The following is a 55013-nucleotide window of genomic DNA, read 5'->3' on the forward strand; positions in this document are numbered from 1 at the left end:
CCCGTGGTGGCGCGGCGCGACGCGGTGCGCGCGGTGGTGGCCGCCGCGGACGCGATCGGCGTCGACGCCACCACGCGCAGCTTCCTCGGCGTGCTCGCGGAGAATCGTCGGCTGTCGCAGCTGCCGCAGATCATTCGCGCGTTCCGCACCTTCGCCGCGCGTCACCGCGGCGAGACCACCGCCGAAGTGACCAGCGCGCACCCGCTCACGCCTGAGCAGGTCGACGAGCTCAAGCAGCAGCTGCGCCGTCGCGTCGGCCGCGAGGTGTCGGTCGACCTCGAGGTCGATCCGGCGATCCTCGGCGGGCTCGTCGTCCGCATCGGCTCCCAGATGATCGATTCCTCGATCCGTACCCGTTTGAATGCGCTCGCCAGCGCGATGAAGGGCTAACCACATGGATATCCGCGCCGCAGAAATCTCGAAGGTCATCAAGGACCAGATCGCCAATTTCGGCACCGAGGCCCAGGTGTCCGAGACCGGCCAGGTGCTCAGCGTCGGTGACGGCATCGCGCGCATCTACGGGCTGGACAACGTCCAGGCCGGCGAGATGGTCGAATTCTCGAACGGCGTGCAGGGCATGGCGCTCAACCTCGAGGCCGACAACGTCGGCGTCGTGATCTTCGGCTCGGACTCGGAGATCAAGGAGGGCGACGTCGTCCGCCGCACCGGCACCATCGTCGACGTGCCGGTGGGCAAGGGGCTGCTCGGCCGCGTGGTCGACGGCCTCGGCAACCCGATCGACGGCAAGGGCCCGATCGTGGCCGAGCAGCGCAGCCGGGTCGAGGTCAAGGCGCCCGGCATCATCCCGCGCAAGTCGGTGCACGAGCCGGTGCAGACCGGGCTCAAGGCGATCGACGCGCTGGTGCCGGTCGGTCGCGGCCAGCGCGAGCTGATCATCGGCGACCGCCAGACCGGCAAGTCGGCAATCGCGATCGACACGTTCATCAACCAGAAGACCGCCAACGCGGGCACCGACGAGTCGAAGAAGCTCTATTGCGTCTATGTCGCGGTCGGCCAGAAGCGCTCGACCGTGGCGCAGCTCGTCCGCACGCTCGAGGAGAACGGCGCGATGGACTATTCCATCGTCGTCGCCGCGACCGCGTCGGACCCCGCGCCGCTGCAGTTCCTCGCGCCCTACACCGGCACCGCGATGGGCGAGTATTTCCGTGACAACGGGATGCACGCGGTGATCGTGTTCGACGATCTGTCGAAGCAGGCGGTCGCCTATCGTCAGATGTCGCTGCTGCTGCGCCGTCCGCCGGGCCGCGAGGCCTATCCGGGCGACGTCTTCTATCTCCACTCGCGCCTGCTCGAGCGCGCGGCGAAGATGAACGACGCCAACGGCAACGGCTCGCTCACCGCTTTGCCGATCATCGAGACCCAGGCGGGCGACGTCTCGGCCTACATCCCGACCAACGTGATCTCGATCACCGACGGCCAGATCTTCCTCGAGACCGACCTGTTCTTCGCGGGCATCCGCCCCGCGATCAACGTCGGCCTGTCGGTCAGCCGCGTCGGCGGCGCCGCGCAGACCAAGGCGATGAAGAAGGTGTCGGGCTCGATCAAGCTGGAGCTGGCGCAGTATCGCGAGATGGCGGCGTTCGCGCAGTTCGGCTCGGACCTGGACGCCTCGACGCAGAAGCTGCTCAACCGCGGCGCGCGCCTGACCGAGCTGCTCAAGCAGCCGCAGTTCTCGCCGATGCCGTTCGAGGAGCAGACCGCGTCGATCTACGCCGGCACCAACGGTTATCTCGACCAGGTGCCGGTGGCCGACGTGACCCGCTACGAGGCGGCGATGCTGGCGTTCCTGCGCAACGATCACGCCGACGTGCTGAGCGCGATCCGCGACTCGCGCGAGCTGGGCAAGGACACCGAGGGCAAGCTCAAGGGCGCGCTCGACCAGTTCGCGAAGACCTTCGCCTGAGGTGCGGGCTCCTGCGAAGGCAGGAGCCCAGTGCCACCGGCGATCCGCTGAATAACCCTGGGCTCCCGCGGTCGCGGGAGCACGAGAAGGCAGGAAATGGCGTCACTCAAGGCCCTCAAGATCCGCATCGGCTCGGTCAAGTCGACGCAGAAGATCACCAAGGCGATGAAGATGGTCGCCGCCGCCAAGCTGCGCCGCGCGCAGGAGGCGGCGATCGCCGGCCGCCCCTATGCCGAGCGGCTCGAGGGCGTCGTCGCGAGCCTGGCGCGCAACGTCGGCGTCGGTGCCTCGCCGCTGCTGGCGGGGACGGGCAAGGACCAGGTCCATCTGCTGGTGGTCGCCACCTCCGAGCGCGGCCTGGCGGGCGCGTTCAACACCAACATCGTCCGCGCCGCGCGCCGCAAGGCCGAGGAGCTGGAGGCCGCGGGCAAGACCGTGATCTTCTATCTCGCCGGCAAGAAGGGGCGCGTGCTGCGCCGCTTCTACCCGCAGGCGATCAAGGTCGACCATGATCTCTCGACGGTGAAGACCGTGGCGTTCGACGACGCCAAGGCGATCGCCGACGACCTGATCGCGCGCTACACCGCGGGCGAGTTCGACGTCGCGCACCTGTTCTACGCCAAGTTCCAGTCGGCGCTGGTGCAGCTGCCGACCGGCCAGCAGATCATCCCGGTCGCCATCCCCGACCGCGGCGAGCCGAAGCTGGCCAACGCCGGCGACGCGACGGTGGAATATGAGCCGAGCGAGGAAGCGATCCTCGCCGACCTGCTACCGCGCAACGTCGCGATCCAGATCTTCCGCGCCTTGCTGGAGAATGCCGCGTCCGAGCAGGGCAGCCGCATGACCGCGATGGACAACGCCACGCGCAACGCGGGCGACATGATCAAGCGACTGAGCATCCAGTACAATCGTGCGCGCCAGGCGGCGATCACCACCGAGCTGGTGGAGATCATCTCGGGCGCCGAGGCGCTGTGATCCGGGCGGGCATCCTGCTGCTGGCGGCGACGCTGGCGGTGGCAGGCTGCTCCAAGCCCGCCGCCGACCAGACGCCGGCGAACGACGCCGCCGCGGCGGCGGCTGCGCCGAGCGGGCCCAATCTCGCCGGCGGCAGCTGGGACGGCGTGTTCACCGATCCGGGCGTGGCGCTGGATCGCTTCGGCCGCAGCGGCCTGCGGCCGGGCGCCTACGAGAAGCGCGGCAGCGTCTGGCGCTCCGAGGCGGCGCCGACGCCGATGTCGGATCCGCGGGGCAAGCACCCGGTGATGGCCTATTTTACCGCCAGCGGCGCGGCCGACCGGCTGGAGGCGATCGAGTATCGCCTCGCCGAGCCGACCTCGGCGAATGACCAGCTCGCGCGTGACTCGTTCGACAAATGGCTCGCTCAGTCGCTCCAGCAGCTCGGCGTGAGCGGCGGCGACAGCGCGGTCGCGGCGATCCACGGCACGAAGCGCGCCGCGGGCCAGCTCAAAGGCGGCGCCGATTACTCGGTGACGCGCACCACCACCCCCAAGGAGCGGCTGTTGGCCGTGACCTTCACCCGCTCCGCGCCTACATCGGGGCAGACGAACCAAGGAAAGATGTGATGGCAACCCTCGCCGAAGACATTCGCCCGACCAGCGGGAGCACCGGATCGGGCAGCAACAACGTCGGCCGCGTCAGCCAGGTGATCGGCGCGGTGGTCGACGTCCATTTCGACAACAACCTGCCCGCGATCCTCTCGGCGCTGGAGACGAGCAACAACGGCCAGCGGCTGGTGCTCGAGGTCGCGCAGCATCTCGGCGAGAACACCGTCCGCACGATCGCGATGGACTCGACCGAGGGGCTCACCCGCGGCCAGACCGTGACCGACACGGGCAGCCAGATCCAGGTGCCGGTCGGCCCGGCGACGCTCGGCCGCATCATGAACGTGGTCGGCGAGCCGATCGACGAGCGCGGGCCGGTACAGACCGAGCTGCGCGCGCCGATCCACGCCAAGGCGCCCGAGTTCGTCGACCAGTCGACCGAGAGCGCGATCCTCGTCACCGGCATCAAGGTGATCGACCTGCTCGCGCCCTACGCCAAGGGCGGCAAAATCGGCCTGTTCGGCGGCGCCGGCGTCGGCAAGACCGTGCTGATCCAGGAGCTGATCAACAACATCGCCAAGGGCCATGGCGGCACCTCGGTGTTCGCCGGTGTCGGCGAGCGCACCCGCGAGGGCAACGACCTCTACCACGAGTTCCTCGACGCGGGCGTGATCGCCAAGGACGCCGAGGGCAATGCGATCAGTGAGGGCTCCAAGGTCGCCTTGGTCTACGGCCAGATGAACGAGCCGCCGGGCGCGCGCGCCCGCGTCGCGCTGTCGGGCCTGGCCATCGCGGAATATTTCCGCGACCAGGAGGGGCAGGACGTGCTGTTCTTCGTCGACAACATCTTCCGCTTCACCCAGGCGGGCGCGGAAGTGTCGGCGCTGCTCGGCCGCATCCCCTCGGCGGTGGGCTATCAGCCGACGCTGTCGACCGACATGGGCGCGCTGCAGGAGCGCATCACCTCGACCAACAAGGGCTCGATCACCTCGGTGCAGGCGGTGTACGTCCCCGCGGACGACCTCACCGACCCGGCGCCGGCGACCTCATTCGCGCACCTCGACGCCACCACCGTGCTGAGCCGCGCGATCTCGGAGCTGGGCATCTACCCGGCGGTGGACCCGCTCGACTCGACCAGCCGCGTGCTGGAGCCGCGTACCGTCGGCCAGGATCACTACGAGACCGCGCGCGCGGTCCAGTCGATCCTTCAGAAGTACAAGTCGCTGCAGGACATCATCGCCATCCTCGGGATGGACGAGCTGTCCGAGGAGGACAAGCTGACGGTCAGCCGCGCGCGCAAGATCCAGCGTTTCCTGTCGCAGCCGTTCCACGTCGCCGAGGTGTTCACCAACATCCCGGGCAAGTTCGTCCAGCTCGACGACACGATCCGCTCGTTCAAGGCGGTGGTGAACGGCGAGTATGACCATCTGCCCGAGGCCGCCTTCTACATGGTCGGCGGCATCGACGAGGCGGTCGCCAAAGCGGAGAAGCTGGCGCAGGACGCCTGATCGACTCGGGGTCGGTGTCGGGCTACCTTAGGGTGGTATGGGCATCGACACGCTCTCGATCGCGAAGGACCTGCGCGCGGCGGCGCTGCCGCAGGACCAGGCCGAGGCCATCGCCGCCGCGATCGGCCGCGCGATGAGCGAGGGCGCGGCGACGAGGGCGGACCTGGATCGTCTGGGCGAGCGGATCGACGCTCGGTTCGAGCAGGAGGCGGCGCGGATCGAGGCCCGGTTCGAGCAGGAGGCCGTCCGGATCGAGGCCCGGTTCGATCGAGAGGCGGCCAGGGTCGACGGGCGCTTCGCCCAGGTCGACGCTCGCTTCGATCAGATCGAGGCGCGGCTCGAGGAGGCAGACGTCAAGGTCGACGCCCGCTTCGCTCAGGTCGCCACCGATCTCCGCCTGGTCGAGGAGCGCATGACCGCCCGGATCGAAGCGGCCAAGACGCAGCTGCTGACCTGGCTCGTCGGCGCGATCTTCACCGCCACCGGCGTGCTGATCGCGGTACTGAAGCTCTGATCGACTAGCCCCGCGTCGGCGCCCGTGCGATGTCGCCCGCGCGCCTCGGCCTCATCCCTTCCACGCTGTTCAGGATATCAGACCCATGCTGCACTTCGAACTCGTCACCCCCGAACGCCTGGTCCGCTCCGACGAGGTGCATATGGTCACGGTGCCCGGCACCGACGGCGACTTCGCCGTGCTCGAGGGGCACGCGCCCTTCATGTCGACGATCCGCGACGGCGAGGTGCTGGTGCAGAAGACGCCGGGCGCCGCACCCGAGTCGATCGCGATCCGGGGCGGCTTCGCCGAGGTCAACGCCAAGGGCCTGACCGTCCTGGCCGAACACGCCGGCTGAGGTCGCTCGCCGACGCGGATCAGAGGAAGCTGTACGGGTCGACGTCCACCGCGACCCGCACCTTCGCCGGCCACTCGAGCGCACCCAGCCAGGCGCGGATCACGTCCTGGACGTCCATGCCGCGGCGCGCGTGGACGAGCAGGCGGAAGCGGTGGCGCCCGCGCAGCATCGCCAGCGGCGCCGGGGCGGGGCCGTACACGGCCATGCCGTCGACCTCGGGCGCGTGCCGCCCGATCAGCCGCGCCACCTCATGCGCCGCGGCCTGCTCCTCGCTCGAGACGATGATCGCGGCGTAGCGGCCGTAGGGCGGCGCCCCGGCGTCCTGCCGCGCCTCGGTCTCGGCGGCGTAGAAGGCGTCGGCGTCGCCCGTCACCAGCGCCTGCATCACCTGCGCCTTCGGACTGTGCGTCTGGATGAACACCTGCCCCTTCTTCGCGCCGCGCCCGGCGCGGCCCGAGACCTGGCGAATCTGCTGGAAGGTCCGCTCGGCCGCGCGCAGGTCGCCGCCGTCCAGTCCGAGGTCGGCGTCCACTACCCCGACCAGGGTGAGGTTGGGGAAATGATAGCCCTTGGTGACCAGCTGGGTGCCGACGACGATATCGATCGCGCCTTCCTCCATCCGCGCGACGAACTCCGCCGCCTTGGCCGGCGACCAGATCGTGTCCGACGTCACCACCGCGGCGCGCGCCTCGGGGAACAGCGCCGCGACCTCGTCGGCGATCCGCTCGACCCCGGGGCCGCACGCCACCAACGTGTCCTCGTCGCCGCACTCGGGGCAGAGCCGCGGCACCGGCTCGACATGGCCGCAATGGTGGCAGGCGAGCCGGCGCGTCAGCCGGTGCTCGACCATCCAGGCTGTGCAGTTCGGGCATTGGAAGCGGTGCCCGCAGGTCCGGCACAGCGTCAGCGGCGCATAGCCGCGGCGATTGAGGAACAGCAGCGACTGCTCGCCGCGCGCGAGCGTCTCGCGCAGCGCCTCGACCAGCCGCGGGCTGAGCCAGCGGCCGCGCTCGGGCGGCTCCTCGATCAGGTCGATCGCGGCGATCGTCGGCATCTCGGCGAGGCCGTAGCGGCCGGGCAGCTTGACCTCGGCATAGGTGCCGAGCGCGACCTGATGGCGGGTCTCGATCGCGGGCGTGGCGGAGGCCAGGATCACCGGGCAGCGCTCGAACAGACCGCGCATCACCGCCACGTCGCGCGCGTGGTAATGGACGCCGTCTTCCTGCTTGAAGCTGGTCTCGTGCGCCTCGTCGACCACGATCAGCCCGAGCTCGGCATAGGGTAGGAACAGTGCCGAGCGCGCGCCCACCGTCACCTTGGCCTCGCCGCTCGCCACCGCGCGCCAGGCGCGACGCCGCTGCGTCGCGCGCAGCCCCGAGTGCCACGCCACCGGTTCGCAGCCGAAGCGATCGTGGAAGCGCTTGAGAAAGGGTTCGGTCAGCGCGATCTCGGGCAGCAGGACCAGCACCTGCTTGCCCGCGCGCAACGCCGCGGCGACCGCCTCGAAATAGACCTCCGTCTTGCCCGACCCGGTGACGCCATCGAGCAGGATCGGCTGGAACGCGGCGGCCTCTACGGCGCCGACCAGCGTCGCGGCCGCCTCGCCCTGTTCCGCCGAGAGCGCGGGCGGTGCGTGATCCGGGTCGGGGACAGGGTAGGGGCTGTCGATCCCGACCTCGACCGGCTCGATCGCGCCGCTCTTGACCAGCCCGCGGATCACCGCGTCGCTCACCTCGGCGATCGTCGCCAGCTCGCGGATCAGCCCCTGACGCTCGCCGATGCGCTCGAGCGCCTGCGCGCGCTGCGGGGTGAGCCGTTCCGGCGCCGCGCCGGTGGCGCGATATTCGACCGCGCTGCGCGCGCCCTCCAGCGCCGCGCTCGACGACAGCGTCATCCGTGCCACCGCGGCCGGAGGCGCGAGGTAATAGTCCGCCGTCCATTCGATCAGCCGGCGCAGCGGTGCGCGGAGCGGCGGCACGTCGGCGACCGCGAGCAGGTTGCGCAACCGGTTGTCGCCGACCTCGGCGTCGGACGGCATCCGCTCGGGCTCCCACACAACGCCGAGCAGCTGGCGCGGCCCGAGCGGCGCGACCACGATCGAGCCCGGCTCGACCGCCAGCTCGCGCGGCACGCGATAGTCGAGCGGGCCGAGCGCGGAGTTGAGGACGAGGACGCGCGCGCGGGAAGACATGCGCGCCATATGGGGCAGGGTGGAGTCGGCGGGAAGCCCGCGAGCGCCGCGCGGCACCCGTCGGGGTGGAACCGCCGTACCCTGCCGGGCCTTTTGGGCAGCATGGCGCGCGACGGTCACGACGGTGAAGCCGAGGCCGGAGTCGCGCTGATCGTCACCCGCGTGCTCGCCAAGGGCGCCGAGGACGAGTTCCGCGCCTGGTCCGAGCGGGTCGACCGCAGCGCCGCGGCGGCACGCGGCCATCGCGGCGGGCTGCGGCTCGAACAGACCGGCGGGCTGTTCCACACGCTGCAGCGCTTCGCATCGCACGACTCGCTGGAAGCATGGCGTCGCTCGGCGGACTATGCGCGGCTGATGCGCGAGGGCGATCGTTTCTCCACGCCGCGTACCCAGGAGGTGGCAGGCGCTCTCGCCGTGGCGCGGCTGCCGAGCGACGGCGACGGGCCGAAGTGGAAGCTGTTCCTGATGAGCTGGCTCGGCGTGCTGCCGTTGGTCCTGCTGTTCAACGGCTTGATCCAGCTGCTGCCGCTACAGCCGCCCTGGTATCTGCGCGCGCTGCTGCAATCCTGCTTCCTCGTCGCGCTGATGACGTGGCTGATCCGCCCCGCGTTGGCGCGGCGGCTCAAGCCATGGGCGCTGCGCGACGGCGACGGTGACGCGCGCGTCACCAGCGACGGCTAATCGCCCGACCTCGGACGCGCATGGTGCGACGGGCCGGCGCCTCGGGCCGGAGCGCCCGAGATCCTCGGCAGACCGACGCACGATCACGATCGACACGCTGAACCATCGTCGCCCCGGCCTCGTTACCGCTCGACAGATCGCCCCGTCGCGCCCCGCTCTTTCGGAGTAAGTCCATGAAAGCCGTCGTTTTCCATGCCATCGGCGACATCCGCGTCGAGGAGGTGCCCGAGCCGGTGATCGAGGCGCCGACCGACGCGATCGTGCGGCTCACCGCCAGTGCGATCTGCGGCACCGACCTGCACTTCGTTCGCGGAACCTTCAGCGGCGTCGACAAGGGTCAGATCCTGGGCCACGAGGCGGTCGGCGTGGTGGAGAGCGTCGGCGCGGACGTCACCGCTATCCGCGTCGGCCAGCGGGTCATCATTCCGTCGACGATCGGCTGCGGTACCTGCCAATACTGTCGCGAGCAGTTCTACGCGCAGTGCGACAACGCCAATCCCGGTGGCAAGCTGGCGGGCACGTCCTTCTTCGGCGGCCCGGCCGCGGCAGGCGGCTACAAGGGGCTGCAGGCCGAGAAGGCGCGCGTACCCTGGGCCGATACCAACCTGGTGCCGATCCCCGACGCGATCAGCGACGATCAGGCGATCCTGATGAGCGACATCCTGCCGACCGCCTGGTTCGGCGCCGATCTCGCGCAGATCGAGGAGGGCGACCATGTCGTCGTGTTCGGCTGCGGCCCGGTCGGCCAGCTCGCGATCGCCTCCGCCAAGCTGATGGGGGGCCGCGTCATCGCGGTCGACCGCCTGCCGGATCGGCTCGAGATGGCGCGCCGCCAGGGTGGCGAGACGATCAATTTCGACGAGGTCGAGCCGGTGGAGGCGATCCGCAAGCTCACCGACGGCGACGGCGCGCGCCGCGTGATCGACGCGGTGGGCGTCGACGCGCAGCACGCGCATGATGGCCCCGCCGAACCGGGCTTGCTCAGCAAGGTCGCGACCGCGGTCGAGCAGCGGCTCATCGAGCCGGCGGCGAAGACGCTCGGGCACCATTTCGTCGCCGGCGACAGCCCGAACCAGGTGCTGCAATGGGCGGTGGAGGCGATCGCAAAGGGCGGGACGCTGTCGATCATCGGCGTCTATCCGCCGACCGACACGCACTTCCCGATCGGCCAGGCCATGAACAAGAACATCACCATGCGCATGGGGAACTGCAATCACCGCCGCTATTACGACGTGCTGATCGATCACGTCCGCTCGGGCCGGCTCGACCCGCTCGCGATCCTTACCCAGACCGAGCCGATGACCGGCGCGATCGACGCTTACAAAGCCTTCGACGAACGCCAGCCCGGCTGGATCAAGGTCGAGCTCGAGCCGAGCGCCTGAGCGCTGGACGAGGCGCCTCGTTCGACTAACTGGGCGCCGCCGTTGAAGAGCGCGCCGACCTCGACAGGAGATTGGAATGACAGTGAAGACGGCGATCGTGACGGGCGCCACCTCGGGCATCGGCGCCGCCACGGCGCGCGCGCTCGCCGGCGCCGGCTGGCAGGTGATCGCGACCGGGCGGCGCGGCGATCGGCTGGACGCGCTCCGGGACGAGCTCGGCGACGTCCTGCTGCCCGCCGTGTTCGACGTGCGCGACGAGGACGCGGTCGCGGCCGCGCTGGACGCGCTGCCCGCGCGGTTCCGTGGCATCGACCTGCTCGTCAACAACGCCGGGCTCGCGCTGGGGACCGGGCCGGCGCAGCACGCCGACCTCGGGCAGTGGAAGACGATGATCGACACCAACGTCACCGCGCTGGTGGCGATCACGCATCGGCTGCTGCCCGGGCTGATCGAGCGCAGGGGCGCGATCATCAACCTGGCCTCGGTCGCCGGTACTTACCCGTACCCCGGCGGCAACGTCTACGGCGGCACCAAGGCGTTCGTGCAGCAACTCACGCTGATGTTGCGCTCCGATCTGCACGGCACCGGCGTTCGCGTCAGCGTGATCGACCCAGGCATGGTGGAGACGGAGTTCACCCTGGTGCGCACCGGCGGCGACCAGGCCGCCTCCGACACGCTCTACGCCGGCGCGGAGCCGATGACCGCCGAGGACATCGCCGCGACCGTGCTGTGGGTCGCGACGCTGCCGCCGCATCTCAACGTCAACCGGCTGGAGCTGATGCCGGTGAGCCAGTCCTTCGCCGGCTTCCAGGTGGCCCGCGACGCCTGATCCCAGGGCCCAGCCTGATCCGCGGTCCAGCCTGACCCGCGCCGTCACGCCACCCGGCGCGGCGGCGCGAATCGGCGCAGGCCGACGCGCGCGCGCTTGGCCTGGTACAGCAGCACGTCGGCCCGGCGCGCGAGGTCGCGCAGCGAGTGGCAGTCGTCGTCGTAGGCGGCGATGCCGACCGAGCCGGCGCTGGTCATCGTCACCCCGTTCGACTCCACCGCCACCCGGAGCGCGGCCTCGACCCGCTCGCGCAGCCCGTCGAGGTCGGCGGTCAGCGCCGGGTCCTCGATGATCAGCGCGAACTCGTCGCCGCCGATCCGCGCCGCCAGCGTGTCGCGCAACCACGGCTCGGACAATGCCGCGCCGGTCAGCCGCAGCACGTCGTCGCCGGCGCCATGGCCGAGCGTGTCGTTGATCGCCTTGAAGCCGTCGAGATCGATCAGCACGAGGTGGAGCGGGGTACGATCACGCCGCGCGCGTGCCATCGCATAGTCGAGCGCGCGGTCGAACGCGGCCCGGTTCGCCAATCCCGTCAGGACGTCGGTGTCGGCCGCGTGGCGCAACTGCACCTCGAGCGCGTGGCGTTCGGTGATGTCCTGGAACACACCGACCATGGCGACGACCTCGCCGTCGACGATCTCAGGGTCACCCATCGAGCGGACCCGCAGCGTGCGCCCGTCGGCGGTGACGAAGTCGCTCTCGAAGTCGAAGCGCTGGCCCTCGCGGATCGCCGTCTCGATCGTGGTCGCGACGCCGTCGCGCACCGCCGCGGGATAGAAGGTGAGCGCGCGCGACAGGTCGGGCTTCTCGCCCAGTGGCAGGCCATGGATGCGGTAGACGTTGTCCGACCATTCCAGCGACTGGTCGGCGATCGACAGCCGCCACGATCCGATCATCGCGATCTGCTCGGCCTGGCGAAAGACATGGTCCTGCCGCGCCAATTGGGTGACGAGCAGCTCGCCGGTGGTGGCGATATGGATCGCCTTGAGCGCGGTGCGGCGCGCCTCGAGCAGTGCCTCGGCCAGCGCGGCGAGGTGGCGCAGCGCGCCGCGTGCCGGCTCGTCGAGGGTGCGCGGCGCCACGTCGACCGCGCAGATCGTACCGACCGTGTGGCGCATCCCGTCCTGACCGAGCACGTTGACCGGCGCCCCGGCGTAGAAGCGCAGACCGTTCTCCACCACCAGCGGGCTGCTGCCGAAGCGCGGGTCCGCGGCGAGGTCCTCGATCACCACCATGTCGCGCTCCGTCACGGTGCGGTCGCAGAAGGCGATGTCGCGCTGCAGCTCGCGCGTCTCCGTCGCGCGCGCGCTGGCCTTGATCCACAATCGGTCGCGGTCGACCAGGTTGAGCAGTGCGGTGGGGCAGCCGAGCAGCTGCGCCGCGAGCGCTACCAGCGCGTCGAACTCCTTCTCGGGCTCGCTGTCGAGAAGCGCGAGCGCGTTCAGCGCGGCGAGACGGCTCGACTCGGCCGCGGCGGTCGTGAGAGAAGTGGAGGGTGCCATCGCCGACCTTATGGTTGCCTCACGTTAATTTACCTTTTCTACCCGGGCGTACGTACGCAAACCGCGACGAAAGGAGAAGTTCGACCCGCGATGCCATCCGTGCCACTCACGCTCGCCGACCATTATGCGATCCATCTCGCGCGCGACCGCCGCCGCTCGGAGCACACGGTGCGCGCCTATCGTGCGACCGCGGTGCGGCTCATGGCCTTCTTGTCCGCGCACTGGGGCGAGGAGGTGGATCGCGCGCGGCTGGCGCAGGTCGAGGCGGCCGATCTGCGCGCTTTCCTCGCGCATCGACGCGGCGTCGGGACGGGCGCCAGGGGCGGCGGGCGCGCGCCGCTGGGCAATGCCTCGGCGGCACGCGAGCTCTCGGCCTTGCGTGGTTTCCTCGACTGGGCGGCCGGCGCCGGGGCGGCGCCGCGGCTGCGCGGGCCGCGGGTGCGCAAGGGCGTCCCGCGCCCGATCGCGCCGCACGAGGCGGTCGCGCTCGCCACCGACGTGGCGGAGGACAGCGACGAGCCCTGGGTGGCGGCGCGCGACTGGGCAGTGCTGCTGCTGCTGTACGGCGCGGGCCTGCGCATCGGCGAGGCGGTGACGCTGCCCGGCGCGGTGCTGCCGCTGGGCGAGACCCTGCGCGTCACCGGCAAGCGCGCCAAGACCCGCGTGGTGCCGCTGCTCGCCGACGTGCGCGCCGCGGTCGAGCGCTATGCGGCACTGTGCCCCTGGCCGCTCGCGGCGGAGGCCCCGCTGTTCCGCGGCGTGAAGGGCGGGGCGCTCTCGCCCGGCGTGGTGCGCCTCAAGGTGCGCGGCGCGCGCGCGCGGCTCGGACTGGGCGAGCGCACCACGCCGCACGCACTGCGGCATAGTTTCGCGACGCACCTTCTCGGCCGCGGCGCCGACCTGCGCGCGCTGCAGGAGCTGCTCGGCCATGCCAGCCTGAGCTCGACCCAGGTCTACACCGCCGTCGACGCGGCGCACCTGCTCGACGTCTATCGTGCCGCGCATCCGCGGGGATGATGCCGCCGACCGGACAGGATCGACGCTCTACTCGGGGCGCGGCGACCAAGTGACGACCCGATAGAGGTAATAGCCGAGCGCCAACACCGTCAGCACGATCCCGACCGGCCCGACATAGCGGTCGAGCTCGCTGAAGCGGCTGCCGAGATAATAGCCTGCGCCCGCCAGCACCGCGTTCCAGATGATGCTGCCGAGGAACGTCATGACCAGGAAGCGCCACAGCGGCATCGCCGCCATGCCGGCGGGAAGCGAGATCATGGTGCGGAAGGTCGGCATGAAGCGGAACACGAAAATCACCCAGCCGCCGTGATGGTGGAAGAAGCGCTGCACGCGCTCGACGTCGTCCCACTCCATCGTCAGCCAGCGGCCGTGGCGCTCGACGAAGGGACGGAAGCGGGCGTAGCCGACGCGTCGCCCGATCACGTACCAGAAGACGTTACCCGCGGTCGTGCCGGCGGTGCCCCAGAGCAGCAGCGGCACCAGCTCCATCTGACCGCGCGCCACCGCGATCCCACCCAGCCCCATGATCACCTCGGACGGGATAGGCGGGACGACATTCTCCAGCGCCATCAGCAGGAAGATCCCGAGATAGCCGCCTTTCACGATCCAGCTGACGATGAACTCGGTCACGCCTCCGCCAACGGCGCGGTCAGCGCGTCCGTTCCGCGTGCCGGCGCTCGATCGCGTCCCAGATGAGACCGGCGACATCGGTGCCGTCGAAGCGTTCGATCGCGACGATGCCGGTGGGTGAGGTGACGTTGATCTCGGTCAGCCACTCGCCCCCGATCACGTCGATGCCGACGAAGATCAGCCCGCGCCGCTTGAGCTCGGGCCCGAGCGCGGCGCAAATCTCGCGCTCGCGCCGGGTCAGCTCGGTCTTCTCGGCCGACCCGCCGACCGCGAGGTTGCTGCGGATCTCGCCCTCGCCCGGCAGCCGGTTGATCGCCCCCGCCACCTCGCCGTCGACCAGCACGATGCGCTTGTCGCCCTTGGCCACGTCGGGGAGGAAAGCCTGCACCATGTGCGGCTCGCGCCAGGTCTGGTTGAACACCTCCACCAGCGCGGAGAGGTTCTCGCCCTCCGGGCCGACGCGGAAGATCGCCTTCCCACCGTTGCCGTGGAGCGGCTTGACCACGATCGCGCCGTGCCGGCGCAGGAAGGCGCGCGCCTCGTCGAGCGAGCGGGTGACCAGCGTCGGCGGCATGAAGCGCGCATAGTCGAGCACGAACACCTTCTCGGGCGCGTTGCGCACGCTGGCGGGATCGTTGACCACCAGGGTGCGCTCGGCGACCCGCTCGAGCAGGTGGGTGGCGGTGATATAGCCGAGATCGAACGGCGGGTCCTGGCGCATCAGCACCACGTCGGCCTCGTCGCCGAGGTCGAGCGCGACCGGCTCCTCGAAGCGGAAATGCTCGCCCTGCACGCGCTGTACCGACACCGGGTGCGCCTGGGTCCACAACCTGCCGTCCGACCAGTTGAGCTGATCGGCGGTGTAGTGGAACAGGCGATGCCCGCGTGCCTGCCCCGCGAGCATCAGCGCGAAGGTCGAGTCACCGGCGATGTTGATCTGGTCGAGCGGATCCATCTGGACCGCGACGGTGAGCGCCATGGACTGTCCTTCTCCGGCAGAGCGATGCGCCGGCAGGTAGGGTGGCGCACCGGCAATGTCACGCGCGGTCGCGCCGGCGCAGGTGCGGCGAGCGCCGGCTCAGCCGATCCAGGCGTTCTCGACGTGGCGCGGTCGCGTGCCGGGGGCGAGCAGCAGCACGTCGACGCGGATGTCGTCGCCCGGGAGCGCGTAGCGCGGCATCAGCAGCTCGGCCGCGGCGGCCACGCGCGCGAGCCGGCGCTCGTCGATCGCGACGTCGAGCTCGGCGGCGGTCCGCCGCGCCTTCACCTCGACGAAGGCGACCAGCGCGCCGCGTCGCGCCACCAGATCGACCTCGCCGGCGGGGGTGCGCACGCGCCGGTCGAGGATCTGCCAGCCCTGCAATCGCAGCCACCAGGCAGCCAGTCGCTCGCCGCGCCGCCCCGCCGCCTCGGCGACGCGGCGATCGAGCAGGGAGCGGGAGCGGCGCATGACCGGAGGCGTGCCCGAGCCGCGCCGCGCGGGCAAGCGCGCGCTGGCCCGCCTCAGCGGGTGGCGGCGCTCTGCCGGCGCAGATAGGCGATCAGGTCGGCGCGATCGAGCGAGTCGCGCACGCCGGCGAAGCGCATCGCGGTGCCGGGAGCGACCGCGGCGGGGTCGGCGAGCCAGTTGTCCATGGCCGCCGCGGTCCAGCGGCCGCCGCGCGCGCGCAGGGCGGCGGTATAGCCGAAACGCGGGCTCACCCCGGCGACGGGCGCGCCCATCACGCCGCGCAAGTTCGGTCCGTTGCGGTCGCCCGCGCCAGCGCCGATCGTGTGGCAGGCGGCGCACTGGCCGAACAGCCGTGCGCCCCGGTCCGCGTCGGCGGCGGCCAGCCGCGCCGCCAGTGTCGGGTTCGCGCCCAGCGCCGTGCGCCGTGCCGCCACGTCGCCGTCGCCGCAGCCGGCGAGCAGCGCCAGCGCGGCCACGGCGAGCGGGACGCGCCGTGCGCTCACTGGTCGAAGTCGCTCGCGCCCGAGGTCCCGTGCAGGTCGGACCAGAGCCCGCGCGTGCCCGCCTCCTGTGCGCGGTTGACGTATTGCGACGCGACCAGCCAGCCCTTGATCGGCCGCAGCGGCAGCAGCGTGCCGAGCGCCATCACCGGCACCGAGGTGACGAGATGCACCCAGGCGGGCGGATCGAACGCGACCTGCAGCCATACAACGAAGGCGGTCAGCGGCAGCGCGATGATGCACAGCGAGAAGAAGGCGGGCCCATCGTCGGGCGCGGCGAAGCGATAGTCGAGGCCGCAACGATCACAGCGCGGCACCACCTTGAGCCAGGAAGCGAACATCTTGCCCTCGCCGCAGCGAGGGCAGCGGCCGCGCCAGCCGGAGCGGATGATCCACCAGAAGCGGTCGCGGCCGCTCGGCGGAGCGGCGGCGGGTGCGGGGGCGGGGGGCGTCGGTTCCATGCGCGGCGATGTAGGCGCGCCGGTGCGCGCGTTCGATGGGACAGATCGTCCCACCCAGAGCCGCACGATCGCCACTCCTCGCTCGATCCGGATGAGAAAGGGCGTGGGCACGGGTGGGCAGCATGCCTAAACTGTCCGCCGTTCGACGGGAGAGAAGGCGATGGTCGTCCCTTATCTGGCAGCGGTGGTCATCGCCGCGGCGCAGCTTCCCGGACCGGTGCCGAGCGCGGCGGCTCCCCGGTCGGCGCCGGAAGACGCGGCGCCAAGCGCGACCGAATCCGCGTCCGCGCCCGCGCCCGTACCCGACGCGGAACAGCGGCTCGGCGACAACGGCGACATCATCGTCGCCGCGCCCACCCGCAAGGTCATCGGCAACCAGGTGCGCGCGGCGACCGGCCCGGTCTCGCAGAACGTGCCGATCGCGCGCTTCCAGGATCCCGTCTGCGTCGCCGTCGGGGGGCTGCCGAGCAAGGTGTCGAGCGAGATCGCGCAGCGCATGCTCGACGACGCCGATTCCGTGGGCATCACGCTCGCCGGCGATCGCTGTCGGCCCAACACGATGGTGCTGTTCGTCGACGACGCTCACGCCGAGCTGACGAAGATGGCGAAGTCCAACCATCGCGCGCTGCTGGGCGTCGGCTTTCGAACGCGGCGCGCGCTGCTGAAAAGCGAGGGGCCTGCGTTCGCGTGGCGACTCACGGAGGTGCGCACGCGCGACGGCGAGACGAGCCTGCCCGGGGAGGGACCGCCGACCTTCCATGTCGCGATCGCCTCGCGCGTCGTTCAGCCGGTGCGGCAGGACGTCGTCACCGCGGTGCTGATCGTCGAGCGCAAGGCGGTGCTGGGGAAGACGTCGCGCCAGCTCGCCGACTATGCCGCGCTGCGCCTGTTCGCCGGCGCGCGCGAACTGCCAGCCGGGGGCCTCGACACGATCCTGGCGCTGTTCGGCAGCAAGGCCGCGCCGCCAGCCCAGCTCACCGCCTTCGACCGCGGCTATCTGCGCGGCCTGTACACCGGCGCGGCGAACGCCTTCGCCTACTCGCAGCGTGGCCGCATGGCCGGGGCGATCGCGCGCGAGAACGCGCCGAGCGCGCCGGCTACCCCTTGAGCGCCAGCGCGCGCGCGTAGAGTTCGCGGCGGTCGAGCCCGAGCGCCTTCGCCACCTCGCCCGCCGCCTTGGACGCGGGCAGGCGCGTCAGCGCCTCGCGCAGCGCCGCGTCGGCGTCGTCCGCGCTCGCCGGAGCGGGCGCGGCGGGGGGCGCGACCACGACCACGATCTCCCCCTTCGGCGGCGTCTCGGCGTAGCGCGCCGCCAGGGCGCCGAGCGTGCCGGTCACCGCCTCCTCGAACTTCTTCGTGAGCTCGCGGCACACGGCGGCCTCTCGCTCGCCCAACAGCTGTGCCAGCGCGGCGAGGCAGGCACCAAGCCGTGGCCCCGATTCGTACAGTACCAGCGTGGCGCGCACCGCCGCCACCTCGCGGATCGCCTCGGCGCGCGCCTGCTCCTTGGGAGGCAGGAAGCCGAGGAACAGGAAGCGGTCGGTCGGTAGCCCGGCGAGCGTCAGCGCGGCGACCGCGGCGCAGGCGCCCGGGACGGTGACGACGTGGCGCCCCGCCGCGCGCGCCTCGCGCACCAGCTTGTAGCCCGGATCGGAGATCAGCGGCGTGCCCGCGTCCGAGACGAGCGCCACCACCTCGCTCGCCATCCGCTCGACCAGGCGCGGGCGCACCTCGGCGGCATTGTGGTCGTGATAGGGGGTCATCGGCCGCTTGGTGCCGATGTGGCGGAGCAGTCCGGCGGTGACCCGCGAGTCCTCCACGGCGATGACGTCGGCGGCGGCGAGCACCTCCGCCGCACGCGGCGAGAGATCGCCGAGATTGCCGATCGGGGTGGCGACGATGTAGAGCCCAGGCAGTAGAGAGTTCACGGGAGTTGTCATGGCAGAGGCGATCGGGCGGCCGCAATGGTCGAACGCATGGGGCCGATTGGTCGCGGTCACCGGCGCGCTGCTGCTCGCGGCCTGCTCGACGGTGGTGCCGCGCGCCCCCGTCGAGCCGCCGCGCGCGCAGACCCAGGCGCCGCCACCGCGCGACACCGCACCCGAGGTGGTCAGCGGCCTGCCGCGCGACACCGAGCGGCACCGGGTCGCGTTGCTGGTGCCGCTGTCGGGCAGCAACGCCGGCGTCGGCCGCAGCCTCGCCAACGCGACCCAGCTGGCGCTGCTCGACACGCGCAACGCGCAGGTGCGAATCACCAGCTACGATACCGCCACCGGCGCCGCGCAGGCCGCCTCGCGCGCGATCGCCGATGGGGCGCAGCTGATCCTCGGGCCGCTGCTGGCCGAGGACGTGCGCGCGGTGGCGCCGATCGCGCGCGCCGCCAAGGTGCCGGTGCTGTCCTTCTCCAACGACACCGGCGTGGCGGGCAACGGCACCTATGTGCTGGGCTATGCGCCGGCGCAGTCGATCGAGCGGGTCGTCGGCTTCGCGCGCGCGCGCGGCATGAACAATTTCGGGGGCTTGGTGCCCAACGCGCTGTACGGCAGCCGCGCTTCCACGGCCTTCCTGCGCGCGGTCGAGCAGGCGGGCGGGCGAGTCGTGTCGCTGCAGACCTATGATCGCGGCCCCGGCGCACTCGGCGCGGCGGTGCAGCGCATGGCCAAGGACGCGCCCTTCGACGCGATCCTGATCGCGGACAGCGCTGGCGCGGCGACGACCGCGGTGCCGCTGCTGCGCCGCGCCAGTCCTTCGGCGCAGATCGTCGGCACGGAGTTGTGGAACGCGGACAAGGGGGCGAGTGCGCCGGCGCTGAACGGTGCCTGGTTCGCCAGCGTGCCCGACGACCTCTATCGCCAATATGCGCGCAACTACCGCACGCGCTTCAACGCCGCGCCCTACCGGCTGTCGAGCCTGGGCTATGACTCGGTGCTGCTGGTGGTGCGGATCGCGCGCGACTGGCGGCCGGGCACCGCTTTCCCGGAGCCGCGTCTGCGCGACGCCGACGGCTTCGCCGGGATCGACGGTGCCTTCCGCTTCGGCCGCGACGGCGTCGCCGAGCGCGCGCTCGAGGTGAAGGAGTTGCGCGCCGGCAGCGCGGTGGCGGTGTCGCCCGCGCCGACGGGGTTCGCGGGCAAGTGAGCGCAGTCGCGGCGCGTCCGCGCCGCAGCGCCCTGTTCCTGCCGGCGTCGAACCAGCGCGCGCTCGCCAAGGCGAGAACGCTCGACTGCGACGCGGTCATCCTCGACCTGGAGGACTCGGTCGCGCCGGCGATGAAGCGAGAGGCACGCGATGCCGCGGTCGCGGGCCTCAACGCCGGCGGCTGGGAAGCGCGTGAGCGCGTCGTGCGGGTCAACGGCGCCGACACCGAATGGGGCGCCGGCGACCTCGCTGCGCTCCGCGGCGCGCCGCTCGACGCGGTGCTGCTCCCGAAGGTGGACAGCCCCGCCACGCTCCACGTCGCGCGGGCGGCGCTGGGCGACGGACCGGCGCTCTGGGCGATGATCGAGACCTGCGCCGGCGTCGTGGCATCGCGCGCGATCGCCGCGGCGGCGCGCGAGACCGGACTCGCCGCGCTGGTGATCGGCCCCAACGACCTCGCGCGCGAGCTGCGCTGCACGCCGGGCGAGGATCGCGCACCGCTGTGGCCCATCCTCACCGAGGTGGTGCTCGCGGCGCGGCTCGCCGACATCGTCGCGCTCGACGGCGTCACCAACGTGATCGACGACGCGGGCGCGGTCGAGCGCGCCTGCGCCCAGGGCGCGCGCTGGGGGTTCGACGGCAAGACGCTGATCCACCCCGCGCAGATCGAGGCCGCCAACCGCGCCTTCGCGCCATCGGCAGAGGCGGTCGCCCGCGCCGAACGGATCGTCGCCGCCTTCGCCCTACCCGAACATGCCGCCTCGGGCGCGATCCGGGTGGACGGCGAGATGGTCGAGCGGCTTCACCTCGCCGAGGCAGAGCGGCTCATCGCGCTCGACCGCGCGGTTCAGTCGCGGCAATAACCCTCACCGGACCGGACGGTGAGACAGTCCCTCTTGCCGTCGAGGTATTTGAGACCAGTGGCGGCGCCGTCCGTCGGGCGCAGCAGTTCGCGTGCGCCGGCGCGCCGGAACGCGATGCCGTCGGCGGTGACCTCGCCGTCGTACGTGCCCTTGTCGTCGAGGCTCCACTGCATCGCCAGCGACACCGCCTTGTCGTCGCTCCCGCGCGGGGACACCACGAGGTTCAGCCCCTCCACGCCGCGCCAGCGCCCGACATAGCCCTCACGCGATCGGCCCTCGGAGGGGCTCGCCGCGGGCGAGTGGGAGGTGGCGTCCGACTTGACCGGTCCACCTTCCGGGGCGGCGGTTGCGTTGGCCGCAGCCCCGGTAGCGTTTTCAGCCCCTGGCGCCCGACCACGTTCGCCGCAGCCGGAGAGCAGCAGCAGAGCGACAGCGGTGAGCGCCAGACTCCTCATCACCGCTCAACTCGCGCGCCACCGCACCGTTCCGCCGCGGCGCGACTCAGCCTCTCGGCGCGGGCTCGTTGAGGAGCGGGATCAGCTCGCGGTTGAGGTCGTCGAGGTCCAGCGCCGCCGCCTTGGCGTAGCGGACCACGCCGGCGCGATCGATGATGTAGTTGGTGGGCACGGCCGGCATCTCCGCGCTGATGCCCCTGATGCTGCGCACCGCGGGGATCGCCATGGCGGCGAACACCGGCTTGAGCTGCCGGAGCGGCGCCGACCCGTCGGTCGCCACCGCGTAGACGCTCAACCCGTGCTGCCGCGCGCGGCGGTAATAGCCGTCGAGGAGCGGCAGTTCGGCGCGGCACGGCACGCACCAGGTCGCCCAGAAGTTGAGCAGCACCACTTCGCCGCGGTGCTCGGCGAGCGTGGTCCTGCTGCCGTCGACCAGCGTCAGCTCGATCGGCGGGGCCGGTTGACCGACCTTGAGCTCGCGCGCCCCCGCGGACGATGCGAGCAGCGCGCTCGCGAGCGCGGACAGCGTGAAGTATCGCATCGTCATACCAGTTCCCCCCGAGCGGAGAAGACGCGGGGCGGGGGTCGCGGTCAAGCCGGAACTGGCCCATGATGACGCGGTCTTCGTCGCGGGCCGTGCCAGTTGACCTGCCGCCGCCCCGCCGCTACCCGCGCCACCGACATCGCTGAACCACTCGCGTGCCGAGTCCTGTCGAAGGGCGCGCGGGTTCGCCCGGCAGGCGGAGACCTGTATCCATGGCCAACGTAGCAGTCATCGGCGCGCAATGGGGCGACGAGGGCAAGGGCAAGATCGTCGACTGGCTCGCCGAACGCGCCGACGTCGTCGTCCGCTTCCAGGGCGGTCACAACGCCGGTCACACGCTGGTGGTCGGTGAGTCGGTCTACAAGCTCTCGCTGCTGCCCTCGGGGATCGTGCGCGGCACGCCGTCGGTGATCGGCAACGGCGTGGTGCTCGATCCCTGGGCGCTCAAGGCCGAGATCGAGCGGCTGGCGGGGCAGGGCGTCGTCGCGACGCCCGAGACGCTTCGGATCGCGGACAATTGCGCGCTGATCCTGCCGTTCCACCGCGACCTCGACGCACTGCGCGAGGACGCCAGCGGCGCGGGCAAGATCGGCACGACGCGGCGCGGCATCGGGCCCGCCTATGAGGACAAGGTCGGCCGCCGCGCGCTGCGGGTCTGCGACCTGGCGCATCTCGACGACCTCGGGCCGCAGCTCGACCGCCTCACCGCGCACCATGACGCGCTGCGCGCCGGCTTCGGCGAGGCGCCGATCGACCGCGACGCGCTGGTCGCCGAGCTGCGCGCGATCGCCGACTTCGTGCTGCCCTTCGCCAAGCCGGTGTGGCGCGACCTCAACGCCGCGAAGGAGGCGGGCAAGCGTATCCTGTTCGAGGGCGCGCAGGGCGTGCTGCTCGACATCGACCACGGTACCTACCCGTTCGTCACCTCGTCGAACACGATCGCGGGCACCGCGGCGGGCGGGTCGGGACTGGGGCCGGCGGCAGTCGGCTTCGTGCTGGGGATCGCCAAGGCCTACACGACGCGGGTCGGCTCGGGGCCGTTCCCGACCGAGCTGGACGACGCGACCGGCGAGCGGCTCGGCACGCGCGGGCATGAGTTCGGCACCGTGACGGGCCGCAAGCGCCGTTGTGGCTGGTTCGACGCGGTGCTGGTGCGCCAGTCAGCCGCCGTCGGCGGCATCACCGGCATCGCGCTCACCAAGATCGACGTGCTCGACGGCCTCGACGAGGTGAAGATCTGCACCGGCTACGAGCTGCGCGGCGAGAGGATCGACTATTTTCCGGCGCATGCCGCCGACCAGGCGATGGTGGAGCCGATCTACGAGACGATCAAGGGCTGGCAGGAGTCCACGGCGGGGGCGCGGAGCTGGGCCGATCTGCCGGCGCAGGCGATCAAATACATCCGGCGAATCGAGGAGCTGATCCGCTGCCCCGTGGCCCTGGTCTCGACCAGTCCGGAGCGCGCCGACACGATCCTGGTGCGCGACCCGTTCGCGGACTGATCGCGACGCGACCCCCGCATCGGCGCGGGGGTCGCGAGCGGCGAGGTTATTGCGGCGACTGCGGCGTCGTCGACATCGGGTCGGTGCCGGTCGTGCGCGGGTTGTTCTGCGACGTCGGGTTGACGGTCGGATCCGGGTTCATCGTCTGGGTCGACGGGTCCGGCGTCGTGCTGGTGCTCGGCTGGTTCATGGTCGAGCGGTTGCGCGACGAGCGGCGCGACTCGCGCGTGGAGCGCGGCGAGGTCGTCGACATCGTGTCGGACTGGGTGCTCTGCGTGCTGGTACCCGTGGAGCCGGGCTGCTGCATCGTGCCCATCGTGCCCTGACCGGTGCCCGACTGGCCCATGCCGGTGCCCATGCCGCCGCCGGTGCCGCCGCCCGTGCCGCCGGTGGTCTGTGCCGAGGCGACGGCGGGCAGGGCGAGTGCGGCCGCGGCCGCGATCACGAGAATGCGCATGAGAACCTCTCCTTCAGTGTTCGCTCCCAACGAGCCGCATGAAGCAGGTGTTCCGGGCGCACCGACCCTTAATTAACTAACTTAGCCACATTGCGCGCGGTGAAGCAAGGCCTGGTCGGCGAGCACCAGCGCCACCATCGCCTCCACCACGGGGACGCCGCGGATGCCGACGCAGGGATCGTGGCGGCCCTTGGTCGCGATCTCGGTCGCGCTACCCTCGCGCGTGACGGTCGGGACCGGCGTGAGGATCGAGCTGGTCGGCTTGAAGGCCACACGGACCCGGATGGGCTGGCCGGTGGCGATCCCGCCCGCGATCCCGCCGGCGTGGTTGGCGAGGAAGGCGGGGCCGTCCGCGCCGGGACGCATCGCGTCGGCGTTCTGCTCGCCCGAGAGCGCCGCGGCGGCGAAGCCGTCGCCGATCTCGACGCCCTTCACCGCGTTGATCGACATGCACGCCGCGGCCAGCTCGCTGTCGAGCTTGGCGTAGAGCGGTGCGCCCCAGCCCGCGGGAACGCCGGTCGCCTCGCACACCACCACCGCGCCGAGCGACGAGCCGGCCTTGCGCGCGGCGTCGACCTTCTCCTCCCAGCGCGCCGCGGCGGTGGGGTCGGGGCAGAAGAAGGGGTTGGCGTCGATCGCGGCGTCGTCGAAGGTGGCTGGATCGACGGCGTCGCCGCCGATCGCCTCGACCCAGGCGCGGACGCGCACCTGCGGCACCACCAGCCGCGCCACCGCGCCGGCGGCGACGCGCGCGGCGGTCTCGCGCGCCGAGGAGCGGCCGCCGCCGCGATAGTCGCGGAAGCCGTATTTGGCGTCATAGGCGTAATCGGCGTGGCCGGGCCGATAGGCGAGCGCGACCTCCGAGTAATCCTTCGAGCGCTGGTCGACGTTCTCGATCATCAGGCTGATCGGCGTGCCGGTGGTGCGTCCCTCGAACACGCCCGAGAGGATGCGGACCTGGTCGGGCTCGCGCCGCTGCGTCGTGAAGCGCGACTGGCCGGGGCGGCGCCGGTCGAGCCACGGCTGGATGTCGGCCTCGCTCAGCGCGATCCCGGGCGGGCAGCCGTCGACCACCGCGCCCAGCGCCGGCCCATGGCTCTCGCCCCAGGTGGTGAAGCGGAACACGCGGCCGAAGGTGTTGTAGCTCATGCGCGAGGGTCCGAAAGTTGCGAATGTTGAGTCGCTGGCGCGTCGGGACTCAACGTTCGCGGGCAGCCAGCGTGGGACATGGCGCGCGCTGTGCCAGAAGCACGCGGGTTAGGACAGGGGGGCGGGGGCGGTGCGTCGCCCATCGCCGCTGTCACGTCCAGCCCGGCGGACGTCGGGGGCCAGTTGGGGGACGTCGGTGAGCCTCATGCCAGCCTTCCCACCTCGACCCCGGCGTCCGCCGAGGTGGCGACAACAGAAGGTGAGCGCGCTCCGACCCCGAACGCCGCTCACCCTCCGCCGAGCACCGCGAAGGCGTCGGCGTGGCGCGCGTCGCCCCGGACGCCGCACGGCATCAGCCCGCCCTGCAGCGGCAGCGCCAGCAGGTGCTCGCCCGCGTAGGGCGAGACGAAATTGGCAGCATAATCCTCGTGAAAGCCGAAGCGCCGATAGTAAGCGGGGTCGCCCAGCACGAAGCACAGCACCACGCGCTCGGCCTCGAGCCGCTCGAGCCCGGCCTGCACCAGCGCCTCGCCGACGCCGCGGCGGCGATAGGCCGGCGCCACCGCGAGCGGTGCGAGCGCTACCGCGGGCACGGCGCGACCGTTCACCGTCACCGCCATGCGGCTGAACGCCACCGCGCCGACGATCGCGCCGGTGGCGCCGTCGACCGCCGCCATCATCAGCACCATCGCGCCGTCTACGCACAGCCGTCGCACCAGATCGGCCTCGTCGGCGCGCGCGAAACAGGTGCGTAGCAGCGAGTCGATCCCCGCCACGTCCTCGCCGCGCGCGGGGCGGACGATCAGCTCGGCCGGGGCGCCCGCGTCAGGCAAGCGCGATGTCCGGCGCGTCCTCCGCCTTCATGCCGATGACGTTGTAGCCGGCGTCGACATGGTGGATCTCGCCGGTGACGCCGCTGGCGAGTGAGCTGAGCAGGTACAGGCCCGCGCCGCCCACCTCGTCGATCGAGACGGTGCGGCGCAGCGGCGCGTTGAGCTCGTTCCACTTGAGAATGTAGTTGAAGTCGCCGATGCCGCGCGCGGCCAGCGTCTGGATCGGTCCCGCCGAGATCGCGTTGATGCGGATGTTCTCGGGTCCGAGATCGACCGCGAGATATTTGACGCTCGTCTCCAGCGCGGCCTTGGCGACGCCCATCACGTTGTAGTGCGGGATCACCTTCTCGGCGCCGTAGTAGGTGAGCGTCAGGATCGCGCCGCCGTTGGGCATCATCCTGCGCGCACGCTGCGCCACCGCGACCAGCGAATAGGCCGAGACGTTCATCGTCATCAGGAAATTGTCGAGCGTGGTGTCGTAATAGCGACCGCGCAGCTGCGACTTGTCCGAGAATCCGATGGCGTGGACGACGAAGTCGATCGTCGGCCATTCCTGCGCCAGCGCGACGAAGGTGTCGTCCAGCGCGGCCATGTCGGAGACGTCGCAGTCGAACAGCCGCGCCACGCCGAGCTGCTCGGCGAGGGGGCGCACGCGCTTCTCCATCGCCGCGCCCTGGTAGGAGAAGGCCAGCTCGGCGCCGGCCTCGCTGAGCTGCTTGGCGATCCCCCAGGCCAGCGACTTGTCGTTGGCGAGCCCCATGATCAGCCCGCGCTTGCCCCCCATCAGTCCGTTCACGAAGCCACCATCATTGTTCATCATTATCGTCGGCCCCCTCTACAACCGCTGCGGGCGGCTCCGCCAGTGCCGCGTTCAGGTGAGCGCCGAACACCAGGCCAAGGCCGATCAGATAGAAGAACAGCAGCATCACCACCACCCCGGCGAGGCTGCCATAGGTGAGATCATAGCCGCCGAGCTGCGACAGCACCCACGGCAGGCCGGCGGTCATGCTGACCCACCACAATGTCGTGAACAGCGCGCCGGGCCATTTCTTGCTCTCACTGCGGCGGTAGCGGCCGGGGGTGACCGAGTAGAACAGCATGTAGAGTGCGCCGAACATCACCGCCGCGGGCACCAGTCGCGCGAGGTTGAGCCACTCGGCGACGTGCTGCGCGACCGGGAGCAACCGATAGATGAACTGCTCGGCCGCGATCAGCAGACCCTGCACGAGGAACGAGAAGAGCGCGATCACGATCGAGCCGACGATCGCGACACTGAGCCCGAGCCGCGCGCGCCACAGCGACTGCGACGAGCGCGTGCCATAGGCGCGACGGAAGATGTCGCGGATCGTCTCGGCGAAGCTGCCGACCGTCCATAGCCCGATCAGCGCGCCGAACCACAGCAGCGAGCCGGTACGCGCCTGGAGCACGTTGCGGATCGGCTCGCGCAGGATCGTCGCGACATCGCGCGGCAGCACCGACAGGAAGCTGGCGACGCCGCGCTGCACCTCGTCGGTCTGGCCGAAGAGCGAGGCGACCGCGGCGGCGACGATGAAGAACGGGAACACCGTCATCAATGCGAGATAGGCGAGGTTGCCGGCGTGGATGAACCCGTCGGTATAGACGCCGACCGCGGCGCGCTTCAGCACTTCCCAACTGTAGCTGCCAGGCCGGACATGTGCGAGCTGGCGGTCGAGGCGACGCCGCGCGCCGCCGTGATGGCGCGCGCGATCCTCAGGCGTGAGCGTGGGAGGAGCGTCCGTCACCCACATCAGACTCCCATGTTCGCGCGCGGGTTCCCGCCACCCGGCCAGCCTGCCACGAAGGACTTCAGCGCGGCGTCGTCGGCGGGGACGTCGATGACCAGCCGCACCAGCTGGTCGCCGCGGCCGCCGGCCTTGCGGTGGAAGCCCTTGCCTTTCAGTCGCAGCGTCTTGCCCGAGGTGGAGCCGGGCGGCACGGTGAGCATCACGGGCTTGTCGACGGTCGGCACCTTGACCGCGCCGCCCTCCACCGCCTCCTTGAGCGAGACGGGCAGGTCGAGCCGGACGTCGTCGCCCTCGCGCGTGAAGAAGCGGTGCGGCTGGATCTCGATCGTGACGATCGCGTCGCCGGGGCCGCCGGCACCGGGATCGCCCTTGCCGGAGAGACGCATCTGGGTGCCGGTGTCGACCCCGGCGGGCAGCTTGAGGTCGATCGTGCTGCCGTCGGCCAGGGTCACGCGCTGCGGCGCGAGCGCGGCGGCGTCGGCGAAGGGCACCTGGAGGCGATAGGCGACGTTGCCGCCCTTCGGCGGCGGCCCGGCGCTGCGCCGGCCGAAGCCGCTGGCGAAGCCGCCGCCACCGCCGCCACGCCCGCCGAACAGCCCCTCGAAGATATCGGACATGTCGGGCGCGTCGCCGCCGCCCATGTCGAACTGCTGCGAGCGGAAACCGCCCGCGCCGCCCGGCCGCGCGCCGCCGGCGCCGTAGCCGAACGGTGCGGCGGGATTGCCGTCGCCGTCGATCTCGCCGCGGTCATAACGCGCGCGCTTGTCCTTGTCGGTGAGCAGGTCATAGGCCGAGGTCACCTGGCCGAACCGCTCCGCCGCCTTGGGATTGCCCTGGTTGCGGTCGGGATGCAGCTCCTTGGCGAGCTTGCGATAGGCTTTCTTGATATCCGCCTCGCTGGCGCCGCGCGCCACGCCCAGCGTCGCATATGGATCGGCCATGGATTCCCCGAATGGTGTGTTACTTCCCTATGTGGGATAGTCGCGGCACGAGCGCAATCGCCGTCGCGGCGCAAGCGCCCTCGCGCGCGGTGTTGACCCGCCGCGGCGGGCCACCGTAGAAGACGGGCCGGGGCGGTCCGGTCGGGCCGCCCTTGTTCTTTCCGAGGAGAAGGCCCCGTGTCGTCCACCCCAGCGCTGATGCCCGTCTACCCGCGGTGCGGCGTGCGCCCGGTGCGAGGCGAGGGCGTCTATCTCTACGGCGAGGACGGTGAGCAGTATCTCGACTTCGCCAGCGGCATCGCGGTGAACGCGCTCGGCCACGGCCATCCGAAGCTGGTCAAGGCGATCGCGGACCAGGCCGCGACGCTGATGCACACCAGCAACCTCTACGGCAGCCCGCAGGGCGAGCATCTCGCGCAGCGGCTGGTCGACCACACCTTCGCCGACACGGTGTTCTTCACCAACTCGGGCGCCGAGGCGGTGGAGTGCGCGATCAAGACCGCGCGGCGCTATCATTATGCCAACGGCAACCCGCAGCGGCACGACCTGATCACCTTCGACACCGCCTTTCACGGCCGCACGCTCGGCGCGATCTCGGCGACCAACCAGGCCAAGATGCGCGACGGCTTCGAGCCGCTGCTGCCCGGCTTCAAGTACGCGACGTTCAACGATCTGGCGGGCGCGCTCGCGCTGGTCGACGACCATACCGCCGGTTTCCTGGTCGAGCCGATCCAGGGCGAGGGCGGCATCCGCCCGGCGTCCGAGGAGTTCCTCCGCGGCCTGCGCGCGGCCTGCGACGAGCACGGGCTGCTGCTGGTGCTCGACGAGGTGCAGGCGGGCTATGGCCGCACCGGCAAGTTCTTCGCGCACGAGCTGTACGGCATCACGCCCGACATCATGGCGGTGGCGAAGGGGATCGGCGGCGGCTTCCCGCTCGGCGCCTGTCTTGCCACCGCCGAGGCGGCCAAGGGCATGGTGTTCGGCACGCACGGCTCGACCTATGGCGGCAACCCGCTGGCGATGGCGGCGGGCGAGGCGGTGCTCGACGTGATCCTGGAGGAGGGCTTCCTCGACCAGGTGGCGCGGATGGGCGAGCGGCTGCGCGCCTCGCTCGAGCAGCTCATCCCCAACCACGATCACTTGTTCGATCACGTCCGCGGCCACGGGCTGATGCTGGGCATCAAGCTGAAGAGCGACAGCCGCCGCTTCGTCGCGCACTGCCGCGACCATCACGGGCTGCTGCTGGTGGCGGCGGGCGAGAACGTCGTCCGCGTGCTGCCGCCGCTGGTGATAGATGAGAGCCATATCGCCGAGTGCGTCGAGAAGCTGAGCGAGGCCGCGCGGGTCTACGTGCCGGTGGCCGACGAGTGATGTAAGCTCCTCCCCGCTCGCGGGGAGGGGAACCGCCACGCGCCAGCGTGGTGGTGGAGGGGGATCTCCGCATACGGTAGCGCTGGTGGAGAGCCCCCTCCACCAGCCTGCGGCTGGTCCCCTTCCCCATTCTGGAGAGGATCGAAGTGCGCCATTTCCTGAGCCTCAGCGACGCCGGTGGCGACGCGATCGCCGCCATGCTGGCCGACGCGCTCGAGCGCAAACAAGCGCGCGCGGGCTGGCCCAACGGGCGCGCCGACGCCGACGCGCCGCTCGCCGGTCGCGTGCTGGCGATGATCTTCGAGAAGAACTCGACGCGCACCCGCGTGAGCTTCGACATGGCGATCCGCCAGCTCGGCGGCCAGTCGATCGTGATGGAGGCGGGGCAGATGCAGCTCGGCCGCGGCGAGACGGTGGCGGACACCGCGCGCGTGCTGTCGGGCTACGTCGACGCGATCATGATCCGCACCGACGATCACGCCAAGCTGGAAGAGATGGCCGCGCACGCCAGCGTGCCCGTGATCAACGGCCTCACCGACGAGTCGCACCCGTGCCAGATCATGGCCGACCTGCTCACCGTCGTGGAGAGCGGTCGCCAGCTGCCCGGGCTCAAGATCGCGTGGCTGGGCGACGGCAACAACGTGCTCGCCTCGATCGTCGAGGCCGCGGCGCTGCTCCACTTCGACGTCGTCGCCGCCTGCCCGCAGGGGTTTCAGCCGGAGGAGGAGGCGATCGTCCGCGCCTCGGGCCGCGCCCGCGTCGTCGCGGACCCGCGCGAGGCGGTGGCCGACGCCGACGTGGTCGTCACCGACACCTGGATCTCGATGGGGCAGGCGCAGGCCGAGACCAAGCTGCGCGCGATGATGCCCTATCAGGTCGACGCCGCGCTGATGGCGGCGGCCAAGCCGGGCGCCGCCTTCCTCCACTGCCTCCCCGCGCACCGCGGCGAGGAGGTCACCCCCGATGTGATCGACGGGCCGCAGTCGCTGATCTGGCAGGAGGCGGAGAACCGGCTCCACGCGCAGAAGTCGGTGCTGCGCTGGTGCTTCGGCCAGATCGGTTGATCGCGGCGGCGCGGCTTCCCAACTAGGGGGGATCAACCCACTGCTCGTCCTCCTCGTTATGCCGGGCTCGACCCGGCATCCCTGGTCCCGCGCACGCTACCGGCCGGAGCGGTCGCGGGACGATGGGCCCCGGATCAAGTCCGGGGCGACGGCGAGGGCAGCCGGTGGCTCTGCGACCCCGCCAGTATGAGGCAGCCTTGACCGATATCCCGGATCACGCCCCCGACCTCGACCGCGCGCTCGGCTTCACCATCCCCGCGCAGCACGCGCGCGGGCGCGTGGTGCGGCTGGGCCCGACGCTCGACACGATCCTCGCCGCGCACGCCTATCCGCCCGCGATCGAGAAGCTGCTCGCCGAGGCGCTGACGCTCACCGCGCTGATCGGCAGCACGCTCAAGGACCCGCAGGGCCAGCTGACGATGCAGACGCAGACCGACGCGGGCGTCGTCACGCTGCTGGTGTGCGACTATCGCGGCGGCGAGGTGCGCGGCTATATCCAGTATGACGACGAGCGGCTCGCCGACGCGCCCGCGGAGCCGTCGCTGTTCGCCTTGTTCGGCAAGGGCTATCTCGCGATCACCTTCGATCTCGCCACCACCGGCGAGCGCTACCAGGGGATCGTCCCGCTCGACGGGGAGACGCTGAGCGAGGCGGCACAGAGCTATTTCTACCAGTCCGAGCAGATCCCGACGCTGGTGCGGGTCGGTCTGCGCAAGGGCGCGGACGGGCGCTGCGTCGCGGGCGGTCTGCTGCTCCAGCACCTGCCCGAGGGCGAGGAGGGTCGCGAGCGGCTCCACACCAAGCTCGATCATCCCGAGTGGGAGCATGTCGAGGCGCTCGGTCAGACGATGGGGGTGGACGAACTGGCCGACGCCGCCGTGCCGCTGGAGACCCTGGTCTGGCGGCTGTTCAACGAGGAGGACGAGGTGCGCGTCCTCGCGGCGCAGGCGTTGGTGAAGGGGTGCCGCTGCGACGTCGACTATATCCGCTCGGTGCTCGCGCGCTTTCCCCTGGAGGAGCGGCTGGCCATGGCCGACGAGAGCGGCGTGATCGCGGTCGACTGTGCCTTCTGCTCGACCAGCTTCCCGGTGCGCGCGGACGAGCTGGTGGGCTGAGGGCTCTGAGGGGGGGCGCCACCGGCGGCGCCTCTGATCTCCCCCACCGTTCGCCTCATGCCGCTTGCCGTTCGCTGCGAGTAGCCGTCGCGCCCGCCGATACGGAGTGCCGAGACGGTGCTGGGGGCGGGGTGCGCTCGATCGCTGGTCAAGCCGAACGGAGGGCGACGGTGGCGGGAAGCGGGGGCGAGTAGAGGCGTTACCGAATGGCACGGGGGCGCTCACCGTTAGTCCGATCTTAACCTTCCTCCCTCATAAGCGAGCTCGTGCTGTTCATGCGGCACGCTCTCTCCCTAGCTTGACCGCTCAAGCTCCTCACGGGCCGCCCTCGGGCGGCCCTTTTTCTTGCGCTCGCGCGCGCGAGGGCCTAGCTGGCGCGGCATCATGACCCAATCGTCTCCCGCCGTCGCGCTCGTCTCGGGCGGGCTCGACTCGCTGGTGTCCGCCGCGCTCGCGCGCGAGGCGGGGCACCCGCTGCTCGCGCTCTCGATCGACTATAACCAACGCCATCAGGTCGAGCTCGCCGCCGCGCGGCGCATCGCGCACGCGCTCGGCGCGATCCGCCACGTCGTGCTGCCGATCGACCTCTCCGCCTTCGGCGGCTCGGCGCTGACCGATCGTGCCATCGACGTGCCGAAGGACGGTGTCGACGGCACCATCCCGGTCACCTACGTGCCGGCGCGCAACACCATCTTCCTCAGCCTGGCGCTCGGCTGGGCCGAGGCGGCCGGCGCGCGCGACATCTATCTCGGCATCAACGCGCTCGACTACTCCGGCTATCCCGATTGCCGGCCCGAGTTCGTCGCCGCCTATGAGCGGCTCGCTGAACTGGCTACCAAGGCCGGTGTCGAGGGACAGCCCTTCCGCTTCCAGGCGCCGCTCCAGCATATGACCAAGGCCGATATCGTGCGCGAGGGCGCGCGACTCGGGCTCGACATGGGGATGAGCTGGTCGTGCTACGATCCCGCGCCGGGCGGGCTGCACTGCGGGCGCTGCGACAGCTGCCGCCTGCGCCACAAGGGCTTCGTCGAGGCCGGCGTGCCGGACCCGACCGGCTATGCGGTGACCCCGCCGGACGCGTGAGATGAGCTACGCGGTCAAAGAGATGTTCCTGACGCTCCAGGGCGAGGGCGTGCAGGCGGGGCGGCGCGCGGTGTTCGTCCGCTTCGCCGGCTGCAACCTGTGGAGCGGACGCGAGCAGGACCGCGCCACGGCGGTATGCCGCTTCTGCGACACCGATTTCGTCGGTGTGGATGGCGCGGGCGGCGGGCGCTTCGTCGACGCCGCCGCGCTGGTGGCGGCGGCGGAGGGCTTCTGGGGACCCGAGCGCGCGCGACGCTTCGTGGTGCTGACCGGGGGTGAGCCGATGCTCCAGGTCGACGATGCGATCGTCGATGCGCTTCACGCCGCCGGGTTCGAGGTCGCGATCGAGAGCAACGGGACGCTGCCGGTTCACCCCGGCATCGACTGGGTGTGCATCAGCCCCAAGGCCGGGAGCGAGACGGTGCAGCGCTCGGGCGACGAGCTGAAACTCGTCTGGCCGCAGGCCGGCACCGACCTCCACGCGGTGGAGGGCTGGGACTTCCGCCACTTCCTGCTCCAGCCCCTCGACGATGCTGCGGGGGCCGCGAACGTCGCCGCGGCGATGGCGCTGGTGATGGAGCGTCCGCGCTGGCGCTTGTCGCTGCAGACGCACAAGCTGCTGGGGCTGCGCTGACGGGATGAGGCGCTCGCGGCCTGCGGGCCGCCGGCGCGAGCCGACGACCCGAGCGCGATGGTCGATCAGACCAGCGCCGTCGCAGCGTCGCGCCGTGTCGATCGTCGCCGAATAGGCCGTTCGTCGCCCCGTGCGCTCCGTTCACACGCGGGCGTGTAACATTTCTCGCCGGCGACGCGATCGGCTTGCCGGCGGCGGGCAAGCTCACCGTCGGCAGGCGGCGCGACGTCACGGGCTGGCAAGTGATAGCCCGGTGCGCGCCAGGCCGCCGAGGCCGAGCGTTCGCCCAGCCTCCTGCGTCGACGTCGCGGAAGAGGAGGGCGCCGCGGGGGCGCCGTCATCGATCAGCGTGCGGCGTAGACCACCGGGGTCAACGGCGCGCCGCACTTCTGTTCGACGAACAGGCCCTTCTTCCAGCACGCCTCGTCGAAGCGCGGCAGCGTCGCCGGCAGCACCTGGAGCGAGGGGAATTGCTGCTCACCGTAGGGCTTGAGGCTGTTGCGCAGCTCGCGCATGCGCGTCATCGCGACGTCGCCGAAGCCGCCGCGCGGGGCGTAGAGCGCGTCGCGGCCGATGCTGGCCGCCGTCGCGCAGAAGTTATACTGCGCCGCCACAGTGGCGAAGCCAGCGTAAGTGCGCGTGCCGAACTGGTCGAGCGCGGTCTGGCCGTCCTTCTTGGTCTTGGCCACGCGGGTGAAGTACTTGCCGAGCGTGTCGAACGAGTTCTGCAACTCTACGCGGTGATCGGCCAGGATCGCGTTGTAGTTCTGCACCGTCAGCAGCGTCGGTTCGAACTGACATTGCAGCGCCGCGACGTTGAGCGCCGCGCGCATGTTCCACACCACGCCGGCGCGCAGCTCGGCGGGCGTCGCGCCGGGCAGCGGATGCCCCATGCCGTCCTCGTTCCCGATGATCGGTTCGCCGCGCAAATCCTTCGACTTGAAGAAGAACTGCGCCGAAGCCGGCGACGTCGCCAGCACCCCAGCCGCCAGCGCCATCCAGGCCCCGACGATCCCCACCTTCAGCATTCCCCAACACTCCTCGTCGCGGCTACGGCCGCGCCGCCCTTTTACGTCAGATCGGGTAAATGGCCCAAGAACATTCTGTCGCAGCTATGATTCATTTCGGCGCGCGGTGTCGCCGCCGCGGCGTTGCTTGTTGACGCGGCGTAACGATGTGGGCCGGCCGCGGGCAAAAGAAGAGGCCGCCCGGTTGCCCGAGCGGCCTCGCCCAACACAATCGCCGGATCGCGGCAGATTACATCGCGTTCGACATGTTCGACATCATCATGTCGTTGCCCATGGTGTCGTTCGCCATCATGCCGCCGTTCATGGCGCCGTCGACGGCGGTCATGTTGTCGGTCATGGTGTCCATGCCCTCGGTGGCGTTCATGTCGGTGATCATGGTGTTCTCGCTGGTCTCGGTCTTCGAACCGCATGCCGAGACGGCGAGAGCGGCTGCCGCGAGCGCCGAACCGCCGAGGACCTTGGTGATGACTGCACGCATGAATTTGCTCCCTAGACTGTGGATTTGGCGACCATCCGGCCGTTTTTTATCCCAAACCGGCGTAGACATTAATCGCAGATGACCGCCCTCTCAAGCCTCGTTTTCACCGACGCAAGTCAGGCTTTGCAGAAAGGCGTCGGCGGTCAACGCCAGCGCCGCGTCGAAAGTTGCAAATTCCTGCGGCGAACCGAGCGCGGCGGCACTGGTGACCGGATAGTCGGCGAGACCACACGGCACGATGCCGCCGAAGTGCGAGAGGTCGGGCGCGAGGTTCACCGAGAAGCCGTGCAAGGTCACCCAGCGGCGCACGCGAATGCCGATCGCGCCGATCTTGGCCTCGGCGCCGGCGCGATCGCGCGTCCAGATGCCGATCCGGCCGGGCGCGCGGAAGGCGGCGATGCCGAGCTCGGCCAGCGCCGCGATCAGCCATCCCTCGAGCGCGTGGACGAAGCAGCGGACGTCGCGGCCGCGCCGGTTCAGGTCGAGCATCAGATAGCCGACGCGCTGGCCGGGTCCGTGATAGGTGTAGCGACCGCCGCGTCCGGCGGGCACGACCGGGAAGCGCGGGTCGACCAGCTCGCTCGGATCGGCGCTGGTGCCGGCGGTGTAGACCGGCGGGTGTTCGAGCAGCCACACCAGCTCGCGCGCCTCCCCCGCGGCGATCGCGGCGGCGCGCGCCTCCATCTTCGCCAGCGCCGTGGCGTAGTCGATGAGCCCGGGCGACACGCGCCACTCCACGTCCTCGATCATCGTCGCGCGCTGCTGCATGCGCGCCAGATGTGCGCGCTCGGCGCGGTTGGCAAGCTGTCGGCGGACCGCTAGGCCGGCGCGGGAAGGGGACGACGCGATGATCAGGATGGCCATGGTGTGGGAGCGCACGGTCGACGTGCTGCGCGGGCGCGCCGCGATCCTGTTCGGCATCGCCCTCGTCACGCTGTTCCTGCCGGCGGTGGTGAGCGCGGCGGCGGCAGGCTTTCTCGGCGATGTCCCGGCGGCGCGGCTGCTGACCAATATCGTCTCGGCGGTGCTGATGCTGTTCGGCATGCTCGCGATCACCGCGGTGGCGAGCGACCCGCGCGTCGACCGCGGCACGGCGTACCGGCTCGCGGCGAACCGTCTGCCCGCCGCCATCGGGGTCGCTCTGGTGCTGCTCGTCGCGCTGTCGCTCACCTTCGTGCCCGGCACGCTGGCGCTGATCGCGGCGGGCGCCACCGTCACCGCGACGGGCATGGTCGAGATGCAACGCGCCGCGGCCGGCCCGCTCGCGCTCTCGGCGGGACTGATCATCGCCGCGGCCGCACTGCTGCTGTGGCTGGGCGCGCGGCTCGCCCCGCTCTTCGCGGTGGTGGTCAACGAGCGGCGCGGGCTCGGCGCGATCCGCCGGGCCTTCGCGCTGACGCGCGGCGCGGCGGCGCGGCTGATCGGCGTGCTGATCCTCTACGCCGTGCTGGTGATGGTGCTCAGCGTGGCAGTCCGCTCGGTGGTCGGGGTCGTGTTGCAGCTGCTGCTCGACAGCGACGGCGCGGTGCTGTTCGGCACGTCGGTCGCGCTGGCGCTCGTCAGCGCCGGTGCCACCGTGGTGCAGAACGCCTTCTACGCGCAATTTTACGCCGCGGCGTGCGAGCGCGAACGAGACGCGGCGGCGCCGCTCGCATGAGCCTGACCTTCGCCGGCCTGCTCTCGGTCGCGTGGCGACTGTTCCGGCGCGACCGGGCGCTCGTGCTGCGGCTCGGCGCGCTGTTCGTCTTCCTGCCCGCGTTCGCGGCGCTCCTGCTGTGCGACCCGCTGCCGCCGCTGCCGCCCGCGCCACGCGACGAACTGATGATGCGCGCCTGGCTCGCCGCCGTGGCCGACTGGGGGCAGGGTAACGCCCTCTTCTACCTGCTCGCCGACCTGCTCGCGACCTATGGTGTGGCGGCGGTGGCGCTGCTGCTGCTCGACCCGGACCGTCTGACGGTGGGGCAGGCGCTCGGCCAGGCGCTGGCGCGACTATGGTCGTTCCTGCTGGTCAGCGTCGCGGTGGCGGTGCCGGTCGGGCTGGGTTTGTGGCTGCTGGTGCTGCCCGGGCTCTACGTCCAGGCGCGACTGATCGCGGCGGTGCCCGCGCTGGCGCGCCACCCGGCGCTGCGCGCGGGGCCGGCGCTGCGGCTGAGCTGGACGCTGACCAAGGGGCAGGACTGGGCGATCACCGGCGCGCTGGTGACGCTGTTCCTGGCGCAGTGGGTCGTCGTCTCGCCGCTGCTGAGCGCGGACGAGGCGCTGCGCGCGCCGGGCAGCGGCGACCCGGTGCTGCTCGCGCTGGTCGACGCGCTGCTCGCCGCGGTACCGGCCGCCTATGCGGTCGCGGTGCTGCTGGTGGGCGTGGTGGTCTACCGCGTGGGGGCGAGCAGGGGCAACTGAGGCGCGACGTCGGCGGGCAGGGCGCCGGTCACGCGCGGGTCGGTGAAGGTCTCGATCGTGCGGCGCACCGGGGTGAAGCCCTGCGCGCGGTAGAAGTTGAGCGCCGAGGGATGATCGAGCGTGCAGGTGTGGAGCCACACCCGGTTGACGCCCGCGACCCAGGCGCGCGCGAGTGTCTCCGCCATCAGCCAGCGACCGTGGCCCCGGCCGGTCAGCTCGGGCACCAGCGCGAAATAGCCGATCTCGCAGGTGCCGGCCGAGCGGAAGTCGAGCTCGACCATGCCGACCTCGACGCCGGCGCGGTCGACGGCGGCGAACACCTGCACCTGCGTGTCGTGGACGATCGCGGTGAGCGCGGCATCGTCCATGACGAGGCGCGAGAACCACAGCCAGCGCGCGCCGACGCGGCGGAACAGCGCGCGGTACTTCTCGGGCTCTGGCCGCGCCCAGCGTACCAGCCGGAGCGGCGAGTCGGGCACGGGCCGCAGTGGCGGGCGGCGGCGCATCTCGAGCGAGGTGACCACCGCGGCGATCTGGTCGGCGGGTAGGTGGGTCAGCCCCATGTCGCCACCGGCGGCAGGCTCATCAGGATCGCGTCGACGTTGCCGCCGGTCTTCAGCCCGAACAGGGTGCCGCGATCGTAGACGAGGTTGAACTCGGCGTAGCGCCCGCGCCACTCGCGCTGCTGCGCCACGTCGGCGTCGGTGAAGGGCAGGTGCATCCGTCGCCGCACGATCCGCGGGTACACGTCGAGGAAGGCGCGGCCGACGTCCTGGGTGAAGGCGAGGTCGGCCGCGAACTCACCTTCGAGATGGTCGTAGAAGATGCCGCCGACGCCGCGGTGCACGCCGCGGTGCGGGATGTAGAAATACTCGTCCGCCCATCGCTTGAAGCGCGGGTAATAGCCGGCGTCGTGGCGGTCGCAGGCGCGCTCCAGCGTGGCGTGGAAGTCGTCGGTATCCTCCGCGATCGGCAGCGGCGGGTTGAGGTCGGCGCCGCCGCCGAACCAGCGCTTGGTGGTGGCGAGGAAGCGCGTGTTCATGTGCACCGCCGGGACGTGCGGGTTGGCCATGTGCGCGACCAGGCTGATCCCGGTGGCGAAGAAGCGTGGGTCCTCGCCCGCGCCGTGGATCGTGCGGGCGAAATCGCCCTCGAACGTGCCGCCGACGGTGGAGACGTTGACCCCGACCTTCTCGAACACGCGCCCCTTCATCACCCCGCGCACGCCGCCGCCGCCGGGTTCGCCGCTCGGGTCGGCGCGGTCCCAGTCGAGATAGTCGAAGCGCGCGTCCGAGCCGGCCTCGCGCTCGATCGCCTCGAACTCGGCGCAGATCAGGTCGCGCAGCTGCTCGAACCAGGTCCGGGCGGCGGTCTGCTGTTCGTCCAATATCATGGAGATGTGCTCTCGCCCGCGGGGAGGGCCCGGGTCAATCGGTCAATCTGTCCCACCCGCCGGTCTGGCGCAGCGCCTCGCCGAGGAGCAGCGCGCCCGCCACCGCGACGTTGAGCGAGCGCAGCCCGGCGCGCATCGGCACGCGCACGCGCAGGTCGGCGCGGGCGTGGACGTGCGCCGGCACCCCGGCGCCCTCGCTGCCGAGCAGCAGCACGTCGGCGGCTTCGAAGCGCGCCTGCGGCAGCGGCACCGCGCCCGCGGTGGTGGCGAGCACGACGCGGCCCGCGACGGTGGCGAGGAAGGCGTCCCAGTCGGCGTGGCGCCGGACCTGGACGTGCGCGGCATAGTCCATCGCGGCGCGCGCCAGTCCCCGCTCACCGAACGGGAAGCCCATCGGCTCGATCAGGTCGATCGCGACGTCGAGACAGGCGCCGAGCCGCAGCAACGTGCCGACGTTGCCGGCGATATCGGGTTGGAACAGCGCGATCCGCATCGCGGCCGCTCTACGCAGGTTGTTGCGCGACCGCAAAATGGGATTGGCAAAGCGCGAGGCCCGCGGCTATCACCCCGCCAGACCGCCTCGGGGACGGGCAGGTCGCGCGGGGAGGCGGCATGTCGCGACGGCATCGGATCGACCCGGCGGGAGAATGAAACGGGTAGAGGTTTGACGCGAATGGCGACGGTCGAGAACAATATTCCGCCGGGCGAGAACCCCGCGCCCTATCACGAGCCTGCCCACGACCCGCGCCGCCGCGACTTCATCAACATCGCCGCCGTGTCCTTCGCGGGTGTCGGCGCGGTCGCGATCGTGCTGCCGCTGATCAACCAGATGAACCCCTCGGCCGACGTGCTCGCGCTGTCGACCACCGAGATCGACATCTCCAAGATCGCGCCCGGTCAGGCGATCAAGTCGTCGTTCCGCAAGCAGCCGCTGTTCGTGCGCAATCTCACGCCCAAGGAGATCGGCGAGGCCAACGACGTCGACGTCGGCTCGCTGCGCGACCCGCAGACGCTCGCCGAGCGCACCAAGCCGGGCAAGGAGAATTGGCTGATCACGCTGGGCGTCTGCACCCACCTCGGCTGCGTGCCGCTGGGCGCGGGCGAGGGCGAGAACAAGGGGCCGTTCGGCGGCTATTTCTGCCCGTGCCACGGCTCGGCCTACGACACCGCAGGGCGGATCCGCCAGGGGCCGGCGCCGCAGAACCTGCACGTGCCCGATTACACTTTCACGTCCGACACCGTCGTGACGGTCGGCTGAGGGAGAACGAGAGATGAGCTTTCCCTGGGCCAAGCATTATGAGCCGAAGCAGCCGCTGATGCGCTGGCTGGACGAGAAGCTGCCGCTGCCGCGCCTCGTCTACAACGCCATCGGCGCGGGCTATCCGGTGCCGCGCAACCTCAACTATTTCTGGAACTTCGGCGTGCTCGCCGGGGCGGCGCTGGTTATCCAGATCGTCACCGGCGTGGTGCTGGCGATGCATTATGCCGCCAACGGCACGGTCGCGTTCGGCTCGGTCGAGAGCATCATGCGCGACGTCAACGCGGGCTGGTTCCTGCGCTACGCGCACGCCAACGGCGCCTCGATGTTCCTCGCCGTGGTGTACATCCACATCGGTCGCGGGCTGTACTACGGCTCGTACAAGGCGCCGCGCGAGATGGTGTGGCTGCTCGGCGTGGTCATCTTCCTGCTCATGATGGCCACCGCCTTCATGGGCTACGTGCTTCCCTGGGGGCAGATGAGCTTCTGGGGCGCGCAGGTGATCACCGGCTTCTTCTCGGCGATCCCGCTGGTGGGCGACACCATCCGCATCTGGCTGCTGGGCGGCTTCGCGCCCGACAACGCCGCGCTGAACCGCTTCTTCTCGCTCCACTATCTGCTGCCGTTCGTGATCGCGGGCGTGATCATCCTGCACATCTGGGCGCTGCATATCCCGGGGTCGAACAACCCGACCGGCGTGGACGTGAAGGGCGAGCAGGACACGGTGCCGTTCCACCCCTATTACACCGCCAAGGACGGCGTGGGCGTGGCGGTGTTCTTCCTGATCTTCGCCACCTTCGTGTTCTTCTCGCCCAACCTGCTGGGGCACCCGGACAATTACATCGAGGCGAACCCGCTCTCGACGCCGGCGCACATCGTGCCCGAGTGGTATTTCCTGCCGTTCTACGCGATCCTGAAGAGCTTCACCGCGGACTTCATCCTGCCGGCGAAGCTGTGGGGCGTGCTCGCGATGTTCGGCTCGATCCTGCTGCTGTTCTTCCTGCCGTGGCTCGACAGCTCGCCGGTGCGCTCGGCCAACTACCGGCCGACCTACCGCTGGTTCCTGATCGTGCTGGTGTTCGACGTGCTGGTGCTCGGCTATGTCGGCGGCGCCGAGGCGACCGCGCGCAACGTGATGATGGGGCAGATCGCCGCGGCTTATTATTTCGCGCACTTCCTGATCATCCTGCCGCTGGTGTCGGCGGCGGAGCGGCCGCGGCCGCTGCCCAACTCGATCACCGAGGCGGTGCTGGCGAAGCACGGCGGCACCGCGCCCACCAAGACCGCGCTGGCGGGTTGAGAACGAGACGAAGAGGGGATCTGACAGGCAATGGTTCGTCTCATATCACTGGTGATCGGTGCGGGGTTCGTCTTCGTGCTCGCACTGGCGCTGTTCTTCACCGCGAAGGACGCGATCCAGAATCCGGCGCCGCACACCGCCGAGCATGAGTTCCACCTGCATCCGGAGGACATCCATCTGTCCTCCGCGGGCTGGTTCGGCAAGTTCGACCGCCAGCAGGTGCAGCGCGGCTTCCAGGTGTACAAGGAGGTCTGCGCGGCCTGCCACTCGCTGAAGTACGTCGCGTTCCGCGATCTGCAGAAGATCGGCTATAGCGAGGCCGAGGTGAAGGCGATCGCCAACCAGTGGGTGATCGAGCAGCCCAGCGTCAACCCGGAGACCGGCGAGGCGGCGACGCGCAAGAACCTGCCGTCGGATCACTTCCCGTCGCCCTTCGCCAACGAGGTCGCGGCGCGCGCCGCCAACGCCAACGCGCTGCCGCCCGACCTCTCGCTGATGACCAAGGCGCGCGAGGACGGCAGCAACTACGTCCACGCGCTGATCACGGGCTATCGCGACCAGCCGGCCGAGCTGCTCAAGAAGTTCCCCGACGCCAAGACGCCGGAGGGGCTGCACTACAACCCGTATTTCGCAAACCTCAACATCGCGATGCCGCCGCCGCTGACGTCGGACGGGCAGGTGACCTATTCGGACGGCACCAAGGCGACGCGCGACCAGATGGCGCGCGACGTGGCGGCCTTCCTCACCTGGACCGCCGAGCCCAACCTCGAGGCGCGCCACGCCGCCGGGCTGGCGGCGGTGATCTTCCTGATGGTCTTCATCTATCTGACCTGGGGCGCGTACCAGAACGTCTGGCGCGAGGTGAAACACTGAGCCTGACGGGGACGGGCGCCGCGCTCGTCCCCGACCCTCCGTGCCGCAATCCACATCCGCCTGATGGATGTTCGGAAGAAATGCTTGGCGGCTCCCAACGCAGATTTGAGCCGCGCCGTGTCGAAGCGGCGTAAAGCGATCCCCAACGAACGCTCCGCGCGTCTGCGCGCGGACGCGGCAGAACAGGGATCCTCGCCATGCACCGTCTCGTTGCCCGCCTCCTCGCCACCAGCGCGCTGATCACGCTCGCACCCGCCGCGCGCGCGCAGCAGCCGCAGCCGCAGCCGCAGGGCGAACTGCCGCAGGCGCAGCCCGCCACCGAGGCGCAGGCCGCGCCGACTCAGGACAGCGCCGCGCTGCCAGCGGAGAGCGACGACATCGTCGTCACCGGCACGCGCGCCGCGGGGCGCACGCGGCTCGACAGTCCTTCTCCCGTCGACGTGCTGAGCGGCGCCAGCCTCCAGCGCCAGGGCACCACCGAGGTGGCGGCGGCGCTCGCCAATGTCGCGCCCTCGGTCAACTTCCCGCGCGCCGCCGCGACCGACGCGACCGACGCGGTGCGCCCCGCGACGCTGCGGGGGCTCTCGCCCGATCAGACCTTGGTGCTGATCAACGGCGTGCGCGGCCACGCCTCGGCGCAGCTCAACACGAACGGCTCGGTCGGGCGCGGCTCGTCCGCGGTCGATCTGAACACCATCCCGGTCGCAGCGCTCGACCGCGTCGAGGTGCTGCGCGACGGCGCCTCGGCGCAATATGGCTCGGACGCGATCGCGGGCGTGGTCAACCTGCGGCTGCGCGAGGCGCGCTCGGGCGGCGGCGCCACCGTCACCTACGGCTTCTACGACACCGCCGTCGACACCGCGCGCGGCAGCCGCCACGTCACCGGCGAGAACAACGTCACCGCCTCGGCGTGGCAGGGGATCGGCTTCGGCAGCGACGGCTTCCTGACGCTGTCGGGCGAGTATAACCGCCGGGAGCCGACCAACCGCGCCGACTTCGACCCGCGCGTCTCGCCCACCCGGGTCACCGGCCGCTTCGGCGACCCGGCGCTGGAGCAATATACGCTGTTCGCCAACGCGGGAACCTCGCTCACCGACACGTGGAGCCTGTACGGCTGGGTCGGCTACCAGGACCGTGACGTGCGCGGCGCCGCTTTCCCGCGGCTGCCGGGCGTGACCAGCGGCTACAACGTCAACGAGCTGTATCCCAACGGCTTCCTGCCGATCATCAACACCAAGTCGACCGACCTCAACTCGGCGCTGGGCGTGCGCGGCGAGGTGGCGGGGTGGAACGTCGATCTCAACGTGAGCTATGGCCGCAACCGCCTGTCGTTCCGCACGCTCGACACCGCCAATTTCGCCGCCGGCAATGCCTCGCAGACCGCGTTCTACGATGGGCGGCTGATCTACGACCAGTGGGTCGCCGGGCTCGACGTGACGCGCAAGTTCGACGTCTTCCAGTCGCTCAACGTCGCCTTCGGGCTCGAGGGGCGGCGCGAGGGCTACAAGATCGAGGCGGGCGAGGCGGCGGGCCAGCCGGTGTCGGGCGTGTCGGCGGGGGCGCAGGGCTTCCCCGCGCTGACCCAGGCCAACGCGCTCGAGCGCTCGCGTCGCAACGGCAGCGCCTACCTCGACGTCGAGGCGCAGCTCACCGACGCGCTGCTGCTCGGTCTCGCCGGGCGCTTCGAGGATTATTCGGACTTCGGCTCGACCGCCAACGGCAAGGCGTCGCTGCGCTACGACATCGCCGAGTGGCTGGCGCTGCGCGGCACGGTCTCGACCGGCTTCCGCGCGCCGTCGCTGCAGCAGCAATATTTCACCTCCACCGCCTCGGTCGTGCAGAACGGCGTTCCCTTCCTCACCGCGACGACGCCCTCGACCAGCGGGCTCGGCACCGCGCTCGGCGGCGTCGCGCTCGACCCGGAGAAGTCGACCAACTTCTCGGCGGGCACGGTGATCCGGTTCGGCGGCTTCGACCTCTCGGTCGACGGCTATTACATCAAGCTGCGCGACCAGCTGGCACTGTCCGAGAACATCAACGCCTCGTTCAGTCCCGGCGTGGCGGCGCTGCTCTCGCCCTATGGCGTGACCGCGGCGCGCTTCTTCATCAACGGCGTGCGCTCGACCACGAAGGGGATCGACGCGGTCGCCCACTATCGCCTCCGCACCGAGCGCGTGGGCGCCTTCGACCTCACGGTGGCGGGCAACGTCAACAAGGTGGAGGTGACGGACGTGCCGACCTCGACCGCGGTGCTCGACCCGGCGCCGACGCTGTTCGCGCGGAGCCGCGTGCTGACGGTGGAGCAGGGCACGCCCGGCGAGAAGGTGACGGGCACGATCGACTGGTCGCTCGACCAGCTCGGCGCGCTCGCCCGCGTGACCTATTACGGCGACGTCAACCAGCCGGGCACGACTCCCGCCGCCGACGTGCGCACGGGCCGGCACGCCGTGACCGACCTCGAGCTGCGCTATCAGGCGCTGCCCGGCGGGCAGGTCGCGCTCGGGGTGAGCAACCTGTTCGACGTCTACCCCGATCGCACCATCCCCGCGAACAACTCGACCGGTGTGATCGGCTTCCCTTATTACTCGCCGTTCGGGTTCAACGGTCGCTACCTGTACGTCCGTGCCGGGCTGAGCTGGTGAGCGATTGACCCTCTCCGCGCGAGAACCTACGGGGGCGAGCGGCGCCCCCGTAGCTCAGCAGGATAGAGCGACGGTTTCCTAAACCGCAGGTCGTGAGTTCGAATCTCGCCGGGGGCACCATCGCACCCGGCGCGCTTGCACGACCGCGCGTCCGCTCGCATCATCCTTGAGAAAGCGAGGGAAAGCGATGCGGGTGTGGAGACAGGGCTTGGCCATCGCGGCGGTGGCCGGGGCCGCGCCCGCCGGGGCGGCGGCGGACGACCCGCCCTTCGCGGTGACGATCGACGTCGACGCTTCCCGCGACGAGGGGCCGGTGGCGAAGGAGTGGCGCTTCTTCGGCGCCGATGAGCCCAATTACGCGACGATGAAGGACGGCCGCACCACGCTGACGACGCTCGGCGCGCTCGCGCCCGATCGCGTCTACTTCCGCGCACACAACCTGCTCACCTCGGGCGACGGCACGCCCGCGCTCAAATGGGGCTCCACCGGCGTCTACCGCGAGGACGCGCAGGGCCGCCCGATCTACGACTGGACGATCGTCGACCGGATCTTCGACACGTATCGCGCGCGTGGGGTGAAGCCCTATGTCGAGCTCGGCTTCATGCCCGAGGCGCTCTCCACGAGGCCACAGCCCTATCAGCACGACTGGCGCCCGGGCAGCGGCGAGCTGCGCACCGGCTGGGCCTATCCGCCGCGCGACTATGCGCGCTGGGAGGAGCTGGTGCACCAATGGGTGCGTCACTGCGTCGAGCGCTACGGCCGCGCCGAGGTGGCGAGCTGGTATTTCGAGACGTGGAACGAGGCCAACCTGCCGCAATATTACTGGGGCGGCACGCGCGAGGAGTTCTTCCGCCTGCACGACGCCGCGGTGCGCGGGGTGCGGCGCGCTTTGCCCGAAGCGCGCGTCGGCGGGCCGGACAGCGCCGGCGCGGGCGACGATTTCCTGACCGCCTTCATGGCGCACGCGCGCGCCGCGGGGACGCCGACGGACTTCCTCTCGTTCCACGCCAAGGGCCAGCCGAAGGTGGTGGAGGCGGCGGGCGGCAGCCACGTCCGCATGGGGCTCGATACGCATCTGAAGGCCGCCGACCATGAGTTCGCCGCCATCGCGGCCGATCCGGTATTCCGCGCCACGCCGATCGTGATCGGCGAGTCGGACCCGGAGGGCTGCGCGGCGTGCCAGGGGCCGGCGAACGCCTATCGCAATGGCACGATGTACGCGAGCTACACCGCCGCCTCCTTCCCGCGGCTGCGCGCGCTGGCGCAGCGCCGCGGGCTGACGCTGGAGGGGGTGCTGACCTGGGCGTTCGAGTTCGAGGACCAGGCGCCGTTCGCGGGGTTCCGCCAGCTCACGTCGGGCGGGATCGACCTGCCGGTCATGAACACCTTCAAGCTCTTCGCCCAGATGAGCGGGCGCTACGTGAGCGCCCGCTCGGACCATCAGGTGGCATTGGACGCGGCGCTGAACGGGGGCGTGCGGGGCGACGCCGACGTCGGCAGCGTGGCCACTCGCGACGGCGACCGCCTGGCGGTGATGGTGTGGCACTATCACGACGACGACGTCGCCGGACCCGCGGCGGCGGTGCGTCTGCGGTGGCGCGGCCTGCCGCGCGCTTATGCCCGCGGTGCGACGATGACGCAGTACCGCGTCGACGAGAGCCACGCCAACAGCTTCGCGGCATGGAAGAAGATGGGCTCACCGATCGCCCCGACCGATACGCAGCGCGCCGCGCTGCTGAAGGCGGCGGCGCTCGACCCGATCGCGCCGGTGGCGCGAGTGGCGGTGCGGCGGGGCTCGGGCGAGATCGCCTTCACGCTGCCGCGCCAGGGCGTGGCGCTGCTGGTGCTGACGCCGGTTCGAGCGGGCGATGAAGAGCGCTAGGCCGGAGGACGATCCCGGCACCTCGTCCGGCGCGCTCCTGCGCGCGCGGGAGCCCGGGGCGACCAAGGTCGCGCTCGTTCGACACAGTGCTAGCCTGATCGCCGTGACCGGAGTCATCCCGGAGTCCGTCCGGGGATCCGCACCCGCTGACCGGCACCGTGTGAGATCGGCCGACAGGTGGGCCCCGGGGACGAGCCCGGGGCGGGCGCGAGCGCCGCGGTGCGGCCGCGCCGCGCTGCTGGCGGCGCGGGAGCGCGACCTCAGTCCCGGTCGGGCAGCTCGCGCACCCAGATGTTGCGGAAGCTGATCGGCTGGCTGGGATCGCCGTGGTCCTGCAGCTTGATCGGCGCCTTGCCATGCGGCTTGTAGCTGGGCTTGCCGATATAGACCGTGCCGCCGCGCACCTCGGTATGGTCCTGCATCAGCACACCGTTGTAGTAAGCGGTGACGAACCCGGGCCGCGTGACCGCACCGTCGGCGCCGAAGCGCGGTGCGTCCCAGGTCACGTCGATCGTCTGCCACTCGCCCGGGCGGCGTGCCGGATTGGCGAGCGGCGGGGTCTGCTTGTAGACCGCGCCGAGCTGGCCGTTGACATAGGTCGGGTTGTTATAGCTGTCCATGATCTGCAGCTCATAGCCGTCGTCGCCCGGGCCGGTGGAGGCGAGGAAGAGGCCGCTGTTGCCGCGGGCCTGACCCTCGCCGGTGATGCCCGCGGGGATGCGATATTCGAGATGCAGCTGGTAGCTGCCGAAGGACTGTCTGGTCTGGATGTTGCCGGTGCCCTTCTTCACCGTCACCGCGCCGCCGGCGACGGTCCAGCCGGCGGCGCCGCCGGTCTTCACCGCGGTCCAGCGATCGAGGTTCTTGCCGTCGAACAGCACGATCGCGTCGGCCGGCGGCGCCCACGCGGCGAACGCGCCCGGCGTCACCACGGGCACCGCGGGCGACCATTGCTCGGTCGCCTTGGGATCACCCTGCGGGCCCTGCGCCATCACCGCGGACGAGACGAGCAACAGCCCGGTGCCCAGCACGATACCCTTCATAGCACGCATCCTCTTCGATACTCCCGATCACAATGCGGTTCGCATCCGTGCCGTTGGTAACGCGTCCGCGCGCAACCTCCTAGCCTCCCCGTCGCCGCACCGGCCGCGCGCGCCGACTGACCGGGATCAGGGCGATTCCGCGCGGCGGAAGTCGGCCTCGGTTCGTTCTATCGCCGCCGAGGAGTGTCACGATGACGAGTCGCGAAGCAGCCGAGCAGCAGGTGAGGGCCCTCCACGCCGAGGAGGAGCGCGAGAAAGCGCTCGCGCGCGAGCTCCCGCCCGGGGACGAGCAGGATCGCCACTGGATGCGCGGCGAGCGCCTCTCCGACGAGGCCTGGTCGATCGAGGAGCGCTACGATCTCGAACCCTGGCCGAGCGGGCTCTGGCCCGCCTGACCGAGCCGGCGACGCCGAACACCGCATCCGCGCTCGCGCGGGATGCGGTGCGGCGTCGGTCAGCCGTTCGCCTGGCTGGTCTTGATCGTGCCGTTCAGCCCGGCGGGGAAGAAGCCGCCGGACGACACCGCCGCCTTGTTCTGGTAGACCACGTTCAGCACCTGCGCGGCGGTGCGCCCGAGCACCAGCCCGCCGTCGGTGGTCGGCACGAGGTTGGCGGTGGTGGCGTCACCGATGTCCTGGTCGTTCTCGGTGGAGCCGTCGAGCCCGTCGCGCGTGTTCGAGATCTGCGTGATGCGGGTGTAGATGCTCGGCACCGTCAGGCCGCGCCGCCACAGCTCCGAGCGGATCACGCCGTCGTGATAGCATTCGGTGGCGAGGATCCCGGCCGACGCCTCGAGGAAGGTCTTGTTGCTGATCAGCCTGGCCGCCCCGCGATAGGCGGTCACGCCGACATCGGTGAGCAGGTACGAGCCGATCAGGAAGTTCTCGTCGTTGAGGAAAGGGTCGAAGATATCGGTCGCGCCGATCACGCCGGCGGCGCGCGCGGCGGCGGTGAAGGCACCCACCGCGGTCGCGCCCGCGATCGTCACGCTCGCGCTGCCCGACAGGTTGATCGCCGGCTGCGCCACGGCGGCGCTGCCGAGGTTCGTGCGCAGGAAGCCGATGTGGCCGAGCTCGTCGAACGCGATCTCGCGCGCATATTGCTGCACCACGGGGTCAGTGAAGTTCACCGCACGCGCGGCGCCGTCGCCGCTGCCGGTCACCACCGCGCCCTGCGCGCCGGCGCCGGTCTGCAGGCTCGCCGCGATCCCCTGGCCCGAGACGGCGTAAGAGTAATAATTGCCCTCGAGATACTCGAGCTGCAGCGCGAAGTTGAGCACGTCGGCGTCGCTCACCGCGGGGGTCGGCGTCGGTGAGACGGTCGGCGCGGGCTCGCCATCGTCGTCGTCGTTGCAGCCGGACAGCAGCGCGAGGCCGCCCGTCATCGCCGCCGCGCCGCCGCACAGCCGGATGAAGTTGCGGCGCGCGCGGCGCTGATGCTCGGCGCGCTCCATGAGGTCGAGAAACTCGGTCTGGTCGCTCATCGCCGCCTCCTCAGTTCGCGCCGGAGCGCCGCAGCGCCGCGTTGGGGTTGTTGGTGCCGTTGGGGAAGAAGCCGCCCGCCGTGGCGGCCTGCCGGGTGAGATAGGCGATGTTGTGGACCTGCTCGGCGGTGCGGCTGAACACGATCCCGTTCTGGTCGGTCGGCACGATGTTGGCCGCGAGGCCGAACTGGTTCGTCACCGGCGTGACGCCCTGGTCGTCGTCGGCGACCCGCTGCGGCGGACCGGCCGAGACGGCGGTGCCGTCGAGCAGGTCGCGCGCGCCCGAGATCTGCTCGGTGATGGTCCACACCGCGGGCACGTCGACGCCGCGGCGATAGAGCGCGCCGCGGATGATGCCGGCGTGGAACGCTTCGGCGGCGAGGATGCCGGCGGCGGCGTCGATGACGTCGGGATTGCTGAGCAGCGGCGAGCCGCCCTTGTAGGCGGTGACGCCGACGTCCTCGAAGATATAGGCGGCGATCAGGAAGTTGTCGTCGTTGGCATAAGGGTCGAAGACGCCGCCGCTGGCGCTGAGATCGACCCCGGCGGCGACCGCCGCCGCGGTGAACACCGCCGCCGACAGGTCGATCGCGGGCTGGGCCACCGCCGCCGAGGTCAACGCCTGGCGCAACGAGGCGACGTGTGCCACCTCGTCGGCCGCGATCTCGCGCGCATATTGGATCACGGCGCGGTCGGTCAGGTTGGCCTTGCGCGCACCGGTCACCGGGCCCTGGGTCTGCGTGCCGGTCAGTTGCGCTGCGGGCAGGCCTTGGCCGCTGTAGGCGTAGCTGTAGAACTGCGCCTCGAGATACTCGAGATTGAGCGCGAAGTTCAGGATGTCAGTGTCACTCGGCACGGTCTGTGCCTCGGCGCGGCCGGCGAACGCGAGCCCGGCGGTGCCCATCGCGACTCCGGCGATCGCGGTCTTGAAGAAGTCGCGCCGCTGGTGACGACGCTCGACGCGCGCATCCAGGGCATCGATGAGATGCTCACTCCCGGGCATAGATCTCTCTCCTGCCCCGATGATCAGCGAGGCGCCGGGCGCCCGTCGTTCCGACCGCCGCCCTCAGATACGAAGCAGGTTAGAAAAGGATGCCCGGTCAGATAAATGAAAGTTCTTGATAACGCTCAAGAATAGGCGCTCAGCCGTCACCGCGCAGGCGATAGCCCACGCCGAGCTCGTTGGCGATGACGCTGCCCACCTCGGCCGGCGCTTCCAGCTTCTGCCGCAGGTTGCGGACGACGATGCGAAGATACTCGATGCGCGCGTCCTCGTCGCCGCCCCAGGCGGCGGCGAGCACGCGCCGGTGCGTGACGACCTTGCCGAGATGACGCGCCAGCTCCGCGAGCACGTCATATTCCTTGCGGGTGAGATGCACCTCGGCGCCGCCGCGCCGTACCTCACGCCGGTCGAGATCGATGGCGAGGTCGCCGCGGCGCACCTGGCGCGGTGTCGCGGCTCCGGCAACGCGGTGGCGCAGCGCGACGCGGAGGCGGGCGAGCAGCTCCTCGCTGTCGAACGGCTTGGTGACGTAGTCGTCCGCGCCGAGATCGAGCGCGCTGACCTTCTCCTCGACCGCGTCGCGCGCCGAGACGACGAGCACCACGGCGTCGCCGCGGTCGCGCAGCAGCGGGATCAGACTCAGCCCGTCGCGGTCGGGCAGGCCGAGGTCGAGCAGCACCGCGTCGGGATGCGCGATCGCGCGCTGCTGCAGGGCGTCGCGCGCCGTGCCCGCCTCGACCACGTCATAACCCGCGCGGGTCAGCGTGTTGCGCAACAGCCGTCGGATCGCCGGCTCGTCGTCGATCACCAGCACGCGCGCCATCACGCCGCCTCGCCGGTCGGCTGGCGCACGATCGATGCGGGCGGGAAGACCAGAGCGAAGACGGCGCCGCGCGCGTCCTCGCGGTTGGCGGCGGTGACGGTCATCCCCATCGCCTCGGCGAACGCCTTCACGATCGCCAGGCCGAGGCCGGTGCCCCCGGCGGCGCGGTCGGAGCCCTCGAGCCGGCGGAAGGTCTCGAACACCTCGTCCTCGCGTCCGGCCGGCAGCCCGGGCCCTTCGTCGAGCACGGCGAGGCGCAGCTCGCCGAACCGGTGTCGCCCCTCGATCACCACCGTGCTGCCCGGGTCGCCGTAGCGGCCGGCGTTGTCGAGCAGGTTGAGCAGGCAGTGGTGCAGCAACTGCGGGTCGGCGCGCACCAGCGGCAGGTCGGGCGGCACGTCGAGCCGGATGCCATGCCCCTCCAGCGCGCGGCGCGCGTCGTGCGCCGCGCCCGTCACCGCGTCGCTGAGGTCGACCGCGTCGACCCGCAGCCGCAGCGCGCCCGCCTCGACCCGCGCCATGTCGAGCAGGTTGGCGACGAAGCGGTTGAGCCGCTCGGCCTCGCTCTCGATCGTGCCGATCAGCTCGGGCGTGGCGCCGTGGTGGAGCTGCGCCGCGGCGGCCATCACCGCGGTGAGCGGGGTGCGCAGGTCGTGGCTGACCGAGGAGAGCAGCGCCGCGCGCAGCCGGTCGCGCGTGCGCACCTCCTCGACGTCGCGCATCTCGGTCGCGAGCCGCAGCCGCTCGAGCACCAGCGCGGCCTGATCGACCAGGCTGGCGAGCAGCGGCAGCTGGTCGGCGCGGACCGGGTCGCCCCCGGCCGAGCGCGCGACGCCCAGCACCGCCAGCACGCGCTCGCCCGCTTTCAGCGGCACGAACAGCCACTCCGACGCCGCCAGCGTGCCCGAGCCCTTGCCCGCGGTCGCGCCGGTGTCGAACGCCCAGCCGGCCGCGGCGCTGTCCATCGTCTCCAGCCGGTAGCCGGGATCGCTCGCCGCGAGGATGTCGAGGCCAGCGGTGGGCGAGCGGGTGAGCAGCACCACCTGGACGTCGAGCAGCCGCCGCACGTCCTCGCAGATCATCTGCGCGGCGCGGTCGCGGTCGGTCACGCCGCTGATCTCGCGCAGGAAGCCGGCCAGAGTCGCGTTGGTGCGCGCGCTCGCCGCGGCGAGATCGGCCTGCGCGCGCACCCGCGCGGCGAGATGGCTGGTCGCCACCGCGACGCCGAGCAGCACGATCGCCGAGATCACGTTCTCGGGGTTGCTGATGCTCAGCGTGCCGACCGGCGGCAGGAAGAAGAAGTTATAGGCCAGCGTCGAGGCCACGCCGGCGAACAGGCCGCAGCGCAGGCCGAAGAGGCTGGCGGCCGCCATCACCGGCAGGAGGTAGAGCAGCGCGATGTTGCCGAAATCGATGACATGCACCAGGGCGCTGCCTGGCGCGGTGACGCCCGCGACCATCGCCGCCGCGCTGGCATAGCCCGCGGTGGTTCCCGGGGTCGGTGCGGCGCGCGCCCGCGGCTCTCGCCCGGCGGCGGCGGGCACGGGAAGGACGTGGACGGTGACCCCGGGCGTGTCGCGGATCAGCCGGTCGACCACCGAGCCGTGGCGCAGCTCGAACCAGCGCGAGCGCTGCGACTTGCCCATCACCAGCTGGGTGGCGCGCGCGTCGGCGAGGAAGCGCTGGATGCCGTCGACCACGTCGGGCGCGGGCACCGTCGCCACCGCGGCGCCCAGCTGCGTCGCGAGCGTCATCGTCGCGGCGAGCCGCTGGTGCTGCGCCGGGGTGAAGCCGGCGGCGCGCGGCGTCTCGATGAAGAGCGCGGTCCATGGCCCGCGCAGTCCGTCGGCCACTCGCTTGGCGGCGCGCACCAGCCCGTCCGCGCCGGGCAGCTCGTTGATCGCGACGACGATCCGCTCGCCGCCCGCCCAGGTGCCGCCGAGCCCGAGCGCGCGCACGTCGTCGAGCATCTGCGCGTCGACCGCCTGCGCGGCGCGCCGCAGCGCCAGCTCGCGCAGCGCCGACAGGTTGGACTTGGAGAAGAAGTGCGACAGCGCGCGCGTCGCCTCCTGGGGCAGATAGACCTTGCCCGCCTTGAGCCGCTCGATCAGCTCGTCGGGCGGGATGTCGACCACCTCGATCTCGGCGGACTCGAGCACGCGGTCGGGCACGGTCTCGCGCACCCGCACGCGGGTGAAGCTCGCGACGACGTCGTTGAGGCTCTCGAGATGCTGGATGTTGACGGTGCTGTACACGTCGATGCCGGCGGCGAGCAGCTCCTCCACGTCCTGGTAGCGCTTGGGATGACGGCTGCCGGGCGCGTTGCTGTGCGCCAGCTCGTCGACCAGCGCGAGGCGCGGCGCGCGCGCGAGTACCGCGTCCAGGTCCATCTCGTGCAGCGTGCGACCCTCGTAGGCGACGGCGCGGCGCGGCACCACTTCCTGGCCGCGCACCAGCGCCTCGGTCTCGACGCGTCCGTGCGTCTCCACGACCGCGAGGACCACGTCGACGCCGTCCCGCCGTCGCGCCGCGCCTTCCGACAGCATCTCATAGGTCTTGCCGACGCCGGGCGCGGCACCGAGGAAGATCTTGAGCCGGCCGCGTCCCTCCTGCGCGGCGGCGCGCAGCAGCGCGTCCGGATCGGGGCGGTCGCTGTCCGACGCCATCAGCCGCGTCCCGTGAGCGCGCCGGGCCCGCACATCGGGAGGGATGACGACGGCGCGACCTCGTTCATCGCGTCGGGATAGACCAGAATGCGCGCGAGCGGGAGCCGGATCGACGCGGCGCGACGGACGGAGGGCAGGGGAGACCTTGCCGCGCGACGCGGTTGCTTCGGAGGCCTGCGCACGGGCACGATCTGTCCGACCCCGCATAGTATTGCCAGGGCGAAAGGGGCCGAACGCATAGCGGCGGCATATAGTGGAGGAAGCGGCCTTGCCGCCGGCGCCGCGACGCGCCACCTCGTGCCGGCGCGCGGCTTGCCAGTCGCGCGCGGGGGATTACACCACCAGCGACTAGAACCGCGGCGCGACCGCGGCCACACAGGGATCGTACACTTTGGCCAGACCGTTCCGCCTGCTGCTCGCCACGCTGCTCTTCGGTACCAGCGGCCTCACCCATGCCCAGGCCGAGAAGACCGACAAGACCGTCACCAAGGTCGAGAGCAAGAAGGAAGAGGACGCGGTCAAGCTGCCCCCGCTCCCGGCCGACAAGACGATCACCCAGAGCGCGCGGATCGGCGGCCGCGCGATCAGCTACAAGGCGACGGTCGGCACGATCGCGGTGCGCGACGACAGCGGCAAGGAGATCGGCCAGGTCGTCTACACCGCCTATGTGGTGCCCGGCCGCGACGCCACCCGCCCGGTCACCTTCGCCTTCAACGGCGGCCCGGGCGCGGCGTCGGTCTACCTCAACATGGGCGCGGTCGGACCCAAGCGGGTCCAGTTCGGCGCGCAGGGCGACTCCCCGTCGGACGCGCCGGTCGCACGCGACAATCCCAACAGCTGGCTCGACTTCACCGACCTGGTGTTCATCGACCCGATCGGCACGGGCTTCAGCCGCAGCCTGGTCGACGCCGACGCGACCAAGAAGGCCTTCTACGCGAACGATCCCGACATCCGGTACCTGTCCAAGGTCGTCTACGACTGGCTGGTCAAGGAGGAGCGGCTGCGCTCGCCCAAATACGTGATGGGCGAGAGCTACGGCGGCTATCGCGCGCCGCGCATCGCCTATGAGCTGCAGTCGCAGATCGGCGTCGGGGTCAACGGGCTCATCATGGTCTCGCCCTATCTCGATCCCGCCTCGGGCGACGACGCCACCGCGCTGTCGCCGCTGCCGTGGATGATCGACCTGCCCTCGATGGCGGCGGCCAACCTCGAGCGGCAGGGCAAGCTGACCCCCTCCGCCATGGCCGAGGTGGAAGCCTATACCCGCGGCGATTTCGCGCGCGACCTGCTGCGCGGCCGCTCCGACCCGGAGGCGACCGGGCGGATCGTCGGCCGCGT

General features: G+C 71.0%; 56 protein-coding genes and 1 tRNA gene (2 of these 57 cut by a window edge). 30 read left to right on the forward strand and 27 right to left on the reverse strand.

Annotation, left to right across the window (positions count from 1 at the left end):
• The 7 genes from FHY05_RS22715 to FHY05_RS20080 all read left to right on the forward strand — a co-directional run.
• A protein-coding gene (locus tag FHY05_RS22715) for a F0F1 ATP synthase subunit delta (protein ID WP_311732543.1) crosses the window boundary here: on the forward strand, positions 1-390 show its 3' portion. Its footprint begins 180 nt before the window's first position; only the last 390 of its 570 coding nucleotides appear in the window; the start codon falls outside the window, past its left edge; the stop codon is at positions 388-390.
• A 4-nt stretch (positions 391-394) separates the two neighbouring features.
• Positions 395-1924 carry a F0F1 ATP synthase subunit alpha gene (gene atpA, locus FHY05_RS20055; RefSeq protein ID WP_132911052.1) on the forward strand — a complete coding sequence of 510 codons (1530 nt, stop codon included), beginning with the start codon at positions 395-397 and terminating at the stop codon, positions 1922-1924.
• A gap of 96 nt (positions 1925-2020) precedes the next feature.
• On the forward strand, positions 2021-2899 hold the full coding sequence (locus FHY05_RS20060; protein WP_183946210.1) for a F0F1 ATP synthase subunit gamma: 879 nt from the start codon (positions 2021-2023) through the stop codon (positions 2897-2899).
• The gene (locus FHY05_RS20065) at positions 2896-3507 is read left to right on the forward strand and encodes a hypothetical protein (protein ID WP_183946211.1); all 612 of its coding nucleotides are present in this window, start codon (positions 2896-2898) and stop codon (positions 3505-3507) included. The genes FHY05_RS20060 and FHY05_RS20065 overlap by 4 nt, the downstream gene beginning before the upstream one ends.
• Entirely contained in the window at positions 3507-4994 is a 1488-nt protein-coding gene (gene atpD / locus FHY05_RS20070; protein ID WP_132911055.1) for a F0F1 ATP synthase subunit beta, read from the forward strand. Before FHY05_RS20065 ends, atpD begins: the two co-directional genes overlap by 1 nt.
• Positions 4995-5031: 37 nt before the next feature.
• Positions 5032-5508, forward strand: coding sequence for a hypothetical protein (locus tag FHY05_RS20075; RefSeq protein WP_183946212.1), 477 nt, complete (start codon positions 5032-5034; stop codon positions 5506-5508).
• Positions 5509-5593: 85 nt separating this feature from the next.
• A complete protein-coding gene (locus tag FHY05_RS20080) occupies positions 5594-5845 on the forward strand; it encodes an ATP synthase F1 subunit epsilon (RefSeq protein WP_183946213.1) in 252 nt (83 codons plus the stop codon).
• Positions 5846-5864: 19 nt separating this feature from the next.
• Here the strand turns inward: FHY05_RS20080 and FHY05_RS20085 are convergent, their stop codons facing one another.
• Entirely contained in the window at positions 5865-8036 is a 2172-nt protein-coding gene (locus FHY05_RS20085; protein ID WP_183946214.1) for a primosomal protein N', read from the reverse strand.
• Positions 8037-8045: 9 nt separating this feature from the next.
• On the opposite strand from FHY05_RS20085, the gene FHY05_RS20090 reads away from it, so the two are divergent.
• The 3 genes from FHY05_RS20090 to FHY05_RS20100 all read left to right on the forward strand — a co-directional run bounded on the left by FHY05_RS20090 (position 8046) and on the right by FHY05_RS20100 (position 10928).
• A complete protein-coding gene (locus FHY05_RS20090; protein WP_183946215.1) occupies positions 8046-8717 on the forward strand; it encodes a hypothetical protein in 672 nt (223 codons plus the stop codon).
• 173 nt (positions 8718-8890) lie between these two features.
• Entirely contained in the window at positions 8891-10099 is a 1209-nt protein-coding gene (locus tag FHY05_RS20095; RefSeq protein WP_183946216.1) for a zinc-dependent alcohol dehydrogenase, read from the forward strand.
• Between the two features lie 76 nt (positions 10100-10175).
• Complete coding sequence (locus FHY05_RS20100) at positions 10176-10928, forward strand: SDR family NAD(P)-dependent oxidoreductase (RefSeq protein ID WP_183946217.1); 753 nt, start codon at positions 10176-10178, stop codon at positions 10926-10928.
• A gap of 44 nt (positions 10929-10972) precedes the next feature.
• Here the strand turns inward: FHY05_RS20100 and FHY05_RS20105 are convergent, their stop codons facing one another.
• Complete coding sequence (locus FHY05_RS20105) at positions 10973-12430, reverse strand: diguanylate cyclase domain-containing protein (protein ID WP_183946218.1); 1458 nt, start codon at positions 12428-12430, stop codon at positions 10973-10975.
• A 90-nt stretch (positions 12431-12520) separates the two neighbouring features.
• Between FHY05_RS20105 and FHY05_RS20110 the strand changes: the two genes are divergently transcribed.
• Complete coding sequence (locus FHY05_RS20110; RefSeq protein ID WP_183946219.1) at positions 12521-13447, forward strand: tyrosine recombinase XerC; 927 nt, start codon at positions 12521-12523, stop codon at positions 13445-13447.
• Between the two features lie 27 nt (positions 13448-13474).
• Here the strand turns inward: FHY05_RS20110 and FHY05_RS20115 are convergent, their stop codons facing one another.
• The 5 genes from FHY05_RS20115 to FHY05_RS20135 form a co-directional block, all read right to left on the reverse strand.
• Positions 13475-14077: a DedA family protein gene (locus FHY05_RS20115; protein WP_183946220.1), complete on the reverse strand. Its 603-nt coding sequence runs from the start codon at positions 14075-14077 to the stop codon at positions 13475-13477.
• A gap of 19 nt (positions 14078-14096) precedes the next feature.
• Positions 14097-15056 carry a glutathione synthase gene (gshB, locus tag FHY05_RS20120; protein WP_183946221.1) on the reverse strand — a complete coding sequence of 320 codons (960 nt, stop codon included), beginning with the start codon at positions 15054-15056 and terminating at the stop codon, positions 14097-14099.
• Between the two features lie 99 nt (positions 15057-15155).
• On the reverse strand, positions 15156-15527 hold the full coding sequence (locus FHY05_RS20125; protein WP_183946222.1) for a YraN family protein: 372 nt from the start codon (positions 15525-15527) through the stop codon (positions 15156-15158).
• Between the two features lie 53 nt (positions 15528-15580).
• A complete protein-coding gene (locus FHY05_RS20130) occupies positions 15581-16030 on the reverse strand; it encodes a c-type cytochrome (RefSeq protein ID WP_183946223.1) in 450 nt (149 codons plus the stop codon).
• Positions 16027-16488, reverse strand: a complete 462-nt coding sequence (locus FHY05_RS20135; protein ID WP_183946224.1) for a DUF983 domain-containing protein — start codon at positions 16486-16488, stop codon at positions 16027-16029. Before FHY05_RS20135 ends, FHY05_RS20130 begins: the two co-directional genes overlap by 4 nt.
• Before the next feature lie 160 nt (positions 16489-16648).
• Between FHY05_RS20135 and FHY05_RS20140 the strand changes: the two genes are divergently transcribed.
• Entirely contained in the window at positions 16649-17596 is a 948-nt protein-coding gene (locus FHY05_RS20140; protein WP_183946225.1) for a hypothetical protein, read from the forward strand.
• Here FHY05_RS20140 and rsmI read toward each other — a convergent pair.
• Positions 17586-18428: a 16S rRNA (cytidine(1402)-2'-O)-methyltransferase gene (gene rsmI / locus FHY05_RS20145; RefSeq protein WP_183946226.1), complete on the reverse strand. Its 843-nt coding sequence runs from the start codon at positions 18426-18428 to the stop codon at positions 17586-17588. The genes FHY05_RS20140 and rsmI overlap by 11 nt on opposite strands.
• Between rsmI and FHY05_RS20150 the strand changes: the two genes are divergently transcribed.
• Entirely contained in the window at positions 18427-19626 is a 1200-nt protein-coding gene (locus FHY05_RS20150; protein ID WP_183946227.1) for a penicillin-binding protein activator, read from the forward strand. The genes rsmI and FHY05_RS20150 overlap by 2 nt on opposite strands.
• A complete protein-coding gene (locus FHY05_RS20155; protein ID WP_183946228.1) occupies positions 19623-20489 on the forward strand; it encodes a CoA ester lyase in 867 nt (288 codons plus the stop codon). The genes FHY05_RS20150 and FHY05_RS20155 overlap by 4 nt, the downstream gene beginning before the upstream one ends.
• Here the strand turns inward: FHY05_RS20155 and FHY05_RS20160 are convergent.
• Both FHY05_RS20160 and FHY05_RS20165 read right to left on the reverse strand, forming a co-directional pair.
• Entirely contained in the window at positions 20474-20944 is a 471-nt protein-coding gene (locus FHY05_RS20160) for a hypothetical protein (RefSeq protein ID WP_183946229.1), read from the reverse strand. The two genes, FHY05_RS20155 and FHY05_RS20160, sit on opposite strands and share 16 nt — an antisense overlap.
• A 46-nt stretch (positions 20945-20990) precedes the next feature.
• The gene (locus FHY05_RS20165) at positions 20991-21491 is read right to left on the reverse strand and encodes a TlpA disulfide reductase family protein (RefSeq protein WP_183946230.1); all 501 of its coding nucleotides are present in this window, start codon (positions 21489-21491) and stop codon (positions 20991-20993) included.
• Between the two features lie 209 nt (positions 21492-21700).
• Between FHY05_RS20165 and FHY05_RS20170 the strand changes: the two genes are divergently transcribed.
• Positions 21701-22990: an adenylosuccinate synthase gene (locus FHY05_RS20170; RefSeq protein ID WP_183946231.1), complete on the forward strand. Its 1290-nt coding sequence runs from the start codon at positions 21701-21703 to the stop codon at positions 22988-22990.
• Positions 22991-23036: 46 nt separating this feature from the next.
• Here FHY05_RS20170 and FHY05_RS20175 read toward each other — a convergent pair whose 3' ends face one another.
• From FHY05_RS20175 to FHY05_RS20200, 6 genes are all read right to left on the reverse strand, one after another.
• Complete coding sequence (locus FHY05_RS20175) at positions 23037-23447, reverse strand: hypothetical protein (protein WP_183946232.1); 411 nt, start codon at positions 23445-23447, stop codon at positions 23037-23039.
• Positions 23448-23528: 81 nt separating this feature from the next.
• Entirely contained in the window at positions 23529-24596 is a 1068-nt protein-coding gene (aroC, locus tag FHY05_RS20180; RefSeq protein WP_183946233.1) for a chorismate synthase, read from the reverse strand.
• Between the two features lie 287 nt (positions 24597-24883).
• Positions 24884-25429 carry a GNAT family N-acetyltransferase gene (locus FHY05_RS20185; protein WP_183946234.1) on the reverse strand — a complete coding sequence of 182 codons (546 nt, stop codon included), beginning with the start codon at positions 25427-25429 and terminating at the stop codon, positions 24884-24886.
• Positions 25422-26213: an enoyl-ACP reductase FabI gene (gene fabI, locus FHY05_RS20190; RefSeq protein WP_183946277.1), complete on the reverse strand. Its 792-nt coding sequence runs from the start codon at positions 26211-26213 to the stop codon at positions 25422-25424. Before fabI ends, FHY05_RS20185 begins: the two co-directional genes overlap by 8 nt.
• A gap of 22 nt (positions 26214-26235) precedes the next feature.
• A complete protein-coding gene (locus FHY05_RS20195) occupies positions 26236-27198 on the reverse strand; it encodes a YihY/virulence factor BrkB family protein (protein WP_183946235.1) in 963 nt (320 codons plus the stop codon).
• Positions 27198-28136: a DnaJ C-terminal domain-containing protein gene (locus FHY05_RS20200; RefSeq protein ID WP_183946236.1), complete on the reverse strand. Its 939-nt coding sequence runs from the start codon at positions 28134-28136 to the stop codon at positions 27198-27200. Before FHY05_RS20200 ends, FHY05_RS20195 begins: the two co-directional genes overlap by 1 nt.
• 177 nt (positions 28137-28313) lie before the next feature.
• Here FHY05_RS20200 and FHY05_RS20205 point away from each other — a divergent pair, with 177 nt between their 5' ends.
• From FHY05_RS20205 to queE, 5 genes are all read left to right on the forward strand, one after another.
• Positions 28314-29507 (forward strand): aspartate aminotransferase family protein, encoded by a 1194-nt coding sequence (locus FHY05_RS20205; protein ID WP_183946237.1) that lies wholly within the window; start codon positions 28314-28316, stop codon positions 29505-29507.
• Positions 29508-29653: 146 nt separating this feature from the next.
• The gene (argF, locus tag FHY05_RS20210) at positions 29654-30571 is read left to right on the forward strand and encodes an ornithine carbamoyltransferase (protein ID WP_183946238.1); all 918 of its coding nucleotides are present in this window, start codon (positions 29654-29656) and stop codon (positions 30569-30571) included.
• 197 nt (positions 30572-30768) lie between these two features.
• Positions 30769-31686 carry an Hsp33 family molecular chaperone HslO gene (locus FHY05_RS20215; RefSeq protein ID WP_260181732.1) on the forward strand — a complete coding sequence of 306 codons (918 nt, stop codon included), beginning with the start codon at positions 30769-30771 and terminating at the stop codon, positions 31684-31686.
• A gap of 384 nt (positions 31687-32070) precedes the next feature.
• Positions 32071-32769 carry a 7-cyano-7-deazaguanine synthase QueC gene (gene queC / locus FHY05_RS20220; protein ID WP_183946240.1) on the forward strand — a complete coding sequence of 233 codons (699 nt, stop codon included), beginning with the start codon at positions 32071-32073 and terminating at the stop codon, positions 32767-32769.
• Between the two features lies 1 nt (position 32770).
• On the forward strand, positions 32771-33403 hold the full coding sequence (gene queE / locus FHY05_RS20225; protein WP_183946241.1) for a 7-carboxy-7-deazaguanine synthase: 633 nt from the start codon (positions 32771-32773) through the stop codon (positions 33401-33403).
• 344 nt (positions 33404-33747) lie between these two features.
• Here the strand turns inward: queE and FHY05_RS20230 are convergent, their stop codons facing one another.
• From FHY05_RS20230 to lipB, 3 genes are all read right to left on the reverse strand, one after another.
• A complete protein-coding gene (locus FHY05_RS20230; RefSeq protein WP_260181734.1) occupies positions 33748-34431 on the reverse strand; it encodes a hypothetical protein in 684 nt (227 codons plus the stop codon).
• 229 nt (positions 34432-34660) lie between these two features.
• Positions 34661-34909: a hypothetical protein gene (locus FHY05_RS20235; protein WP_183946242.1), complete on the reverse strand. Its 249-nt coding sequence runs from the start codon at positions 34907-34909 to the stop codon at positions 34661-34663.
• 90 nt (positions 34910-34999) lie between these two features.
• Positions 35000-35773, reverse strand: coding sequence for a lipoyl(octanoyl) transferase LipB (gene lipB / locus FHY05_RS20240; protein ID WP_260181735.1), 774 nt, complete (start codon positions 35771-35773; stop codon positions 35000-35002).
• On the opposite strand from lipB, the gene FHY05_RS20245 reads away from it, so the two are divergent.
• Positions 35757-36566 (forward strand): hypothetical protein, encoded by an 810-nt coding sequence (locus FHY05_RS20245; protein ID WP_183946243.1) that lies wholly within the window; start codon positions 35757-35759, stop codon positions 36564-36566. The genes lipB and FHY05_RS20245 overlap by 17 nt on opposite strands.
• The gene (locus tag FHY05_RS20250) at positions 36563-37309 is read left to right on the forward strand and encodes a hypothetical protein (RefSeq protein WP_183946244.1); all 747 of its coding nucleotides are present in this window, start codon (positions 36563-36565) and stop codon (positions 37307-37309) included. Before FHY05_RS20245 ends, FHY05_RS20250 begins: the two co-directional genes overlap by 4 nt.
• Here FHY05_RS20250 and FHY05_RS20255 read toward each other — a convergent pair.
• The 3 genes from FHY05_RS20255 to FHY05_RS20265 are packed head-to-tail and all read right to left on the reverse strand — an operon-like array spanning position 37279 to position 39195.
• Positions 37279-37872, reverse strand: a complete 594-nt coding sequence (locus FHY05_RS20255; protein WP_183946245.1) for a GNAT family N-acetyltransferase — start codon at positions 37870-37872, stop codon at positions 37279-37281. The two genes, FHY05_RS20250 and FHY05_RS20255, sit on opposite strands and share 31 nt — an antisense overlap.
• On the reverse strand, positions 37863-38702 hold the full coding sequence (hemF, locus tag FHY05_RS20260) for an oxygen-dependent coproporphyrinogen oxidase (protein WP_183946246.1): 840 nt from the start codon (positions 38700-38702) through the stop codon (positions 37863-37865). Before hemF ends, FHY05_RS20255 begins: the two co-directional genes overlap by 10 nt.
• 34 nt (positions 38703-38736) lie before the next feature.
• Positions 38737-39195, reverse strand: a complete 459-nt coding sequence (locus FHY05_RS20265; protein ID WP_183946247.1) for a tRNA (cytidine(34)-2'-O)-methyltransferase — start codon at positions 39193-39195, stop codon at positions 38737-38739.
• A 180-nt stretch (positions 39196-39375) separates the two neighbouring features.
• Between FHY05_RS20265 and petA the strand changes: the two genes are divergently transcribed.
• The 6 genes from petA to FHY05_RS20295 all read left to right on the forward strand — a co-directional run bounded on the left by petA (position 39376) and on the right by FHY05_RS20295 (position 46657).
• Positions 39376-39960, forward strand: a complete 585-nt coding sequence (gene petA, locus FHY05_RS20270) for a ubiquinol-cytochrome c reductase iron-sulfur subunit (protein WP_183946248.1) — start codon at positions 39376-39378, stop codon at positions 39958-39960.
• Positions 39961-39973: 13 nt separating this feature from the next.
• Positions 39974-41260, forward strand: coding sequence for a cytochrome b N-terminal domain-containing protein (locus tag FHY05_RS20275; protein WP_183946249.1), 1287 nt, complete (start codon positions 39974-39976; stop codon positions 41258-41260).
• Positions 41261-41290: 30 nt separating this feature from the next.
• Positions 41291-42133 (forward strand): cytochrome c1, encoded by an 843-nt coding sequence (locus tag FHY05_RS20280; protein ID WP_183946250.1) that lies wholly within the window; start codon positions 41291-41293, stop codon positions 42131-42133.
• Positions 42134-42330: 197 nt separating this feature from the next.
• On the forward strand, positions 42331-44775 hold the full coding sequence (locus tag FHY05_RS20285; RefSeq protein WP_183946251.1) for a TonB-dependent siderophore receptor: 2445 nt from the start codon (positions 42331-42333) through the stop codon (positions 44773-44775).
• A 43-nt stretch (positions 44776-44818) separates the two neighbouring features.
• A tRNA-Arg gene (locus FHY05_RS20290) sits at positions 44819-44895 on the forward strand.
• A gap of 88 nt (positions 44896-44983) precedes the next feature.
• On the forward strand, positions 44984-46657 hold the full coding sequence (locus FHY05_RS20295) for a GH39 family glycosyl hydrolase (RefSeq protein ID WP_260181736.1): 1674 nt from the start codon (positions 44984-44986) through the stop codon (positions 46655-46657).
• Between the two features lie 260 nt (positions 46658-46917).
• Here FHY05_RS20295 and FHY05_RS20300 read toward each other — a convergent pair whose 3' ends face one another.
• Complete coding sequence (locus FHY05_RS20300; protein ID WP_183946253.1) at positions 46918-47700, reverse strand: DUF1080 domain-containing protein; 783 nt, start codon at positions 47698-47700, stop codon at positions 46918-46920.
• A gap of 191 nt (positions 47701-47891) precedes the next feature.
• Here FHY05_RS20300 and FHY05_RS20305 point away from each other — a divergent pair, with 191 nt between their 5' ends.
• Positions 47892-48095 carry a hypothetical protein gene (locus tag FHY05_RS20305; protein ID WP_183946254.1) on the forward strand — a complete coding sequence of 68 codons (204 nt, stop codon included), beginning with the start codon at positions 47892-47894 and terminating at the stop codon, positions 48093-48095.
• Between the two features lie 59 nt (positions 48096-48154).
• On the opposite strand, the gene FHY05_RS20310 is transcribed toward FHY05_RS20305, so the two are convergent.
• From FHY05_RS20310 to FHY05_RS20325, 4 genes are all read right to left on the reverse strand, one after another.
• The gene (locus FHY05_RS20310; protein WP_183946255.1) at positions 48155-49183 is read right to left on the reverse strand and encodes a ferritin-like domain-containing protein; all 1029 of its coding nucleotides are present in this window, start codon (positions 49181-49183) and stop codon (positions 48155-48157) included.
• Positions 49184-49193: 10 nt separating this feature from the next.
• Complete coding sequence (locus tag FHY05_RS20315) at positions 49194-50186, reverse strand: ferritin-like domain-containing protein (RefSeq protein WP_183946256.1); 993 nt, start codon at positions 50184-50186, stop codon at positions 49194-49196.
• 139 nt (positions 50187-50325) lie between these two features.
• A complete protein-coding gene (locus FHY05_RS20320; RefSeq protein ID WP_183946257.1) occupies positions 50326-51009 on the reverse strand; it encodes a response regulator transcription factor in 684 nt (227 codons plus the stop codon).
• Positions 51009-53675: a sensor histidine kinase KdpD gene (locus FHY05_RS20325; RefSeq protein ID WP_183946258.1), complete on the reverse strand. Its 2667-nt coding sequence runs from the start codon at positions 53673-53675 to the stop codon at positions 51009-51011. The genes FHY05_RS20320 and FHY05_RS20325 overlap by 1 nt, the downstream gene beginning before the upstream one ends.
• A 391-nt stretch (positions 53676-54066) precedes the next feature.
• On the opposite strand from FHY05_RS20325, the gene FHY05_RS20330 reads away from it, so the two are divergent.
• Positions 54067-55013, forward strand: partial view of a S10 family peptidase gene (locus tag FHY05_RS20330; protein ID WP_260181737.1) — the 5' portion only. Its footprint extends 568 nt past the window's final position; 947 of the gene's 1515 nt are visible here — the first part of the coding sequence; it begins with the start codon at positions 54067-54069; its stop codon lies beyond the right edge, outside the window.

The sequence above is a fragment of the Sphingomonas sp. BK580 genome (assembly GCF_014194975.1).
GTDB lineage: Bacteria > Pseudomonadota > Alphaproteobacteria > Sphingomonadales > Sphingomonadaceae > Sphingomonas.

Excerpts from the sequence above, each read along its gene's own strand:
- FHY05_RS20085 (WP_183946214.1), bottom strand. The coding sequence starts at position 8,036 with ATGTCTTCCCGCGCGCGCGTCCTCGTCCTCAACTCCGCGCTCGGCCCG.
- FHY05_RS20175 (WP_183946232.1), bottom strand. The coding sequence starts at position 23,447 with ATGCGCATTCTCGTGATCGCGGCCGCGGCCGCACTCGCCCTGCCCGCC.
- FHY05_RS20250 (WP_183946244.1), top strand. The coding sequence starts at position 36,563 with ATGAGCCTGACCTTCGCCGGCCTGCTCTCGGTCGCGTGGCGACTGTTC.
- FHY05_RS20235 (WP_183946242.1), bottom strand. The coding sequence starts at position 34,909 with ATGCGTGCAGTCATCACCAAGGTCCTCGGCGGTTCGGCGCTCGCGGCA.
- FHY05_RS20245 (WP_183946243.1), top strand. The coding sequence starts at position 35,757 with ATGATCAGGATGGCCATGGTGTGGGAGCGCACGGTCGACGTGCTGCGC.
- aroC (WP_183946233.1), bottom strand. The coding sequence starts at position 24,596 with ATGAGCTACAACACCTTCGGCCGCGTGTTCCGCTTCACCACCTGGGGC.
- FHY05_RS20125 (WP_183946222.1), bottom strand. The coding sequence starts at position 15,527 with ATGCGCCGCTCCCGCTCCCTGCTCGATCGCCGCGTCGCCGAGGCGGCG.
- FHY05_RS20230 (WP_260181734.1), bottom strand. The coding sequence starts at position 34,431 with ATGCTGAAGGTGGGGATCGTCGGGGCCTGGATGGCGCTGGCGGCTGGG.
- FHY05_RS20265 (WP_183946247.1), bottom strand. The coding sequence starts at position 39,195 with ATGCGGATCGCGCTGTTCCAACCCGATATCGCCGGCAACGTCGGCACG.
- FHY05_RS20255 (WP_183946245.1), bottom strand. The coding sequence starts at position 37,872 with ATGGGGCTGACCCACCTACCCGCCGACCAGATCGCCGCGGTGGTCACC.
- FHY05_RS20135 (WP_183946224.1), bottom strand. The coding sequence starts at position 16,488 with ATGGAACCGACGCCCCCCGCCCCCGCACCCGCCGCCGCTCCGCCGAGC.
- FHY05_RS20320 (WP_183946257.1), bottom strand. The coding sequence starts at position 51,009 with ATGGCGCGCGTGCTGGTGATCGACGACGAGCCGGCGATCCGACGGCTG.
- FHY05_RS20090 (WP_183946215.1), top strand. The coding sequence starts at position 8,046 with ATGGGGCAGGGTGGAGTCGGCGGGAAGCCCGCGAGCGCCGCGCGGCAC.
- petA (WP_183946248.1), top strand. The coding sequence starts at position 39,376 with ATGGCGACGGTCGAGAACAATATTCCGCCGGGCGAGAACCCCGCGCCC.
- FHY05_RS20075 (WP_183946212.1), top strand. The coding sequence starts at position 5,032 with ATGGGCATCGACACGCTCTCGATCGCGAAGGACCTGCGCGCGGCGGCG.
- FHY05_RS20200 (WP_183946236.1), bottom strand. The coding sequence starts at position 28,136 with ATGGCCGATCCATATGCGACGCTGGGCGTGGCGCGCGGCGCCAGCGAG.
- FHY05_RS20160 (WP_183946229.1), bottom strand. The coding sequence starts at position 20,944 with ATGAGGAGTCTGGCGCTCACCGCTGTCGCTCTGCTGCTGCTCTCCGGC.
- FHY05_RS20140 (WP_183946225.1), top strand. The coding sequence starts at position 16,649 with ATGGTCGTCCCTTATCTGGCAGCGGTGGTCATCGCCGCGGCGCAGCTT.
- FHY05_RS20165 (WP_183946230.1), bottom strand. The coding sequence starts at position 21,491 with ATGACGATGCGATACTTCACGCTGTCCGCGCTCGCGAGCGCGCTGCTC.
- FHY05_RS20110 (WP_183946219.1), top strand. The coding sequence starts at position 12,521 with ATGCCATCCGTGCCACTCACGCTCGCCGACCATTATGCGATCCATCTC.
- FHY05_RS20100 (WP_183946217.1), top strand. The coding sequence starts at position 10,176 with ATGACAGTGAAGACGGCGATCGTGACGGGCGCCACCTCGGGCATCGGC.
- FHY05_RS20275 (WP_183946249.1), top strand. The coding sequence starts at position 39,974 with ATGAGCTTTCCCTGGGCCAAGCATTATGAGCCGAAGCAGCCGCTGATG.
- rsmI (WP_183946226.1), bottom strand. The coding sequence starts at position 18,428 with ATGACAACTCCCGTGAACTCTCTACTGCCTGGGCTCTACATCGTCGCC.
- FHY05_RS20170 (WP_183946231.1), top strand. The coding sequence starts at position 21,701 with ATGGCCAACGTAGCAGTCATCGGCGCGCAATGGGGCGACGAGGGCAAG.
- FHY05_RS20150 (WP_183946227.1), top strand. The coding sequence starts at position 18,427 with ATGGCAGAGGCGATCGGGCGGCCGCAATGGTCGAACGCATGGGGCCGA.
- FHY05_RS20080 (WP_183946213.1), top strand. The coding sequence starts at position 5,594 with ATGCTGCACTTCGAACTCGTCACCCCCGAACGCCTGGTCCGCTCCGAC.
- FHY05_RS20285 (WP_183946251.1), top strand. The coding sequence starts at position 42,331 with ATGCACCGTCTCGTTGCCCGCCTCCTCGCCACCAGCGCGCTGATCACG.
- FHY05_RS20280 (WP_183946250.1), top strand. The coding sequence starts at position 41,291 with ATGGTTCGTCTCATATCACTGGTGATCGGTGCGGGGTTCGTCTTCGTG.
- FHY05_RS20105 (WP_183946218.1), bottom strand. The coding sequence starts at position 12,430 with ATGGCACCCTCCACTTCTCTCACGACCGCCGCGGCCGAGTCGAGCCGT.
- atpA (WP_132911052.1), top strand. The coding sequence starts at position 395 with ATGGATATCCGCGCCGCAGAAATCTCGAAGGTCATCAAGGACCAGATC.
- lipB (WP_260181735.1), bottom strand. The coding sequence starts at position 35,773 with ATGGCCATCCTGATCATCGCGTCGTCCCCTTCCCGCGCCGGCCTAGCG.
- queE (WP_183946241.1), top strand. The coding sequence starts at position 32,771 with ATGAGCTACGCGGTCAAAGAGATGTTCCTGACGCTCCAGGGCGAGGGC.
- gshB (WP_183946221.1), bottom strand. The coding sequence starts at position 15,056 with ATGGCGCTCACCGTCGCGGTCCAGATGGATCCGCTCGACCAGATCAAC.
- FHY05_RS20095 (WP_183946216.1), top strand. The coding sequence starts at position 8,891 with ATGAAAGCCGTCGTTTTCCATGCCATCGGCGACATCCGCGTCGAGGAG.
- FHY05_RS20310 (WP_183946255.1), bottom strand. The coding sequence starts at position 49,183 with ATGAGCGACCAGACCGAGTTTCTCGACCTCATGGAGCGCGCCGAGCAT.
- FHY05_RS20195 (WP_183946235.1), bottom strand. The coding sequence starts at position 27,198 with ATGTGGGTGACGGACGCTCCTCCCACGCTCACGCCTGAGGATCGCGCG.
- hemF (WP_183946246.1), bottom strand. The coding sequence starts at position 38,702 with ATGATATTGGACGAACAGCAGACCGCCGCCCGGACCTGGTTCGAGCAG.
- queC (WP_183946240.1), top strand. The coding sequence starts at position 32,071 with ATGACCCAATCGTCTCCCGCCGTCGCGCTCGTCTCGGGCGGGCTCGAC.
- FHY05_RS20315 (WP_183946256.1), bottom strand. The coding sequence starts at position 50,186 with ATGCCCGGGAGTGAGCATCTCATCGATGCCCTGGATGCGCGCGTCGAG.
- FHY05_RS20305 (WP_183946254.1), top strand. The coding sequence starts at position 47,892 with ATGACGAGTCGCGAAGCAGCCGAGCAGCAGGTGAGGGCCCTCCACGCC.
- FHY05_RS20325 (WP_183946258.1), bottom strand. The coding sequence starts at position 53,675 with ATGGCGTCGGACAGCGACCGCCCCGATCCGGACGCGCTGCTGCGCGCC.
- FHY05_RS20300 (WP_183946253.1), bottom strand. The coding sequence starts at position 47,700 with ATGAAGGGTATCGTGCTGGGCACCGGGCTGTTGCTCGTCTCGTCCGCG.
- atpD (WP_132911055.1), top strand. The coding sequence starts at position 3,507 with ATGGCAACCCTCGCCGAAGACATTCGCCCGACCAGCGGGAGCACCGGA.
- fabI (WP_183946277.1), bottom strand. The coding sequence starts at position 26,213 with ATGGGGGGCAAGCGCGGGCTGATCATGGGGCTCGCCAACGACAAGTCG.
- FHY05_RS20060 (WP_183946210.1), top strand. The coding sequence starts at position 2,021 with ATGGCGTCACTCAAGGCCCTCAAGATCCGCATCGGCTCGGTCAAGTCG.